Below are 57,671 nucleotides of genomic sequence, written 5' to 3'. Positions count from 1 at the left end.
GCTTGGCGATTTCACGCTGTCCTCGAACGGCTCGGTGCAGTTCTCAAACACCACGCTGACGGCGCAGAACAATCTTGATATGCAGATGCAGGACAGCATCGCGTTCTCGGATACGACGCTGAAGGTAAGCAGTGGTTCCGCGACATTGACCGCGAGCGGTAATGTCAGCCTGGCGGGCAGCAGTCTGCTCGCCAACGCAGGCATCAACGTGAGCGGCGCGGGCATTGCGTTGACGCAGGACGCCGCGGCGCAATCGGTGATCGCCTCGGCGACCAGCGGTGTGGTACTGACGAGTACCGGCGACATCACCAACGTGGGCTCGCTCATACAGGGCCAGCAAACAAACACGCTCGACACCGCGTCGCAAGGCGCGGTCACGCTGAAGGCCGCGGGCAATGTGCTGAACCAGTCGACGCCTGATAGTCAGCTTGCTGTCCTGTTCGGCGTGGACGGCGATGTGTCGGTGACGGCAGGTGGCTCGATCACCAATGAGAACGCCCGCATATTGTCGAACAAGGGGATGACCATCGCCGCGGACGGCGACGTCAACAACGTCATCGATCATTCGAGCGGTACGAATGGCGGCACGGCGGTCGACTATTCGGACCGCAGCTGGCGGCTGATCTTCGTGGAGCATCGCGAGAGCGGCTTTGATGTCGACTACGGCGCGATCGCCGATCCGTCAAAGCTGTCCTATATCACCGCCGACGACGGCAATGTGAGCATCTCAGGTCGCAACGTAACGAACGTCGGTGGATCGATTCTCGCGAACAGCGGTTCGATTGCGATTACGGCACGCGATCAGCTGCTCACGCAAGGCGTGTTCACCGGCCAGGCATCGTATCGACAGACGTGCTTCTTCTTTTGTAGTTCCACCTCGTCAAGCTCGGTGCAGGCCTTCGGCGGCGTGATCGAAGCCTCCCAGGACGTTACGCTGAAAGCCGGCACGCAGATCACGAATACGGGCGGCACGGTACTGGCTCTCAACGTGCTGACACTCGATGCACCGAGGACACTCGCGCAGGCCGTCCTCGGTTATAGCGCGATCAATCGCACGCACGATCTGAAGGCGTGGTTCGGCAATTCGTGGTCCGCGATCTTCGCGAGCGACACGGGCGGTGTATTCGGCGGCGGCAGCGGCCAGGTCGAACTGACCGGCGAGGCGGATATCGACGGCGGTTCGTTTAGCGCGCCCGGCGGCATCAAGGCAGCAGGCGGCGTGAACACGATTCGCGTGCCGTACCACGCACCGGTGACGATCGGCAATCACAACCATCTCGGACTCGTGTCGTGGTTCGGGCTGTGAAGCGGACCCTGAAGCCGGTTTTAAGCGGGGCGATCACGCACCGCTCGCCCCGGCTCGCGCGCTGCACGCTGGCGATACTTGCCGGCACGGCAGCGGCGCGCGGATTTGCGCAGACGCCGCCAGGTTTGCCGAACGCCGCGGCGTTGAGCGGCATGCCTTTCGGTGTGCCCGCACGCGCGGAACAGGACCCGGCTCAACGGCTGTTGCAGGAACAGCGCGACCGTCAGCGTCGTAACGAGATCCAGCAGCCACCTGCGCAGATCGAGGTGCAGCAGCCGACGGTCGTCAATCTGCCCGAAGGCGCGGATGTCGAAACGCTGCCCGACGTCGAACCGCTGTTCAGAATCGATCACATCGATTTCATCGGCGACACCGTACTCGGCGCAAGCGCGCTCAACGAGATCGCCGCACCATTCATCGGTAAGCAGCTTGGCCGCAATCGCATCAACCTGCTGCTACGCCGTGTGACCGAAGCGTTCATCGCGCGCGGCTACATCACGACGCGCGCCTATCTCGGTGCGCAGAATCTTGCCTCCGGCACGCTGAAAATCAACATCGTCGACGGCAAGGTGTCGGCCTTCACGCTGAACGGCAAGCCGCTGCGTCCGCGCGAGCCGAACGAGCCGTGGTACACGACGCACGGCGGCGGCCTGCTGACCGACGCGGGCAGCGCGTGGGCCTTTGGCGATAGCCGGGGCGACGTGCTGCGCCTGCCCGATCTCGAACAGGGCGTGGACCAGATCAACCGGCTGCGCCGCAATCAGGCCGAGATTCAGATCATGCCGGGTGAGACACCTGGCGATTCCGTGGTGGCCATTACCAACCACTATGGTGACCGCGTTTTCTACGACCTCGGCATCGACAATTACGGCAGTTCGCAAACCGGCACGCTGCGTTATCGCGCCGGCGTCGAAGCGGACAACCTGATCGGCCTGCAGGAGTCGCTGTCGTTCAACTACGTCGGCACACAGGACAGCAACGCGGTGGTGTTTTCCGCGGCGGCGCCCTATGGCTATCAGACCTTCAGCTATACGACGTCGCTGTCCGAATACCAGCAGACCATCAGCGATGTCGCGCTGATGCAGGGGCGTACGTTCAGCCAGATTCTCGGCTGGAACGACGTGTTGACCCGTTCGCGCGCTGGACGCACGAGCGTCGACGTCACGCTCACGAAGATGCGCACGGAGCGCACGCTGAACGGCATCGATCTGGCGACGCAGGATCTCACGGTGTTGCGCGCCGGCCTGAATGGCTTGCGCCGTTTCGTGGCGCACGACCAGGCGGCGGCGGCCACGTGGGACATCGGCGTGTCGCAGGGTTTGCCGTGGCTCTCCGCGAGTCACGACGACCCCGATATCGAAGAAGCCGACGCGCACAGCCAGTTCACCAAACTCGATGCGAGCGCCACCCTGCAGGTCGCGCTCGGCACGCTTGCCGGCACGCAGTGGACCTATCGTGGCACGTTGCGCGGCCAGTACAGCCGGGTCGCGATGTTCGGCAACGAGCAGATCTTCCTCGGCGGCATGGATTCCGTGCGCGGCTTTACCGAAGGCGGCCTTGCTGGCGATAGCGGTTTCTATCTGCGCAACGAGGCCGCGTGGCAGAACGTGCCGGTCTGGCACGACGCGCGTCTGGAACCCTACGTGTTTCTGGACGGCGGCAAATCGCATCTGGTCGCGCAAGGCGGCTGGCCGACGCTGATAGGCGCTGGCGTCGGCGCACGGGCGCAATGGCGCTACACCACGCAAACCGTTACCAGCGAGGTGCTGCTCGGGCAGGCCTTGCTTCAACCTGCTGCACTCGGAAAGAAAGCCACCGTGCTGCTCGCCACACTCAACTGGTCACTCTGAAGAGGTTCATATGACACACCGTCCGTTCGTTGTCAGGATTCGCAACGCCACGCTGCTCGCCACCCTCGCTACAGTCGGTATGGCGGCCGGCTTCCTGCCTGCTGCGCATGCGGCCAACAGGCCCATGGCGAAGCATTCCGCGGACAAGGCCGCAGAGGCTGTCGGCGGTCCACTGCCTGCCAACGGGGTGGCACGCGTCAACGACGTGGTGATTACACAGGACCAGCTCGACCAGGCCGTACGTGCGACGAATGCACCGGACACGCCTGCGCTCCGAACGTCGATCAAGAATCAGCTGATTGCGCGTGAACTCTTCCGTCAGGCTGCGCAGAAGCAGCATTACGAATCGCGTCCGCAAGTCGTGGCCGCTGTCGAGCAGGCGAAAACCGCGGCGATGACGGCTGCGTACCTGCGCGACCAGGTCAAGCCCGCGCCTGTCACTGACGCCGATGTGAAGGCGAAGTACGACGCCATCGTCGCGACGCTGGGCGAGAGCGAATACAAGCCGAGCGCGATTGCGGTGAAAGATGCCGACACTGCGCAAACGGTCCTCACGCAACTGAAGAAAGGCACCGACTTCGCGCAACTCGCGAAGCAGTACAGCCAGGGCCCGGGTGCGGCGCAGGGCGGCGCGCTGAACTGGGTGTCGTTCAAGACGCCGATCCAGCCGGGCAATACGCAGAACTGGCCGCAGCCGCTCGCCGAAGTGCTCGTCAAGCTGCCGCAAGGTGGCGTGTCGAGCGCGCCGGTACAGATTGGCGACGCGTACTGGATTCTGCGCGTCGACGAAAAACGTCCGACGCAGATTCCGCAGTACGACCAGATCAAGGACGCCTTGCGCAAGCAGCTCGAACAGGTCGCTCTGGAGAAGGCCACTGCGCAGGTAGTGGTCGATCTGATGAAGAACGCGCGCATTCAGCAGCAGTAAGGGACTCTTTTCCCACGGGGCGCAGCGCACGGGGTTCAACTGCTGCCGCGCCGTTTCGGGTTGGCCGCCCGAAGCGGCGCAGAAGAAGTGCCAGAAATACAAGAAAAACCAGAAGAAGAGAGCACCATGAACACGTCCACGCGCAACGCGTTACGACAACTCGAGCAAAACCGGCAGGCACACGACGCGCAGCAGCGCTGGGCGCTGCCCACGTCCGCGCGTGCGTATCGCGTGTGGCAGCGTGTGGTGTCGGCGCTCGTCGCGTTGACGCTGTTCGCCGGGCCGCTCTCGATCACGTTCGAGCAAAGCCGCGACGCGGCCGGTGTGCTGGCCGCCGGCAGCCATCGTCTGGATGACGAGGCATGGCAACGCATCATCGATCTGAGTGCGGTGCATATCCGCTTTGCGATGCGAACGGCGCAGGCAGCGCTGATTGTCGATCCGACCGCACCGATCTCGTTCCAGCCAAAAATCACGCAGACCACTGGCGCGGGCGGTGGCGTGCCCGTCGTCAACATCACGGCGCCCAATGCGGCAGGGATTTCGCTCAACAGGTATCAGCGCTTCGATATCGATCCGGTCGGGCTGATTCTGAACAATAGCCTGATGGGCGGCACGTCGCTCACCGGCGGCGATCTGCAGGCGAACCCGAATCTCGCGGGACGTACGGCGAGCGTGATCGTCAACCAGGTGACGTCGACGGGTGTCGGTTACGCGAGCTTGCTCAACGGACCGCTCGAAGTGTTCGGTGCGCCCGCGACCGTCATCATCGCGAACCCGAACGGCATCACGACCAACGGCACGGGCTTCACGAATACGATCGGCGTTACGTTGTCGACCGGTACGCCCCAATTCCTGAGTGACCTGAACGGCACCGTCACCGACTTCAACAACGCGCAGGCGATCGGTTATAGCGTGAGCGGCGGTCACATCCAGATCGAAGGCAACGCGGGCGTGAACGGTCCCGGTGCGGGTATCGAAGGCACGGTCGGCTCAATCGATCTGATCGGCGAGACCATTGGCATCAATGCGCCTTTGTATGCCGGCTCGCGGATCAATGCGATTGCCGGACGGCAGTTCGTGCTGCCGTCGGCGGCGAGCAGTAGCGGCACTACCTATGCGACGTCGACGAACGGTTCGGACAACACAGCCGCTGCGATCAACAACGCGAACGGTCGCGCCAACAATGGTCTCGCGATCGATGCCACCGCATTCGGCGCGATGACCGCCGGCCAGATCCAGGTGATCGGCACGGCGGCCGGCATGGGTGTGCGTACCGATGCGCAAATGGCGGCGAATACCGGCGATCTCATGCTGTCGTCGAACGGCGATCTGACGGTGAACGGCTCGGCCGCGCAGCAGCAAGCCACGCTGCAGGCCGACGGCAATCTGTCGATGACCGGCGCGCACGTTGGCATCAGCGGCTATACGATCAATGCGAACGGCGACGTCACATCGACCGGCACGATCCAGTCGGGCGGCAAGCTCGCGGTGACGGCGGGTGGCAACGTCAACATCGCGAAGGCACAGTCGAACAGTGATACCGCGATCACGGGCGGTGCGAACGTCACGCTTGGTGACGTACAGACCGGCGGCGCGCTCGCGGTGAACGCATTAGGCAACGACGGCGCGGGCGACATCAATCTGAACGGCACCTCGGTGATGGGTGGTGCGACGAGCCTGCAGGCCGCGCGCGATGTCAACGTGAACGGGCAGACCAATGGCAGCACGCTGCAGGCTACTGCGCAGCGCAATGTCAATGTGGACGCGGCGTTGCAAACGTCGGGCGATCTGGCGCTGACGGCGACGCAAGGCAGCGTGTCGGCCGATGCGACCGTCAAAAGCGGCAATAATCTCGCGCTGACAGCTGGTCAAAATATCAGCGTGACCGCACAAGCCACCGCACAGAAGGCGGTCACGGTGAGCGCGGGTCAGGATTTCTCAGTGAGCGGATCGCTCGCCAGCGGCACGACGCTTGCCGCCGATGCCGCGCGCGATATCTCCGTCGCAGGCTCGTTACTCGTGGGCACCGACGCGCAGGCGAGCGCCGGGCGTAACCTCGATGCGCCCGGCGTCGTGATCGTGCAACAGGACGGTACGCTCAGCGCGCAGAACAATCTCACTGGCGGCGGTTCGGTGGCTTTCGGCCAGAACGGCACGCTGACCACCGGGCAGGACGTGGCATTCACCGGCAAGCTGCTGGCCAATGGTCTGCAAGTGACGGCGGGCAACAACGCGAGTCTCGCTGACGTACAGACTGGCGGCGCATTTAGTGTCGCGGCCAACGGAGTCAACGGCGGCGGTGACGTGAGCTTCAACGGCAACGCCGCAGCAGTCGGCGCGACGAACGTGCAGGCTGCGCGCGATGTCGTCGTCAAGGGCACGCTGGCGGGCGGCTCGCAAGTGGTGCTGACGGCGCAGCGCAATGTCACCGTGGCCACGGAGGGCACGGTGCAGGGAGTCGGCGATCTGTCGGTCGCGGCGGTGAACGGCAGCGTGAATTCGAGCGGGACATTGAACGGCGCGGCGGATCTCACTGTCAACGGCGCGCAGGATATCGCGTTGACTGGCGCGACGAGTGTGACTGGCGATACCACGCTAACCGCAGGTCACGATCTGACCATTGGCGGTACGCTCGCCGGCCAGGGCGCGGCGACGCTCAACGCGGGACATGACGTGCTCGCGGGTGGCAGCAGCGGCTTCGTCAAGGACGCGAACGTTACCGCGGCGAACTACCTGTCGGTGACTGGCGCGCTGCAAGGCGCGGGCGTTTCGCTGACGGCGGGCGGCTCGGTGGCATTAAACAACGTGCAGGCGAACTCGACGCTGCAGGTCGCGGCGAACGGCGGCACGCTGGCGGTCAATGGCCTTGTCGCATCGTTGTCGACCGCAGCCCTGACATCGAGCGGTGATACGTCGATTAGCGGCGCGTTGCAGAGCGCGAACACGTTGAGCGTGACGAGCGGCGGCAATACGTCGATTGCGGGCAGCGTCGCATCGAATGGCGACGTCACGCTGAAAAACGCGGCCGGTTCGCTGACGAGTACCGGCAACATCCAGTCCGGCGGCAACCTGCTGATCGACGCCGCACAATCCGTCGACCTCGGCACGCAAGGCACATCCGCGCTCGGCGATCTGACGGTCAACGCCGGCCAGAATCTGACCATGAACGGCTCGGTGGTCGCTCAGGGCAACGGCACGTTGACCGCTGGCGGCACGATTGCCGGCGCGGCGACCAGTGCGTTCGGTCTCGCGGCGAGCGTCAGCTCCGGCGGCGATACGAACCTGACCGGTTCGCTGCGCGGCGGTACCGTGCAAACGAACGCGGGTGGTTCGGCGGCGCTGCATGACGTGCAGGCGGCATCGAGCCTCGCGCTTGCCGCTACTCAGGACCTGAACATCACCGGTGCGGTGACGGGCGGCGCAGGAGTCACGCTGAATGCCGGCCAGAACATCGGGATCAGCGGCTCGATCCAGTCGGCCAACGATACCGTGCTGAGCGCGCGGAACGGTAGCGTCGGTTCGACTGGCGCGCTTGCCAGCAACGGTGCATTCAACGTGCAGGCGGGCACTGACATCAACCTGGGTGGCACGACCACCGCCGCGCTCGACACGACGCTCAATGCGGCACGTGACGCCAACGTGACCGGCATGCTCGCGGGATTGGGGCAGGGCATCGTCACGGCGGGGCGCGATATCGCCGGCGCGGGCACATTGACCTTCACGCAGGCGGCCACGCTGGAGGCGGGCCGCGATGTGGCGCAAGGTGGTTTGATCCAGGGCCAGGCGGTTCAGGTGACGGCCGCGGGCAACATCGGTGTCGATAACGTCGAGTCGGCGAGCACGCTTGCGCTGAACGCAAACGGCACCAACACCGCTAATGGTCCGGGTAACCTCACGGTCAACGGTTCCGTTGCAGCGGCGGGCGCTACAACCGCGACCGTGCAGAACGATGTGACCGTCAGTTCGACGGGCAAGATTGCGAGCGGCACGACAGTCGGCATCAATGCGCAACACGATATCGACGTCGCGGGCGCGGTGGAGTCGATCGGCGATGCCGTGCTCAATGCGCAGCAAGGCAGCTTGAACGCAACAGGCGGTATCAACAGCGGTGGGAAGCTCGATATCACGACGGGTCTCGATCTGTCGCTTGGGGCGAGCACGAGTGCGGTTGGTGACGCGACGTTGAACGCGGGCCGGGATGCGCTGTTGAACGGCTTGCTGATCGGGCAGGCGAACGGAGTCGTGACCGCTGGCCGCGATATCGGTGGCGCCGGTACGCAAGCATTTGCGCAGGCAGCGCATTACACGGCGCAACGTGACATCGCGCTGACTGGCGGTGTGCAGGCGAACGTCATCGATGCAGTGGGCGGCAATAACGCTGCACTGCACGACGTCAATTCGGCGACCACCTTGATGCTCACCGCGAACGGCAACGCGGGCGGTGGCGATGCCGCTATCACCGGCACTGCCACGGCGCCTGGCGTCGTGACCTTGAGCGGTGCGCGCGATGTGCTCGTCAGCGGGTCGTTGACCACCGGCGATGCACTGACGCTTGCGGCGCAACGCAACGTGTCGGCGAGCGGCACGGTGCAAACCACGGCCGGCGATCTGACGGCTACGGCAACGACGGGCAGCATTGCGCTTACCGGCATCACGACCACGTCGGGTGCTTTGAATCTGACGTCTGCGCTCGATACGCAACTCGGTGGCCAGATCAACGTGGCTAAAGACGTGACCGTGCAGGCGGGCCGCGACATCCAGCTGACCGGAGCTCTTGCCGGCCAGCTCGGCGGCACGTTGACGGCGTCGCACGATATCAATGGTTCGGGCACCGCTGCGTTTGCTCAGGCCGCGACGCTCAGTGCATCGCACGATCTCGCGTTGACCGGTGCACTGCAAGGCGCGAGCGTCACGGTGACGGGCGGCAACAACGCCGGACTCGGCAGCGTGCAGGCGGTGACCGGCAACCTCGCCGTGACTGCGAGTGGCAACGCGGGCGGCGGCGATGTGACGCTCGGCGGCACGGCCACTGCGCTCGGTACGCTTGCGCTGCAAGCGTCGCGTGATGTCGGCGTGAACGGCGCGATCAACACGGGCGGCACGACGACGATCGACGCCGCGCGCAATATCGCGCTCGCCGACGTCAATTCGGCGGGTGACCTGACGCTCACGGCAATCAGCGGCAATGCGAGCGCTACGAATGTCACGACGCAAGGCAATCTGATTTCAGGCGCGGGCCAGGCGCTGACCTTCTCCGGCGCGACGACGGTGGGCGGCAACGCACAACTCACGTCGGGCGGCGACATGACGCTGACCGGCGGCATCGGCGCGCAGAACGTGGGCACGCTGACGGCCGGCGGTTCGATCAATGCCGGTTCCGTTGCGTTTGGCCAGCAGGCGACGCTGAACGCGGGCGGCAGTATCGGCGTGACAGGCGGTGTCGCGACCAATGGAGCACTGAATGCGACGGCAGGCAACGATCTGTCGATGGGTTCCGCGCAAGCTGGTGGTGCAATTGCGTTGCAGGCGCAGGGGCACAACGGCGTGGGTGACGTGAACGTGGGCGGCGTGCTCGCATCGGGCGGCGCGCTCAGCGTGACGGCCGCGCGTGACGCGGTGGTCGGCGGGAATGCTTCAGCCACAGACAAGCTCACAGTAACGGCGGGCCGTAACCTCACGACAGGCGGCACGGTCGGTGCGAACTCCGACGTGACGCTGAGCGCAACTGACGGCAACCTGAGCGTCGGCGGCGCCGTGACGAGCATGGGCAATCTGAAGGTCACTTCCGGCGGCTCGCTGGCGCTGAACGGCGAACTGGTCAACGGCGATACGACGATTAATTCGGGTGGCACCGCAACGCTGACCGGCGCATTCCTCGGCCTCGGCCTCGTGACCATCAACGCGGGCGGCTCGGTGAACGGCGGTGGCTCACTGACGTTTGACAAGGACATTGCGATCGACGCGGGGGGCGATGTCGCGCTTGGGGGGATTCAGGGCGCGGGGTTGTTCACGGCTGTGGCGAACGGAGATATGTCGTTTGGTGCGACGACGGCGGTGGGTGATGTGACGGCCCGCTCCACCAGTGGCAGCGTGAGCTTCGGCGGTGACCTGCAGTCTGGCGGCAGCGTAGCGATTCAGGCTGCACGTAATGCGACGGTGACGGGCGCAGTGTCGTCGATGGGGACGGTGAATGTCACCGGGACCCAGGGCAATGTGGCCGTGGCGGGCGTGTCGTCGAACGGCGATACGACGATGAGCGCCGGGCAAACGCTTACCTTGAGCGGCACGAGCACGGTGGCGGGGCAGTTCGCGCTGAGCGGAGGCAACATCACGCTGAGCGGCTCACAAGGTGGCTCGAAGAATGTGAGCGTGACCGCGCAGGGCACGCTCGATGCGAGCCAGGCGTCAATGGTGTCGACGGGGGACATGCAGTTCAGCGGCACGAATGTGACGCTGGGGACAGCGATTGTGGGCGGAACGTTGACGGCAACGGCTACCAGCCAGCTGTCGCTGATGGGAGCAGCGGTGGATGCGGTAGGAGCCGCGACGTTGACTTCGGGGAATGGGTTTTATAACGCCAGCCAGGTGCTCTCAGGTGGGGCGCTTTACGTGTCCGCGCCGAATCTGACCAATGCGACGAATGCGTCGCTGGCGTCGACGACTACCACGACGATCAATGCGACGAACTTCACCAATGCAGGCCTGGTGAATGGCGCGACGACCAATGTGACGGTCGCAGGTGCATTAAACAATACGGGCGGGTCGTTGATGGCGGTGAACGGCCTGACGATCAACACAGGCTCGCTGAACAACCAGAACGGGATCATCTTCGCGGGCAATCCGAATACGCCCAGCGGACCCGTGACAGGCGATGTTTCGCTCACGATCAACGGAGGCGGTAGCGCTTTCTACAATGCTGGAGGCCAGCTGCTTGCGCAGCGCAATATGGGTGTAAGCGCGGTGAACGCGGCGTTCGATCTGTCGCAGGGGACGATTAGTCAGGGCGGACAGCTTTCGATTACCGCAGGTTCCATCAATAACACCGGGACGTGGAACTACGGCGGCCAGGGTGTAACGTTGACGGGCCTGAACGGCATCAATAACTCCGGGACGATGACGGGGACGGCGGCGCTGACGCTTTCCACCAACGGCACGTTTGCGAACTTCGGGCAACTCACGGGTAACGACGTGGTGTTCAGCGGGACGTTGAGTAACGCTGCGGGAGCGGTGATACACGCCAGCGATTTGCTGACGCTAAACGGCAGCGTGACCAATCGGGGAACGATTGAAAGTGCTGGCAACCTTGCGTTCAACGGCGGTGGCAATTACGACAACCAGTACGGCCTGACACAGGCAAACGGCAACATCGCGCTCAATACCGGTGCGAATGTGTACAACACGGTTGGGTCGATTGTAGCGGGTGGCAATATCAGCATTGCTGCCGGCGCGGTAATTAACGACGCGTTCCAGGGGCCGACACAGACGACGACACAACTCGTCGGTGCTTCAGCAAACCCGGACCTGGTGAATCAGATCGTTGTCGGGACGCTGGATAGCTGGTACTGCCAAAACAGCCAGGGTGACTGCTATCTGAACCAGTATTGGTCGGCGGCCACGATCGCTACGCTCAAGCCGGACGTCACCAACGGAGACGTTGATGTTCGAACCGGCGGAAGCACATGCTACGGTGATGCCAGTGCCTGTGCAAACGTAGAGGTCGGCAACGCGCAGCCCGGAGATCACCAGTATATTTCCCTGCCAGGGATCGATCGAACAATCACCGCGTCCGGTTCGGTGTCGCCTGGCGTGATCGCCGCCGGAGGCAGCGTCAATATCTCGGCTGGCACCCTGTCGAACGCCGGCAGCACAATTTCCGCTGGACTCGACGTCAACCTGAACGTGCAGTCGCTCAACAACGCGCCGGTGGGCAATGCCACCGCGACGATTGTCGATACTGTCGACCAGGCGCAGCTCGATGCGTTCATGGCGCAGATGAATGCGCTGGGAGTTGTCGGGATTTACGGCACAGTTGGGTTAGGCATATCCGGAACGGTGGTGCCGGAGTCAACCGTTTCATTTAACCCAACCGCCAATGTGCCTCCGAGCTCTATCAGTACGACCACTACGTTCGGCTCGCAAGGGCAGATCGTTGCCGGCCGGAACATGACGTTGTCGGGCGGCAATCTGGTTAACGGTGGTTTGCTCTACGCCGGCAACAACTTCAACGCCAGCGCAGCACAGTCGTTCACCAACCAGGGGCAATACAATTCGGTCTCAACGACGCAGCCTGGCAATGCCATGCGCGGTGGCAATCCGAATACGACGACGTTCTCCTATGCCCAGCAGAGTGCCACGGTGTTCGCCGGTAACGACCTGGTGATTGCCGCAGGGCAAATCGACAATACGTACGGAAGCCTGCTTGCAGGTCACGACATTGTTATCGGTGGAGTCGGAACCACAGCGAGCTCCACTACACCGGCTGGCAGCCTGAACAACACGTCGGGCAACATCGTCGCCGGCAACGACATAACACTCAATGTATCGGGTGCAATCACGAATAACCTGCCGCCGCCCGTGCCCGTTCACGAGAACTACGGAGCAACGGAGCAGTACAACGGTTGCATGACAGCTGGCGGATACAAGGAAAGCTACTGCGAAGGCTACGTCGATCAGCAAAGCGGCAACTCGTCGGTGATCAGCGCGGGCAACAACCTGCAGATCAATGCGGGAAGCCTCACCAACATCGGTAGTCTGATCTCGGCCGGTACGAGTGCGTCGATCAATGTCGCCGGTCCGGTGGTGAACGAAGCCCAGACGCTGAATGCTTACTGGCACTCGCACTGGGTACAGGAGACCGGTGACTTCAGTTCCGACAAGCGCCACGACGTCTGGGCCTGCGGTTCCGTGGCTGAATGCACGGCGCTGTACGGGAGTGCGTATACGGGCGCCGGCGGCACGATTGATCCGCCGACGCCGGTGGGCAACATCGCATCGACGATCCAGGCGCCGAACCTGTCGATTACGTCGAACGGAGAGATTCAGAATGTCGGCAACGTGATCGGCACGTCCGTCTCGTTGACGGGGCAGAAGCTCATCAACGGCATCACCACCGCGAACACCTATACGCCGCGCGTGAATGCGCCGTCACAGGTCATTTCATTGAGCATGGTGAACCTGCCGGGGCTGAGTCTGTCGACGCCGCGTTCGGTAGGCGCACCGCTGCCTGCTTCCGTCGCGGGCACGGCGTCGTACATCACCGGCTCGCTCGGTGGATCGACGCTCGGCGCGCTTGGCCCACAAACGTTATTGAATAACTTGCCACCGAGTCTGCAGCCGTCCTCGACGCTGTTCTACTACAACCCGCAGGCGGAAGACCTGATGCTGCAGCAAGCGGCGTTGCAGCAGACAGGTCAGGCCAGTTTTTTGAACGGACTGTCCTACGACAGCAAAACGGGCTTGTCGGTTACAGATCAGGAAAAGGCCATTCTGTATCAGAACGCCATCAACTACGCAGAGCAGAATAATCTGCAGCTTGGCGATGCTCTATCGCAAACACAGGTCAACGCGTTGACCCAGCCGATGTTGTGGTACGTCCAGCAGTCGGTGCCCGACCCGGGTTGCGTCTCGACGGGTGTGGTGACGTGTCCGACCGTTACTGCGCTAATGCCGCAGGTCTACCTGCCGCCGGACTGGAATGCAATGTCGGGAGGCGGCAACATCACCGGCCAGAACGTCACGCTCAATTTCAATCAGGATGGGCAGGGAAGCATTCTCAACACCGGCTCGATTGGCGCGTCGAACACGCTAACGGTCAATACCGGCACGCTGACCAATCAGGCGAATCAGGTCAATGTAGGGGATATGTGGCAGTACATCGCCGCAACGGGGTACGAAAAGACGAGCGGCACGGAGGTTCAGCCGGGCGGCTTCATGAGCGCGGCAAGCATGGATCTGAACGTACAGAAGCTCGACCAGATCGGCGGCGCGCTGCAGTTGCTGGGTAACAACGGTACGGTCGACCAGGCTGGCACGCAGCAGTTCATCGCCAATTTGCAGCAACAGCTAGGCACGAGCTTCACGCAGACGACGGTTAGCGACCATTTCGATACGAGCTTCACCGCGATGGGTGGGTTCGGGCTGTCAGAGATCGTCGGCTTGGCCTTTGCCGTTGTCGTCTCGATCATGACGGCGGGGGCGGCGAGCGCGGCGATCGGGGCGACGCTCGGCACGGCGGCCGGCAGCACTTTTGCAGCGGGCTCGGCGACCGTGACTGCCGGGGTCGGCAACATCGCGGTGTCGACGGCGCTTGCCGGGTTTACGTCGAGCATCGCCTCGCAGCTCACGATGACCGGCAGCCTGAATTGGGGCAGTGCGTTCGAAGCTGCCGCCGTGGCGGGTATTACGGCGGGCTTGACGAATGGCATTACGTACAGCTCTGACAATGGATTTGGCTTTACGACGGGGCCGCTGACAGTCGGCGGCAGCGTCAACTCACTCGCGAGCCTCGCTGGTACTAGCCCATTGGCGGGCACCAGTGTGAGTCAGGCGAGCGCTTCCACCGCGACGACGCTCGAGACTCGTGCTCTTGCGATGTTGGGCGAGGCGGGGATCTCGGCTGGAGTCGGTACGGCGATTGAAGGAGGTAGTCTTGCCGATGCCTTTACGAACGCGCTGACGCAGGAACTGGCGGCGTCGGGAGCGGATGCGATTGGCGATGCGCAGCCCATACTGAAGGATGATCTGGGACCCATAGGAGGAGAGCTTGCCTATCTTGTAGCACACGCAGGGCTGGGCTGTGCCACCTCGGCGGTCGAAGGGACTGGCTGTGCAGGCGGTGCCATTGGCGGGGCTGCGAGTGCGGCATTCAGCCCGGACTTCCTCAAGGCCATTGATCCTACGGGCGCGCCGCTTGACGCTGGGCAGCAGGCAGCACTGGCGGGCTTTGCGACGTTGCTCGGCGGTGGCCTGGCAGGACTGGCGGGCGCGAATGTAAGCGGCGCAGCGACGGCTGCGCAGAATGAGGCGTTGAACAATACTGGGGATCACGCGGCCGACGCCGCGAAAAGCGGGGGTTTGCTGGGCGCTTTCGGCACGTGGTTGCAGAACACCTACGGCGATCCGGTCGGTTCGGTCCAGAACTGGATCAGTCAGTTTGGTGGACAGGCGCAGTCCGGCGCGCAGGGGAAGGTATCCCAGTCCCCTTCGGATCTGGTCGCCCAGGGTATCGCAAACGGAGTGAACGCGGTCATGGGTACGGGTGGCGGTTCACCACCTGCTGCGGGTTCGGATGCGGTGCTGGTGGGTTCGGCCGCCGGACAGGCCGCAGCTCCGGTCACGGGAGGCACGCCGTCGAATGCGATTTTGTCGAGCGGCAACAGTAGCGGAAGCAGCGATTCCAGCGACAGCGCGACGATAACGCGCCCGACACCGCGTGGGTCAGAAAATGATGTCGGGACGGATCTGGGACCGGGCTATACCCCCCAGGTCAGCTACCTTAACGGCGAGCAGGTGCCTTACGGCACGTCGGGCAGCGTGCGGCCTGACTTTGTGTCGGACGATGGGACCGCGAGTTTCGAAGTGAAGAACTACAATATCGCCACAAACTCGAACGGGTTGATCAACAACGTTTCTCAGCAGGCGATCCAGCGCGCGGACAATCTGCCGGACGGTATGCAGCAGCAGGTTGTGATTGATGTGCGCGGACAAACGGTGACACTTCAACAAGAAGTGGCTATACGGCAAGGCATTGTGAGTAAATCGAACGGTGCCATTAGTCCCAATGCTATTCAGTTCAAAACGCAATGAGAAAGATAGGGTTTCATGGTGGAAGTTCAATCTGTGAACTAGGCCCGGCCTCGGACGTGGTGTTGTTCTTCGATTGCCTAAGAACTTATGCGGAGCAGGCCTACCCGGAGCAGGATTGGGGGCTGCTGACGGATCGTCTGTATCGGCGTTATCTTCGGTTGGATGAACTGGAGGCGGCATCGGCGCTGATGGAGCAGGTGCGGCAGCTCTTTGCGGGGCTGCCGGTGTCGGCGATCGACTGGGATTCGTCGATACTAGGAAATGTTGAGAAGACGTGGCTGGATTCGAACCAGCCGACGTTGGCAGACGTATTCGGAAAATATTTCGTCGACTTCGCACGGTGTGTCGAATCAGCTCGGCTTAACTATGAAAGCTTTAGGACCTATCCAGGATATTCATACGAACCTGTTCGGGTGGTGATCTCCGATCTGCCCGGGTTTGCACGTGACAAAAACAAGCCACTGGCCGAGTACGATGCATTAGAAGGAAAGCCCTTCTGGCTTCAGTGAGCGCTGCCGCAGCATGATAGGCGAGCGCCGGTTATGGTGCCCAGCGAGCCACGACGAGACCCGGCTTCGGCCGGGTTTGTTGCTTCTGTGGCCGATATTGGTTCCGGTCCTGCTGGGCGCAAATCTATTAAATGTTCCTGTGGGTGTGTGCGAGCATCACGGCGCTGTCGTCCGGTTTGCGCAATTCCTGGTTGTTGCACATGCGACACCGGTTCGCTAAGAAGCCCCGCTGCGACTTCTCTGAGGAAGTCCTCGTTGCGAGGCATTTGCTTCGAAGTCTGCATCGCGCTTTGTAGCCACTCGGAGGCGATGCACATTTTCTAAGTGAAGTTTTAGGCCGGACAGCGCCTCTCGGGGTATTCGCGCGTGTCAGTGAACAAGGATGGCGTTGCTGATGGAAAATGTGGGCGCGAGCATTGGAATCATCTGGGATGACGGACGCAATACGATCAATATCGGGCTCGGCAAATATCTTGGTATCTAGCGCGCCTTCCAACACAGCTGCCTGGAGCCAGGCCTTGGCATGATCCGATCCGATATATCAACGTCATCTCTGTTGGGATTGGGGCGGGCGTTCCCTACGTGCCCGCGGTCCTGGGACTATTCCCATAGATCCGACGTTCTCACCTCATGGAACGGGGAAATAAGTGACCAATCCTGACGCTGTCCACCTTTCATCCGTCCAATTTTTCTGCGTTCCTGGCTTGTTCGTAGCGCTTTTGATTGCGGTCCTCAGTGATATTCCGATGATTCCCCGATCCAACCTCTTTTGGGGTTTTTAATGACGAAATACACAATGGAGTTTCGCTCGCAATTGGCCGAGGAATACAACTGGTCGTCACCAGATTTATTCCCAGTGACTACAAGTTTGCTACCGGACGGCTTTCACGAGTATCGTGCCCGCTGTAAAACGCAAAGGGTAAGGACTTATGCTGACCAGAATCGCATCGACCTTAAGCGACAGCTTCGCCCGCTGGATACGAGAGCCGATGTTCTCCGCGCCTTGTCCGGCAGCGGCCTCGATTGTTCCGCATACGCCATGCGCATTGGCTAATAAAAGCATCCGTGCCCTGCTCGCCGCCGTCGTGCTGATCGCGGCAACTGCACCGGAATGTCAGGCGCAGTACACCACTGACTGGCTGGCGAACACGTTTGGGACGAATACGACTTACGTCGGTAACGGTGCGCGTTCCATGTGGGTAGCGCCCGAGGGCGTGATCTATACAGCATCGATGTGGGATGAAAACGAGGGCGGCGTTGCTATCTACCGGAACGGCCAGAGCGCAGGTTCCATCGGGCTGCACAATGATTTCCAGGGCAGCGCCATCACGGGCAATGCAACGTCGATCTTCGCCGCCTTGCAGTTCAGCAGAACGGACGGCGGCGGACGGGTGGGGCGGTACAACCGGACCACGCAAACACGCGACCTCGTCATTCCCGTTAGCGCAACCACGACCGAGGCGCGTGCCGATGTCATCACGGGACTCGCGACATCGGGCGCGCTCCTTTACGCGAGCGACTTTCCTGGCAATCGCGTCCGGGTCTTTAGCACGGATGGCGTCTGGCAGCGGGATATCAATGTTTCAGGTCCTGGTGCGCTCGCGGTGGACGGCGCAGGCAACATCTGGGTTGCGCAGGAAAGTGCTGGCAGGATCGTCGAATTCAGTCCTGCGGGCGCACCTTTGAATACGATCCAGATGTCCGCTGCGTCCCGGCCGTCCGCGCTGTATTTCGACCCGACGACCCGGCAGCTCATGGCGGGCGACAAGGGACCCGACATGAACATCAAGATATTCAGTGCCGTCGGCAGGCCCGTTCAGGTCGGCACATTCGGCATTCAGGGCGGGTATCTCGACACCACGGCTGGCATCAAAGGTCAGGTCGGCGACAAGCGGTTCACCCGCGTTACCGGCATCGGCAAAGACGCCGCTGGCAACCTGTATGTCCTCAACAACCCATGGGGTGGAACCTGGGACCTCGGCCGCAATGGCACCACCGACATTCACGCCTACGACAGCTCGGGTAACCTGCGATGGAAGCTTCAGGCGCTGAACTTCGAAGGCAACGGCGCGCCCGACCCCGCTACAGACGGCGCGTACTTCTATGGCGGTTTCAACGTCTACACCGGCACCGCCGGCGGAACATTCGTAGCGAACACCGTCGATCCGGTCGACTATCCGTCGGATCCACGCATCGCTCTCAACGACGGTCAGCGCGGCCAGCATTTCGGGCAAATCGCCACCGTCGGTGCAAACCGGATTCTTGTAGCATCCGGCCAGAATCCCGGGATTTTCTACTTCTTTCATTTCAACGCGGCCAATGGCTACATCGCAATACCGGACGCCTCGCTACCGGGTACGGCGTTCAATACGACTGCGCCCGTCACGGGCGGATTTTCTCTCGACAGCAATGGAAACATCTGGGCCGGCCTCGACAGGACGAACCATATCTACTACTACCCGCTGACTGGATTCGATGCCGACGGCAAGCCGGCCTGGGGTGCGGCAGTGACGTACTCCACGCCGATGTCCATCAGACCGATGACGCGAATCATCTACCTCGCGGATAGCGACACAATGATCCTGGCGCAAGGCATTGTCGGGAGCACGGACTGGACGTCGATCGGCACGAGGATCGAGGTGTATCACGGCTGGCGCGCGGGAAACCAGAGATCGCCGAACCCGGTGATCAACATCGCCAACCCCAATCCCAAGTCGATCACGGCGGCCGGCAACTATCTGTTTGTCGGATACGTACACACCGTACCCAACATCGACGCGTTCAATCTCAACACAGGCAACCTGGACATGACATTGACCAACACCAGCCCCACCAGCGTGGATGTCGGCAATGACGTGGATTCGATGTATGGCCTCAGGTCATACCTGCGATCGACCGGCGAGTACGTCATCACGAAGGATAACTACAACGAGTCCAGCGTTATTGTTTATCGCTGGACGCCTGGCTGAGCCGGAGCGACAGATTGCTCTGTCGCTCACCCTCACTTCACCGCGCCCAGCGCCAGGCCCTTGACCAGATACCGCTGCAACCACGCGAACACTACCGAAACGGGCAACGTAGCGCACAACGTCGCGGCCATCACAAGATGCCATTCGACGACATACTTGCCCGCCACCATATCCGTCACCTGTACGGTCAACGTCTTGTTCTCCGGCGAACGAATGAGCGTATAGACCACGGCAAACTCATTCCACGCGTTGATGAACGTGAAGATCGCGGTCACGACGATCGCGGGCACCGCGAGCGGCAGGAACACCTTGAAAACCGCCTTCGTCCGGCTGCAGCCCTCGAGCCACGCCGACTCTTCGAGATCGCGCGGCACGGTCTGGAAATACGACGACAGCATCCACACCGCAAACGCGATGTTGAACGCCGCGTAGGAAACGATCACGCCGATCTTCGAATCGACCAGATTGCCGTCGCCATAAGGAATCATCGCGGCAAGCCGGAACAGACCCACTACCAGCAGAATCGGCGAAAGCATCTGCGTGACGAGCAGGAACTGACGATACACGCCGCGTCCCTTGAACGGAAAGCGCGCTAGCGCGTAGGCCGCCGGCAGGCTGACAGCCAGCGCCAGCGCCGTCGAAAGCAGGCTGATCACCGTGCTGTTGCGCAGCGCAACGCCGAAGTTCGCCGCCGTCCACATATCGACGAAGTTTTGCCACTGCCAGTGCACCGGCAGCCAGCGCGCCGGATAAACGAACACTTCGTTAGCAGGCTTGAGCGCGGTGAACAGCATCACCGCGAACGGAAACAGGATCACGATAACCAGCGGCGCAAGCGCGAGCCAGCACCAGAGGGTGCGTTTCATCTTGAGGCTCATGCGAGGTCTCCTGACGATTTCGGCTGAAGGCGCAGATACACCATCGAGAAAATCAGTAGCATGACCAGCATGATGAGCGACACGGCGGCCGCCTGGCCGGGCCGGCCAAGCCTGAAACCAAGTTCATACAGATAGGTCACGAGAATGTGCGTGCCGTTGTCGGGGCCGCCCTGCGTCATCACCCAGATGATCGGGAACGAGTTGAACACGTAAATCACGTTCAGCAGGATCGCCATGTTCACGAACGGACGCAGCAGCGGCAGCGTCAGCTTGCGGAACATTTGCCACGCGCTCGCGCCATCCATGCGCGCGGCTTCGTAAATATCGCCCGGTACCGAAGACAGACCGCCAAGCAGAATCGTCACGGTGAAGGGAATGGATACGAGAATCCCGACCCCGATTTCCACGGCGAACGCGAGCCCCGGCGTGGCGAGCCAGTGAATCGGGCCTGAAATCAGGCCTAAACGCTGCAGCGTCACGTTGACCATGCCGTAGTCGTCGTTGAACGACCAGCGCCAGACAACGGCCGTCATCGTCAGCGAAACGGACCACGGCAACATCACGATCGTGCGCGCAATGCCACGACCGTGGAAATCCTGGTTGAGCACCAGCGCAACCGGCACCGATGCGAGGATCGTGCCGCCTACAACGCACACGGTCCACACAAGCGTGCGGCGCACTACACCGAGAAACACGGGATCGGTAAAGATCGCGTTGAAATTTTCAAGTCCGATGAAGTCGCGGATCGCACCAAAGCGCGATACCTCATGCACGGACTGCCACACGATGCTGAAAACTGGATAGCTGATGATGAAGAGCGCGAGGATCAGACTCGGCGCAATCAGCAACCAGGGCGCCGGAAGGCGGGAAGAAGCGGGACGGCTCATGCGTGCTCGATCAAAAGAGGCGCCGGCCATGATGCAATATCACGCCGGCGCGCCAGAATGGGCCGATCAAGGCGGGGCTCGAACTGCTTCGACTGCTATACGCTACGTTCGCTCAAGCCCGGAAAACAGCAAACGGGCCGCATTCAAAACATGAATCGCTTCGATGCGGCCCGCCGGATCAATGACCCAGCGCCTTGTTCGCCTGCGTGGCCGCGTTGTTCAACGCGTCCGCCGGCTTGGCCTTGCCGAGGTAAATTGCCTGCATCGCGTCGGTCACGGCCTTCGCGGTGTCTTCCCAGCCCGTTACCGTCGGTGCGAACTTCGCGGTCGGCAGCAGCGCGACGAATGCCTTCGTGTCCGGATCGTTGAACACCGGATCGGTCGCTTCAGCCTTCGTCGTCGGCAGGAAACCTTCGGTGCTCGTGAACTCGACACGCGGTTGCTTCGTGAACAGGAAGTCGAGGAACTTCCACGCGTCCTTCTTCACCTTCGAGTTCTTGAACATCACGATCGAATCGGTGACGGCGTACGTGGCAGCCTTCGTGCCCATCGGAATCGGATCGATACCGTACTTGAGCGTCGGCGCTTCCTTCTTGATCTGCTTGGCGAGGAACGGTGCGGAAATCACCATCGCGACGCGGCCCTGCTTGAACAGGTTCTGCACGTCCTCGCGGCTGTAGCCCGTCACGCCCGGTTGCGTCAGGCCTTCGTCGATCATCTGCTTGTACATCGTCGCGGCCTTCACGCCAGCGGGCGAATTGAACGCTGCCTTGCCGTCCTTGCCCAGCACGTCGCCGCCTTCGGTCCACAACGCGTAGTAGAAATACACGTCCGTTTCGATTTCCTTGCCTTGCAGACCGAAGCCGGCCACGCCCCTGGCCTTCAGTTTCTTCGACGCATCGATGACGTCGTTCCACGTCTTCGGGCCGTTCGGATAGCCGACCGAGGCAAGCAGATCCTTGTTGTAGTACAGCGCGCGGGCGGATGCGGCGATCGGCAGGCCGTAGGTCTTGCCGCCGATCTCGCTCGGTGCGAGGAACGGGCCGATGAAGCGCGACTTGAACGACGCGTCCATGTAGCCGTCGAGCGGCTCAGCCACGTCGTCCTTCACGAAATCCAGCAGCCAGCGCGTGCCGACGATGGCCAGATCGGCGTTGGCGTTGCCCGAGATGTCCGTCTGCAGCTTTTGTTGCAAGGTGTCCCAGTTCACGTCTTCGATCTTGATCGTGGTGCCGGGATTGGCCTTTTCGAACTCCTTGGCCATTTTCTCGAAGTACGGCGCGGTCGAATCGCTGTAGTGGGCAACGGTCACCCGGACCGTATCGGCCTGTGCCGACATTGCGATACCGGCGAGGGTAAGCGCAACGGCCAGCTTGCCGAGCGTAAGTGAAGCACGTGCATGCAACGACATTTTCGTCTCTCCTGGGGTGGTCTGCCGCCGTAGCCGGCTGCTGGGTTTGGATTGTTTGAAAAAATCCTACAGGACGAAAAAATAGTTGTCACGTAGGGTTCGCCATATTTTTTATCCAGGCACTTTGTGCTTAATATGCTGTAAAGAAGGCATATTTGTGCGGTGCAGGAATGCGCCGGGCAAAAGCCGGATGCGCAGGAAAGCCCGCCAGGCGCCGTGTTTGTAGGAAATTTACAGGCGTCGTAAGGTAAAAACAACGAGTGGCCGCGGCCTTCGCAAAAGATGCGGCAGGCACGAATCAGGGAGCAGTTTTACGGGCAGTCAAGGCGTCGCCGGATGAGAAACGGCGCGCAAAGGCAACATCGGCGAGGACGGACATGAAGCGCGTGGTCTTGGTGACGGGTGCCTGCGGCGGAATCGGCAGGGTGTTGTGCAAACGCTTCGTGGAACAGGGCGATACGGTGCTGGCGCTCGATATCGACGCGACCGCGCTTGCCGCGCTGGCCGCTGAGCTCGGTGCCGCGCATGTCACGCCAGTGGCGGTCGACATCGGCGACGCCGCGGCGGTGAACGACGCGGTGGCGAAGGCCGTGGCGGAGCGCGGGCCGGTCGACGTGGTGGTCGCCAACGCGGGCGCGGCCGAAGGCCTGACGCTCGCGAAAACCGACGCCGCCAGCTGGCAGCGCGACGTCCATCTGAATCTGAACGGCACGTATCACACGGTCGAAGCGGTGCGCACGGCGATGATCGAGCGCGAGCGCGGTGTGCTCGTGCTGATCGGCTCGGTGAACGGCATGGCATCGCTTGGGCACCCCGCGTATAGCGCGGCCAAGGCGGGTCTCATCAGTTATACGAAGGCGCTTGCGCTGGAACTGGGGCGCTACGGCATCCGCGCGAACATCGTCTGCCCGGGCACGGTCAAGACGCAGGCGTGGCAGGCGCGCGTCGACAAGAACCCGCAGGTTTTCGAGGCGCTCAAGAAATGGTATCCGCTGCGCGACTTCGCGACGCCTGACGATATCGCCGACGCGGTGCTGTTCCTGGCGTCGCCGGCAGCGCGGGTGATCACCGGCGTGGCGTTGCCGGTGGACGGCGGCCTGATGGCGGGCAACCGCATGATGGCGGAGGAACTGACGCTGGAGCAGTTCTAGGCCAAAGCCCGGTTCCAAAGATTAAAGCGGCTAAAGCGGCTAAAGCAGTTAAAGCAGTTCGAACGATGAACGTCGCGCATCACACGCGGCGCTCTGGATCCTGACGAGGACAGCATGGCAGCAGTGCAACTGAGCGGCATTTTCAAGCGCTACGGCGATACGCAGGTCGTGCATGGCATCGACCTTCATATCGAAGACGGCGAGTTCGTCGTGCTGGTCGGCCCTTCGGGCTGCGGCAAGAGCACGCTGATGCGCATGGTGGCCGGTCTCGAGGAGATCAGCGGCGGCGATCTGATGATCGGCGGCACGCGGGCGAATGCGCTTGCGCCGCAGGAACGCAATATTTCGATGGTGTTCCAGAGCTACGCGCTTTATCCGCATCTGTCGGTGTACGAAAACATCGCGTTCGGGCCGCGCATCCGCAAGGAATCGGAGAAGAATTTCAAACCGCGTATCGAGTCGGCCGCGAAGATGCTGAATCTCGGCAGCTATCTGGACCGTCTGCCGCGCGCGCTCTCGGGCGGCCAGCGTCAGCGTGTGGCGATGGGCCGCGCGGTGGTGCGCGAGCCGTCGCTGTTTCTGTTCGACGAACCGCTGTCGAACCTCGACGCCAAACTGCGTGTGCAGATGCGCACGGAAATCAAGGCGCTGCATCAACGCCTGAAGAACACGATCATCTACGTCACGCACGACCAGATCGAAGCGATGACGATGGCCGACCGTATCGTCGTGATGAACGCGGGCCGCATCGAGCAGGTGGGCCGTCCGCTTGAACTTTACGATCGTCCGGCGAACCTGTTTGTCGCGAGCTTCCTCGGCTCGCCTTCGATGAATTTCGCGGAAGGCTCGATCGTGCAGGGCGACCTGGGCTTCGCGCTCGCGCTTTCCGACGGTCACGTGATTCCGCTGCCGGAGGCGGCGAAAGCGTATGCGGCGCCGGGCGCGCGCGTGACGCTCGGCATCCGGCCGGAGCACATCGAAACGGATACCGCGGCGCACACGGGCGTGGCGATGGAAGTGGAAGTCGTCGAGCCGACGGGTGCGGAAACCCATCTGTACGGGCAAATTGGCGGCAGCACGTGGTGTGTCACGACGCGTCAGCGCTCGACGATCGAGCCTGGCCAGCGTGTCGGGCTTGGGCTGCCGGCCCGACATCTGCATCTGTTCGACACGCAAAGTGGTGCCAGGCTTGGCTGAATCCGCGTGTTGCCGGAGCCGTCGGAGCAATGACGGAACGCGGAGTTTTTAACCCAACAGGAACACACGGGTGTCCGCTCCGAACCTGATTCCCCATATTCGCAACGCGCTTGCGTCGCTGCGGCCGGCCGAACGCAAGGTCGCCGACATGGTGCTCGGCGACGTCGACTTCGCGATGCGCGCCAGCATCACCGAACTCGCGCAGCGCGCCGACGTCTCGGAGCCTTCGGTTACGCGCTTTTGCCGCGCGATCGGCGCACACGGGCTGCGCGACTTCAAGATGCTGCTTGCGCAGAGCGTCGCGGGCGGGCTGCCGTATGCATCGACGGCCGTCGCGCGTGACGACGACCTGCAGACGCTCTTCGACAAGGTTAGCGAAGCAGCAGTACAAGGCATCACGCATGCGCGCGGCGCACTGGAGCCCTCGGCGGTCGAAGCGGCGATTTCGGCGATCGCCACGGCCCGGCGCGTGTATTTCTTCGGCGTCGGTTCGGGCTCCGGGCTCGCGGTGCAGGACGCGGCGCTACGTTTTCTGCGACTCGACATCGCGGCGAGCGCTTTCACCGACGGTCATCTGCAACGGCTTTACGCGGGTCTGATGGAACCCGGCGACATCGCGTTCGCGATCTCGCATTCGGGACGCAGCGTCGAAGTCAACGAAAGCATCCAGATCGCGAAGGAGCGCGGCGCCACGACGATCGGCCTGACGAACGTCGGCTCGCGTCTCGCGTGGCTCGTGGACATTCCGTTGCTCCTGCGCGTGCCAACCGCGATCGATCCCAATACGCCAGGCGTGTCGCGCATCGTGCATCTGTGCATCATGGATGCGCTTGCCATCGGCGTTGCACTAAGACTTGGACCGAAGACGCTTGAGAAGATGCGGCATGCCAAAGCCAGGCTGTCGCAGGAAGCCGGGCCGCCTTCCACTGACGCGCCTTGACGCATCGTTCGGCTGTGGCTTTCGGTCCGGATGCGCTTCGCGATCACGCGAAAGACCGGCCGGAACGCGACGTCAGGTGATCTGCACCGACGGCACGCTCTTCATGCAGCGCAGCGCGAACATCGACCGGCTGTGGCGAATGCCGGCGATGCTGTAGAGCTTCTCGCGCAGAAAGCGCTCATATCCCGCCGTACCGTCGACGGCGACTTTCACCAGGTAGTCGTATTCGCCCGAGACCAGATACGCCTCCAATACTTCCGGCAGCATCGCCAGTTCGGCACCGAAGCGGGCAAGGGCGTTGTCGTCGTGACGGTCCAGCGTGACTTCGAGCAACACGACATCGGCGAAGCCGAGCTTCGCGCTATCCAGCAGCGCCACATAGCCGCGAATGTAGCCGTCGGATTCCAGTTGCCGCGTGCGGTTCCAGCAGGCGGTCGTGGACATGCCGACCAGTTCCGCCATCTCCGCGTTCGAGAGCCGGGCGTTCCTTTGCAGTTCGCGCAGGATCTTGCGGTCCTGACTGTCCAGTGGACGGTTTCGCGTGCTCATGATGGATCGGCGGAAGATTATTCAGATGCCAATCATTCTAGCGGAAGAACGTTTCGGCTTGACGGCAAAATGGCGGGCAATCAGGAAGCCTTTACAGGGGCGCGCCGGGTATATTTTCTACATTGCTTTCAAGCCCGGACAGCCGCGCGGACCAACATACCTGCGCCGGCCGCCCGCCGTAGCCACCCGCTACGGGATCGGATGTCGTGTCGCCTTACCGTGGGCGACGCAGGAGCGCGCTTCGACGTTACCGCGTCGGACGTGGCGCCCAGCGGGTACGAAGGCATGTTCTCTTTTTCCTCTGCTGTTTCCTTCCCGCTTTCCTTTCTTCCCACGCTTTTAACCAGCACCCGCCCGCCAGGTCCACACGCCTTCACGCGAACGTCGCAATTCGACGATCGACAGCGGCGCGATCCCGATCCGTCCGAACGACTTAGCCGGCGCGCCGCGTTGCCGCCCGCTTTTCGTCAGACTTGGGCGTGACCAGTAGTGAGTGGTTTTTTTCGTGGTAGTCGGTGTTATCGACGAGGATATTGAAAACCATTCGACGAAATAGCTCCGCCATCTCCCGCCTGTTTTCGTCATCCGTGGTTCGACCCAGCCGGCGCAGCAGTTGCGCAAGACCGGGATAACTCAAGTCGGGTTGTTCCGTCTCTGGCGTTGCTGCTCGCAGGGCTGTGCCGGCCGATATGCAGTGCATGCGCCTGACACCCTTCCGGTCGAATCGCCGAACCGCAATAGCGTTCTCACCGGATAGCGGCACCAGCCGCGTTTCTGCAACGGTGATACCCGCCTTCGCACAAAGAGTCATCGTAGCGTGTTCGACAAGAGGCACATCGATCGGCTCATTGTTAAAAAACTTGATGACCCACTGTTCTCCATCGATTTCTATCAGCGCCTTCGGCTTTGCGCCGCCGAAGCTGCCTCCGGACGCGACCATCGTTCTCTCTATCGACGTGATGGGCTCTTTTGCATTTATTTTGGAGACGATTTCGCTTAGCGCCTGCGCGTTCTGGAGCCGGGGCAAAGGCCCCACCGTGCGAGGCAGATAGTTTTTTTCCGATGTCGATACGCCCATGGCGCCAAAACGTTCATCGCCGGCAAAGTACAGGTACTCCATCAGAGACAAACGTCGAGGCCTGTCGATGTACTGAATAACTCGCTCGCCCCATCGGTCAGGCCGCGCGTCATCGACGGCACCGACTGCGACCCCCCTGGCACGAGGGAGATGTTCAATATCGACCAAAGGCAGGTCCTCGCTCAGCGGGAATCCGGATTTCAGCCAGGAACTCGCGTATCTGAGCGAAACCCCCTTGTCGACCAGTTTGAGTTCGCCGACCATGCGAGGCGAGTCGGGGTCCTCCAGTAACCAGACGAAGAGTTCGTCAAATCGCGTGCCGGCACTTTTTGGCACTCAGCCACCTCGCTTTTCCTTGCGTTTTTGCCGCGACTCCGCGGATGCCTGCGCGCGGGATTTTCCGAGCGCAACCGCTTCTCTCACATCCAGCTCCAACGCTCCCCGGTCTTTTTCCGGAGCCGCCAGTTCAGCGAGCGCACCGTCTCGACCGATGAGCCAGAGGGCCGTGGCGTAAATGCCTATTCCCACGCCAGGCTCTCCTGCCTCGAGGCGCATCAGGGTCGGAACAGAGACACCGAGTCTTGACGCCCACGAAACGAGTGATTCCTTCCTGCGCAGGCGCGCTACGGCCAGGTCCGCCCCCAATCGCTCAAGGGCCGCTATGGTGGCCTGAGGCATTTGCAGCACGGCTACAGAGGTCTTTGGCATAACAAAGATCATAGTGAAACAGGCAATTTCATGCAAATCTTTATTAATAATATCTTTGGATATTGCCACGAGGCGAGCGGGTGGAGGCTCTGGCGCAATACTTTTCAACCTGGAAACGTGACGGGTTTCCTGTCTTAAAATTAACAAAGATATTCATGAAAATCGCAATTCCATAAACATCTTTTTAAGATTTTCATCGATGGGTTCCTGATCGGTATGGCTGTGCCGCGGTCGCCGGATAGTCAAAGTTCGGCCATCGGGGTGACTTGTTGAAGTTCATCCGGCAACTCGCGCTTATCCGCGCGCGAGACGCGCCGACACTTCCTGCAAATCGAGATCCTGTTCGAGCGCGCACAGCAGCTCGTCGTGGATCAATCCTTCGCGACGCATCCGCAGCAGTTCGACGCGGCCGGCCGCGATCGCCGTCAGCACGACGTCGTAATGCGCGGCCCGCAGGTCGGCGGGGAATTCAGTCTGGTCCTGATACGAGTTCGTGAGACGCGCGCGGTAGCTGTACTGTTCGAGCAGGCGCGGGTGAATCACGGTGCCATCCGCATCGTGAACCAGCGGCTGGATCGCGGTGAACTGCGCGGCTTCGACGTGCGCCCACGCCTGCGGCTCCGTCAGATGACGGGGGTTCCGTTCGGCCCGCTGCTCGGGGCCAAGCCAGCGGATCAGCGGTCCGATCGTCGTGCCCTGCACGAGCACCGTCACGAGGATCACGGCGAACGAGGCGACGAGAATCAGGTCGCGCCCCGGCATTTCATCCGGCAGCGACAACGCGACGGCCAGCGTCACCACGCCGCGCATGCCGGCCCAGCTCTTGATCGTGGCGGCGCGCCAGTCGGTCGCATGGGCGCCCTTGCGCATGCGCCGGTGCAGCACGCCGTGCAGCCCGTCGACGGCGAACACCCACACGAAGCGCGACACCACGACGGTACCGACCACGGCTGCGGTCGCCGGCGCCAGCGTTGCCAGCGCATCGCCGACGCCGCCAAGCCGCACGATCACGCCGCGCAGCGAGATGCCGATCAGGATGAAGACCAGCGCCTCGAGCAGAAAGATCATCACCTGCCAGAACGCCGTGCCGCGAATGCGTGCGTTGGCGGAGAGGATTTCGTGCTGATGCCAGCCAAGCGCCATGCCGCAGGTGACCGTCGCGATGACACCGGAGACTTCGAGCATTTCGCCCGCGATATAGCTGATCCATCCGGCGAGCACCGAGCCCGTGATGACGAGATACAGCTCGCCGGAGTCGTTCAGAAAGCGCAGCAGCCTGACGAAGAGCCACCCGGTGGCCAGACCGACCGCGATGCCGCCGAGCCCGAGAAGCGCGAAGCTCGCGATGGCGTGCGGCGCGCTGAACACGCCGGTCAACGCGGCCGCGACGGCGAAGCGGAACAGCACGAGGCCGGCCGCGTCGTTCAACAGGCTTTCGCCTTCCAGCAGCACCATCAGGCGGCGCGGCAGCGCGACGCGTTCGAGCACGGCCTTCGCCGCGACGGCGTCAGGCGGCGAGACGATCGCGCCCAGCGCGAAGCAGGCGGCGAGCGGCAGCGCGGGCACCGCGAGATGCACGATCAGGCCGACGACGAGCGTCGTGAACGCGACCGCGCCGATCGCCAGCAGCAGGATGCCGACGAGATCGCGCCGGAACTCGTCCCACACGGAGAACCATGCGCCGTCCATCAGGAGCGGCGGCAGGAACACGATCAGCACGAGCGCCGGATCGAGATTGACGGGCGGCAGGCCCGGCACGAACGCCATGCCCATGCCGCCGATCAGCAACGCGGCGGCGGGTGGCAGACGCAGGCGTTTGGCGAGCAGTTCGAGCCCGATGATCGCGATGAGCGAAAGCAGTACCAGTTTGAATGCGGCAACAGAAGACATGAGATGACCTGGATGTCGATGGCGAAGTCGCGTGGAAGGCGGCACGGCGTGCCCGCGTATTAAGCCACAGCGCTTCGACGAACAGGGTGCTCGCGCGCGTCGTCGCGTTTCAGGATCGCAGCGCGAAGTGCCGCATGGACGCAGCGGCGCTCAGGACTGCGCCGCGGACTCCCGCGTGACGCGCGAACGCGCGGCGGCCGCTGCCGCTGCCGCGGAGCGACGCCGGGCGCCGAGCTTCTTCAGCCAGATCATCAGGCCTGTTGCGCTCAGCACGGCCACCGCGATGCCGATGAAGCTCATCATGATCCGTCCGCCGATGCCGAGGATGCGGCCCGAATGCAGCGGGAATTGCGCCTGCATGAAGATATCGCCGGCTGAGCCCTTGCCCGGAATCGATCCGCCCGCGAGCTTGCCGGTGTTCGCGTTGTAGTACAGCCATGCGTTGCCGAGACCGGCGTCGCCGTGATCGTGGCCCGGCGCGAAGAAGCCCACGCCGTATGCGTTGAATGACGGCACGTAATACAGCGCGCCCGGCGGCGCGGCGAGGCCCCGCTCGCGGCCGGCGGCTTCGGCCATCTGCACGATGCGTTCGGGTGTGAGCGGCGCCTGGCCCGGTGTGCCCTTGCGCATCAATGCGGGGTTGTTGAAGGGCGTCGGTTCGAGCGTCGATACGGTCGAAAGAACCGGCCGCACGACCGGGTCGGACAGATTCATCGATATCGAAGTCAGCGCGACGATCGCGAGCACGCCCCAGATCCAGACGCCGCCCGAGCGATGCAGATCGAACGTGAGCGCGTAGCCGCCGCGTCCGACGCGAAACGCGAACGACTTGCGCCACGCCTTCACGCTCGGGAACGACAGCACGAGCGCGATCACGCTGTCGAACAGCCACACGATGCCGACGATGCCCATCAGCCAGGTGCCCGTATCGAAGCTGCCCATGAACGGCAGATGCAGGGTGTAGTGCAGCTTGTAGATGAACGGAATCAGGTTGATCCGCGCGATGGAGACCGCGCCCCATTCGCGACGCCCCTGAATCTCGCCGGTGGCGGGATCGACGGCCAGCTGGTTGAAGCCGAGCGCATACGGCTGGCCGGTCTTCGGATCGGTGCGCGGCAGCACCATCATCTGTAGCGTCTTGCCGGGTTCGACGCCGAGCGGCAGATACGTCACGTCAAAGCGCGGATCGGCCGCCTCGATGCGTTTTGCGAGTTCCAGCGAAGGCAGCGCCGGCCCCTGCGTGCGTGCGTTGAAGAACATCGGGTTCAGTGCCGCGTCGAGTTCATGATCCCATGCGATCAGCGCGCCGGTCAGCCCGGCGACGAACAGGAACAGCGCCGTCACGACGCCCATCCAGCGATGCAGGCGGACGAGCAGCGGCCTCATGTCGTGCGGGAGGTTGCGCGGACGCGCACGGGCTGGACGGTAAAAGGGCGCGCGACGGAAAACACGGGAAATCGGCTCTGTTCGTAAATAAGAATGATTCGCATTTTAGCGACTGATGGCCTCGGCCGCAAGTTGTCCGTAAGCGGCTGCTTACCCCGTCGGCGCGGAAGGCATTCCGCTTTGCCTGGCCAGTCGGCTAGCCAGCCGCGCCGCAAGGTAGTTTACAAATCCCCTGGTTTGCCGGCAGAATCCCTGTTTTTGTAAATGCGAACTATTCGTATTCGCGCGGGAAAATTGAGCCACGGGGAAATAATGAAAAATGCGGTGCGCAGGACGGGCGGATTCAGAAAAGCGGTGACGGTTAAACCGTTGCACGTTGCAGCGGTGCTGATGTTCGCGGCGAGTCATGCCGCACTGGCGCAGCAGGACGCCGGAGCGGGAAGTCCAGCGCCCGCTTCGGGCGAACAGGTTCTCCCCGCCGTGAAGGTCAGTTCCCAGAGCGCACGCGACGACACCGGCCAGCATCTCGAGCGTGACGTCAGCAGCGGTGCGCTGGGTTCGCGTTCGCAACTCGACACGCCGTATTCGACGACGGTCGTCACCGGCCAGGAACTGATGGATCGTCAGGCCAACAAGCTCGGCGACGTCTTCGCGCAGGATGCATCGGTTTCGGACAACAGCAATCCGTACAACGCGTGGGCCTCGTACGTGACGGTGCGCGGCATGCAGCTCGACTGGCAGAACGGCTTCAAGATCGACGGTCAGCCGTTCAACGCCTATGGCATCACGTTGCCCTACGAACAGCTGGAAAGCGTCGAACTATTGAAAGGCCTGTCCGGCTTCATGTACGGGTTTGGCTCGCCGGGCGGCGTCGTCAACTACGTGACCAGAAAGCCGCCGGTTTCCGGCACGCCGATCCGCAGCGTCGACGTCGGATACCGCTCGACCGCGATCTGGTCGGAGCATCTCGATCTGGGCGGGCGCGTCGGTCCGGATAACATGTTCGGCTACCGCTTCAACGCGACGCATGAAGAAGGCAAGACCTACAACGATGGCAACGTGCGGCGCGACGCGTTCTCGCTTGCCGCGGACGCGCGCCTGACCCGCGACCTGACGGCGACGTTCGGCGCGCTGTATCAGGAACGCCACGCGTCGGGCATCACGACAGCGCTCTCCACGGCGCTGTATGACGGCACATCGCTGCCGGGACGCATCAGCGGCGGCAGCAGCAACCTGATCACGCCCGACCAGCATCTGAACACGAACCTGCAGCTCTACACCGGCGGCCTGCACTACAACCTGAACCAGGACTGGACCGTCAGCGCGACGTACAGCTTCAGCAAGAGTACGCGCGACCGTAATGAGAGCACGTTCTATCTGCTCGATCCGTCCGGCGATTACTCCGATACGCGCTTCCAGGGCAAGGAAGGCCACATGCTCAGCGCGTGGCAGGTGATGGCGGAAGGTAACGTCAGGACCGGTCCGCTCCAGCATCAGCTCGTGTTCGGCGGCGCGTACCAGAAGCAGACGAACGACTACGGCGCCAACAGCTTCTACGGCCCGATCGGTGTCGGCAATATCCACGAGCCGAACACGAACCGATACGACAGCAGCGGCTTTTATACCTATCGCGACAGCGACATCACGCAGAAGGCGCTCTTCGCCAGCGACACGATCCAGCTGACACAACGCTGGTCGGTGCTCGGCGGCGTGCGCTATACGAACTACGAGCAGCACGGCTACACCGTCAGTGGCGCGACCGCATCGACGTATTCGCAGAACGGCGTGCTGACGCCGTCCGTCGCGGTGATGTTCAGGCTCGCGCCGACCACCACGCTGTATGCGAGCTACGTCGAGTCGCTCGAACCTGGCAGGGTGGTGAACGAGGCCTACGCAAACGGCGGCGAACTGCTCAAGCCGCTGCGCAGCAAGCAGTACGAGGTCGGTGTGAAGAGCGATCATGACCGCTGGAGCGCGACTGCCGCACTGTTTCGCATCGAACGCGGCGCGCAGTACGCGAACAGCGCCAACGTCTACGTGCAGGATGGCGAGTCGATCTTTCAGGGTATCGAAGCCGGAACCGACGTGCGCCTGGGCAACAACTGGACTGTCGGTGGCGACCTGATGTGGATCGCGACGCACTACGAGAAGGGGTCGACTAACGACGGCAACCGCGTCGCCGGCGCACCCGGTTTTGTCGCGGCTGCGCACGTGTACTACGCAGTGCCGTACGTGCCGGGTCTGAAGATCGGCGCGGATGCCAAGTTCACCGGCAATACGCCCGTGCGGCCGTCGGGCGATCTGAACGCGCCAGGCTACATGCTGGTGAATCTGGGCGCGACGTATTCGACACGTATCGCCGGACACGGCGTGTCGGTGCGCGCGGCGATCGACAACCTGACCAACCGGCGTTACTGGGAATACCAGTACGCGGACTACATCACGCCGGGCGAGCCGCGCACGCTGTCGCTGAACGCGCGTTTCGACTTCTGACGTAACAGCGGGTCGCAAGGCTGTTGTCACAAAGGTCGCCGGCAACGACGACACGCCCGTCACCGGACCTTCGTGACCAGTCGTGATGCCACGAAGCGACGCGTTGCCCGCCGCAACGGGGAAGCGCTACAGGCCGGCCGCCTGGCGCAAACCCGCCGCGGCCTCGACATTGGCGACCATCGCGATGAGCCGTGGCGCGACGTCGTCGAGCAGCGCGCGCGCCTGTGGCGTGTGATCCATCACGCCACAGTTGAACACGAACGTTTCCGAGTCGACCGGCGCACACAGCGGCACCGCGATGCCGTATACGTTCTTCTGCATGTCGCCGTGCGATACGCACACACCGAGTTCGGCATAGTCGCGCATCGCCTGATCCAGTTGCGGCCGGTACCGCTGCCATTGATCCGGCACGCCGACGCGTAGCTGGTTCAGCGCCACTTCGCGTTCTTCGGGGCCGACGCCCGCCAGCCATGCCCGTCCCATTGCCATGCGCAGAACCGGATGGGCCGCGCCGACGTCGGGCCGCGCGTCGGAGCGTTTGTCCGCCGAGCAGCTTTCGATGTAGACCATGTTCGCCTGGTCGCGCATGCCGAGCGAAACGGCGCCGCGTATCTGCATCGCGAGTTCGCGCATGAACGGCCGCGCGATCTGGCGGATGCGCATGCCGGCCAGCAGCGGATAGCCCATCGACAGCACGCCGCCACCGAGCCGGTACTTGCGCGCCTCGACGTCGTGACGCAGATAGCCGAGCTCCGTCAACGTGAAGGCCAGCCGCGAAACCGTGGCTTTGGACAGCCCCGTGCGTTCGACAAAATCACGATTGCCCAGCATCTTTTCGCCGGGAAGAAAGCAGCGCAGTATTTCGAGCCCGCGCGCCAGCGTGACGGCGAACTGGCGGTCATCGTCGTCAGGCAGCGCGAACATGGCGGGACTCCTTATGAATGCGGTTCATGGTTAAGTGTTTCATGATTATTTGCCGGCCAGTGCGACGTCCTGCTGTGCCTCGAGTTCGCGTTCGAGCCTCTCGACCATATGAATCAGCTTCGGTGCGATTTCGTCGACGAGCGTATGCCGGCCGAGCTGGATCCGCGGCACGCCGCAATTGAAAACGAAAATCTCCGAGTCGATCGGCGTGCGCATCGGCACGGCCACCGCGTGGATGTCGCGCTTGATTTCGCCTTCGCTGATCGCGAAGCCGCGCTTCGTAAACGCGCGCAACGCGGGCGCGAGCGATGCGTGCCACGTCTCCCATTGCACCGGATCGCGGGTGCGCACGAGTTCGAGCACCGCATCGCGCTGGGCAGGCGTGGCGCGTCCCAGCCACGCGCGCCCCATCGCCGATGCCAGCACCGGCAGTGTCGCACCCGTATCCGGCCGGAACGCAGGCGATTCGTGCCGACGCGACGTTTCGACATACACCATCTGCGTGCGGTCGCGCATGCCGAGCGAAACGGACCCGCGTACCGCGTCGGCGAGTTCCTTCATCAGGGGTCGCGCCAGCTCCCGGATGCGCATGCCCTGCAGGAACGGATAACCCACTGACACCGCCGCCGACCCCAGCCGGTATTTGCGCACGCTGTTGTCGTAGCGCAGGAATCCGATCATCGCGAGCGTGTACGTGAGGCGCGAAACGGTCGCTTTCGACAGGCCGGTCCGTTCGGCGAATTCCTTGTTGCCGAGAACCGGTTCGCCGAGCTTGAAGCAGTTCAGCAGTTCGAGGCCATGCGCGAGCGTCGTCGCGAACTGTGGATTGCGGGACGGATGTTGGGTCATAAGCATGAACGTGAGCGGAAAAATGCGCGTGGTTTAGCGCTTCGCCTATTCAAGCACAGCGCGGCGTGCGGCGCATCGGTGTTTAACATAGCGAAACCCTAATATCGGCATCCTGCCAGGTTGTTAGGCTTGAACCACATCTTCAGTTTCCGTTCCGGAGTGGTTTCAATGCCCTTGTCTTCCAGCGAGCACGCCGCGCTCGACGCCCTGTTCAAACCCGCATCCATCGCCGTGGTCGGCGCGTCGTCGAACCCTGCGAAGATCGGCGGGCTGCCCGTCGAATATCTGCTGAGCCAGCGTTATCCCGGTGCGATCTATCCGGTCAATCCGAAGCAGGATCGCATCCAGGGTCTGCAGGCGTGGCCTTCCCTGCGCGACGTCGGCGCGCCGATCGATATGGCGATCTGCGCCGTGCCCGCCTCCGGTGTCATGTCGGCCGTCGAGGATGCCGCCGCCGCGGGCGTGCGCTCCATCGTGATGTTTTCCTCAGGCTTTGCCGAAACCGGCGACGCAGGCCGGCGCGCGCAGAACAACCTGCGCGCGCTTGTCGAGGAAAGCGGAATACGGCTGCTCGGGCCGAACTGTCTCGGCTTCGTGAACAACCATCAGCGCGTCTATGCGACCTTCACGCCGGCGCTGAAAATCGCCGCGCCGCTTTGCGGCAACATCGGACTCATCAGCCAGAGCGGCGCGTTCGGCATCTTCGCGTTGATGCTGGCGCAGCGGCGCGGCCTCGGCGTCAGTCATTTCGTGTCGACGGGCAATGAGGCCGACATCGAACTCGCCGATGCGCTCGCGTGGCAGGCGCTCGATCCGGCAACCTCTGTGATCCTCTGCTATCTCGAAGGCGCGCGCGATGGCGACAAGCTTTGCGCGGCGCTCGAGCTTGCGCGCGCGCAGCGCAAGCCAGTGGTGATGTGCAAGGTCGGGCGCACGACGCAGGGCGCGGCGGCGGCGGCGTCGCACACCGCGTCGCTTGCCGGTTGCGACGAAATCTACGATGCGGTGCTGCGTCAGTACGGCGTCTACCGCGCGAACGACATCCACGAACTGTTCGACATCGGCTATGCGTGTTCGGTCGCGCCGATGCCCGCGTCGGACGCGCTCGGCATCGTGTCGATCTCGGGCGGCGCGGGCGTATTGATGGTCGACGAAGCGCACCGGCTCGGCCTGTCGGTGCCCGCGCTGCCGCAGGCGGCGCAGCAGGTGATTCTCGAGCGTGTGCCGTTTGCGTCCGCCGTCAATCCCGTCGACATCACGGGCCAGGTGCTCAACGACACCGCGCTGCTGGGCGACGCCGTTGACACGATGCTCGCGCACGGCGGCTACGACGCGCTGGTGTCGTTTCAGGCCGTCACCGGGATGTCGGCGCAGCACCGGCCGCTCGTCACCGATCTCTGGGCGCGCGTGCGCGCGGCGCATCCCGACCTGACGGTCGCGGTCGTGTCGATTTTCGACGAAGAGAACCGCAATTTCCTCGAAGCGCAGCGCTGCCTCACGTTCGAGGAACCCGCCGCCGCCGTGCGCGCGATTGCGGCATTGCACGGCTTTCGACGGCATTTCGAGCGCGCCGCCGCGCCCATTACGCTGCCCGAGCCGGTGGTCCTGCAAAGCGAGCGTCTCGACGAAGCCGCCGCGCTGCAACTGCTCGCCTCGGCGGACATTCCGGTCGTGCAAAGCCGCGCGGTGTCGACGGCCGGCGAAGCGGCCGCGGCCGCCGCGGCGATGGGCTTTCCGGTCGCGCTGAAAGTGCTGTCCGCCGACATCGCGCACAAGTCCGACGTGGGCGGCGTCGCGCTTCACCTCGCCGATGCGGAAGCGGTGCGTGACGCGTTTGCACGCGTCACGCAGAGCGCCGCGCGTGCCGTGCCCGGCGCGCGGATCGACGGCGCGCTCGTGGCGCCGATGATCGCGAACGGCGTCGAATGCATCCTGGGCGTGACGCGCGATCCGGTGTTCGGCCCGGTCGTGATGTTCGGCCTCGGCGGGATTCTCGTCGAAGTGCTGAAGGACGTGACGTTCCGGCGCGCGCCGTTCGATCTCGCGGAAGCGCACCGGATGATCCGCGAGATTCGCGGCTGGCCGGTGCTCGGCGGCGTGCGCGGCCAACCTGCCGTCGACGTCGACGCCATCGCCGAAGCACTTGCCGCGCTGTCGCGTTTCGCGGCGGCGAACGCGGACACGATCGAGTCGATCGACATCAATCCGTTTATTGCCCGGCCGCACGGACAGCTCGCCTGCGCCGCCGATGCGCTGATAGTCGCGCGCGCCCCGCACGCGCATGCATGAAACGCACCGCATCGGGAGACAGCCTTATGAACGCGAACCAGACGCCGCTAGAAACGCTTCGCTTGCGCGTACGCGCGTTCATCGACGAAGACGTGATCCCGTGCGAGGACAACGCACTGGCGCACGACTTCGCCGCCCAGGACGCGGTCATTCACCGCCTGCGCGAGAAAGCGCGCGACGCCGGCGTGCTCGGCCCTGGCATCGCACGCGAACTCGGCGGCCTCGGGCTGTCGTTTCGCGAGCGCGCCGTGATTCTCGAAGAGGCGGGACGCAGCCTGCTCGGTCCACATGCGCTGCACGCCGGACCGCCCGACGAAACCAACATCCTGATGCTCGCGAGCCTGTGTACCGATGCGCAGCGCGAGCGCTACCTGAAGCCGCTGGCGGCGGGCGCCGCGAGATCGTGTTTCGCGATGACCGAGCCGCCGCCGGGCGCGGGTTCCGATCCGTCGATGCTGCTCACGCGCGCAACCCGGCGCGACGGCCGGTGGGTGATCGACGGGCGCAAGTGGTTCATCAGCGGCGCGCTCGGCGCGGATTTCGCGATCGTGATGGCGCAGACCGACAGCGGACCGACGATGTTCATCGTCGATACCGATACGCCGGGCTACCGGATGGTGCGCGTGATCGACGCGCTCGACGGCTTCATCAGCTCGCATTGCGAACTCGCCTTCGAGGGCTGCATGGTCGGCGACGACGCGGTGCTCGGCCAGGTCGGCGAAGGCTTCGGCCACGCGCAGCTGCGGCTCGAGCCGGCGCGTCTCACGCATTGCATGCGGTTCATCGGCGCGGCGCAACGCGCGCTCGATATCGCCGCGCGCTACGTCGTGGGACGCGACTCGTTCGGCAAGCCGCTCGCGCAACACCAGGCCGTGCAGACGCTGATCGCCGATTCGCAGATCGACCTGTATGCCGCCCGCCTGATGACGTACGACGTCGCGACGCGCATGGACGCCGGACAGTCCGTGAAGCAGGCATCGTCGATGGCGAAGGTCTTTGTCTCCGAGGCCGTCGGCCGGGTGGTCGACCGCGCGGTGCAGCTGACCGGCGCGTTCGGCATTTCGGGCGACACCGTGTTGTCCGCGCTCTATCGCGAGGTGCGCCCGTTTCGCATCTTCGATGGCGCATCGGAAGTGCATCGCGCCGCGATCGCGCAGCGCGCGCTCAGGCAGTACGCGACGCCCGCGCGTTAGAGACGCATTCGGGTTTCGAAATGGCCGTGACTGTTTCATCGCTCCGCACTGGTTTTACCTACATAAACAAAATCTGACATTGGAGACTTGTCCATGAAAATCCGGCACCTCGGCTGGCTGCTCGGCGCATTCGCGTTCAGCGCACACGCACAGAGCAGCGTTACGCTCTACGGGCTGATCGACATCGGCCTTACGTACGTCAACAACACCCAGACATCGCGAACGGCGTCGGGACTGCACGGCGCGTCCCAGTTCGCGATGTCCGACGGGAGCGCGAACGGCGTCGCGGGTAGCCGCTGGGGCCTGCGCGGCGTCGAGGATCTGGGCGGCGGCCTGCAAACCGTGTTCGTGCTGGAAAGCGGCTACACGCTGAACAACGGCGCGCTCGCCCAGGGCGGCGCGGAGTTCGGCCGCCAGGCGTATATCGGTTTGCAGGGCGGATTCGGCAGCGTCACGGTCGGCCGGCAATACGACACGTACACCGACTTCGTGCAGCCGCTGACGGCGACAGGCCAATGGGCCGGCTATATGGGCGCGCAGCCGGACGACGTCGACAGCCTGTCGAACACGAGCCGGATCAACAATGCGATCAAGTACCGCACGCCCGATTACCGCGGTTTCGCGGCGGCTGGTCTCTACAGCCTTGGCGGCGTCGCCGGAAGCGTGACGCAGAACCAGCTCTGGTCGCTCGGTGCGCATTACGGCGTGGGCTCGCTGCTGGTCGCGGCCGGTTACCTGAACGCGCGCGACCCGAACGTGTCGCTGTATGGCACGACGCCGAACAAGGGCACGACGACGGCCAACAACATCGGTTCATTCGGCTCGCCCGCGACGCCCGAATCGTATCCGGTCGATGCGGGCTACGCGTCCGCGAAGACGACCCAGATCGCAGGCGCCGCGCTCCAGTATGCGTTCAGCCCGGTCACGCTCGGCTTCGTCGTGACGAACACGCGTTTCGAGGGGCTCGGTTCGTCGTCCGGTCCGAACCCGCTGGGATACACGGGTACCGCTGCGTTCACGAGCTTCGAGCTGAGCGCGCGCTCGCAGATCACGCCAGCGTGGCTCGTCGGCAGCGCGATCCACTACACGGACCGCAACTCCGTGAACGGCGACGGCGGCGCGAAATATCTTCAGCTCGATCTGGGCACGATCTACAACCTGTCGAAGCGCACGAGCGTCTATCTGCTGACCGTGCTGCAGCGCGCGAGCGGCCGCGATTCGCTCGGCCAGCCGGCGGTGGCTTCGATCAGCGGCTTCAGCCCGTCCACGACGGATCATCAGATCGGTGTGCGCCTCGCGTTGCAGGAGCGGTTCTAACGAGCGCATCTGGCATGCTGCGGTCAAGGAGGAAACATGTTCCCCATAGCAACCCGATGGCGCGGGTGGGTGGTCGTCGTGATGATGTTCCTGTTCATGCTGATCAATTTCGCCGACAAGGCGGTTGTCGGGCTGGCCGCCGTGCCGATGATGCACGATCTCGGGTTGTCGCCGCAGCAGCTCGGATTGGTCGGCAGCAGCTTCTTTCTGCTGTTCTCGATTTCGGGCGTGCTGTTCGGCTTCGCGGCGAACCGCATCAAGACGAAATGGCTGCTGGCGGTGCTGTCGATCACCTGGGCCGTCGTGCAGTTTCCGCTGGCGGGCACGGCGTCGTTTCCGCTGCTGATCGCATGCCGCGTGGTGCTCGGCGCGGGCGAGGGACCGGCGTATCCGCTCGCGCTCCACGCGACGTATAAGTGGTTCGACAACAGCAGACGCAACCTGCCGGGCGCCATTCTGCTTCAGGGTGCCAATACCGGCATGCTGGTGGCGGGTCCGGTCCTCACTTACCTGATCATTCACTACGACTGGCACAGCGCGTTCCTCGCGCTCGGACTGGCGGGCTGCGTTTGGACCGTCGTGTGGCTGCTGCTCGGCGAGGAAGGCACGGTCGACGATCACGCGGGCGCTTCGCCCGTGAACGGCGGGGTGCGGGCGTCCGTGCCTGTGCGCGTGCGTTATCGCGATCTGATATGCGACCGGACGCTGCTCGGATGCGTGGTGCTCACCTTCGTCGGATACGCCGTGCTGTCGGTGGGCTTCACGTGGTTTCCCGTCTATCTGCGTCTTGCGCTCGGCTATCCGGCGGCGGATGTGGGCTGGCTGTTCTCGCTGATCGTCTGCGCGGGCATTCCGGCGACGCTCGCCATCTCAGCCGCTTCGCAATGGATGGCGGCGCGCGGTATGAGTTCGCGGGTCTCGCGCGGCGCCATGGCGAGCGTGCCGATCGCGCTGGCGGGGCTCGCGCTGTTCGGCACGACGATGGAGATCGGCGCGGGCGCAAAGGTCGCGTGCCTCGCGGCGAGCAACGTGCTGAGCCAGCTGATTTTCTTCTTCGCGCCGCTGATGATCGCTGAAGTGACACCCACGTCGCAGCGCGCGGCATGGCTGGGCATCAATGCATCGCTTGGCACGCTCGCGGGACTCGTCGCGCCGGCGCTGATGGGCCATTTTGTCGGCGATGCGGGCGGTGTCGCCGAAGGCTTCAGACACGGTTTCACCGTGCTGGGCTGCGTGCTGGTGCCGTCTGGCCTGCTGGGGGTGTGGCTGATGAATCCGGAACGGTCCGTGCACCGGTTGCAGCGGCTGTGCCCCGTGAACACAAACGATGTGCCGATGAGCGCGGCAGGCACGCCATCGCGTGGTGGAGAAGCGGCGTGATGACGGTGTAACGACTGCGTAATCGGGATGTTGCGTGAAAAGCGGCCTGTCCGGGTGTTCCGGACAGGCCGCATCGCCTGTCAGCCAGCCGTGCTTTCGTCGACTCGCTGGACAGCCGGAATGACGTAGTCGCGCTTCAGGATCTCGTCGCGCGGATGGTACAGGCGCAGGATCAGATAGAAGCGTCCTGAGGGCGCCGGAAGCCAGTTCGAGATGCCCTGTCGCGGTTCCGTGTGCTGGATGTGGATATCGAGCGATCCGTCCTTGCCGCGGCGCAGGTCGCGCGAACGGTCGCCGATGGCGTAGCGCCGGATCGGGTTGTCCGCGAAGAAGAAGTCGCTTCCGTAGATCGACACGGACCAGAACGCGTCGACGGGCGGCAGCTGTCCTGCCGGGAAATGCAGCACGTATTGCCGCGCGCCATCGAGTTGCTCGCCGTTCGCGTCGAAGTCGCCGAGCGCGTAGAGCGCTTCGTCGCTGGCGAGTGCGCCGAGGCCTTTCATCGCCGTGCACGCGCGCGCGAGGTAATCGGTGCCGAGGCGCCCGCCCGCGTAGTTGATCGACCACGGCAGCGCGCGACGGCTGCGCGTATGGCCTTCGATGAGCTGCGCGCCCGCCTTCGCAGCACGTTGCAGGCCCGCGAGCCGCGCTTCGCTGGCCGGTCCCGCATCGAAACGCTGGCGGCCTCCGAGACCGATGCGCGCGAATTGCGCGACGAGGCCCGCGTCGGCCGCGGGGGGCGGATTGTCCTGCATCGCGCGCGCGAGATTGTCGAAGAACGCGATGTCCGGGGACGTCGACGGCCGATAGTCGACGACCGACTGCGGCAGGCGGCTCCTGCCGGTCGCCGTCAGCGTGAACTGCGCCTGGAAGGCGCGCGCTTCATGCATGTCGTCGGGGCCGTCGATCAGCACGCGTCCCAGCACCCATACCAGATTCGTCGGACAGCGGATTTCCTCGGTGCCGTCGGGCAACGTACCGGACCAGCCGGGACCCACCAGCGCGAAGCGCGATGCGCCCGGACCCACGACGCGCGGGCTGAGATTGCGAAAGTTGTCGCTGTACGCGTCGACCAGTTCGATGACGAAATAACGGCCGGTCGGCGCGGGCGTCGCCAGCACGACCGGGCCGTCGGCCAGGTTCAGCCAGGCCATCGAATACAGCAGGTCGTTGGCGGGCGTGACGACGTCGCGGTCCTCATGCGTCCACGGCCGCGGACAGTGCGAAAACTGGTTGACCGGCGCGCGTCCGTATCCGGTGGGCGCATCGACGGCCGTCATCAGCGCGCACGTCCTGACGATCTCGACGAGCGGATAGCCGTAGACGTAAGCCTGAACGCCGGCAACGTAGGCCCATTCTTCCTGTGCAGTGCTACTGGTCATGCTGGAACGTCCTCCTGGGTGAATGCGGTGTCTACGTGTCTGCGCGGGCGGTGGGCAACGTACGGCGCCAGGGCCGTTTCACCAGCGATGGTCATCGCACACTGCGTCCACCCGCGGGGTGGTGTCAGGCCAGTATAGGCAGGGGTCCCGTCCAAAGTGTTTAACATAGCGAAACCCTGATTCCGTTATGCACTGGCTGGCGTAGGCTTGACCCCGTCTCTTTCGTCCTGTTTACGGAGCGGTATTCATGTCCCTTTCCACAAGCGAACGCGCCACGACGCGCGCGCATGCAGTTGCAACCCCGAACCCGGCGGATGATCTCGCCACGCTCGCCCGCGATGCCGTGATCTACACGCTGCCGCTCTACGAAATGGCGCGTTCGCGCGCGACGACGTGTCCGCGCCGCAATGACAGCGGTCAGTTCGCCGGCGAGAGCCCGGATTCGACGCTCTGCTGGATCAACCGTCTGATGCTCGATCGCCAGCTACTCGGTCCTCAGCACCGCAAGGTCGTGACGCCCAATAACGACACGCTGTACATCAGCGCGTGGCTCGACGTCGGCGAAGCGCCGCTGCTGCTGACGGTGCCCGACACGGCCGGCCGCTACTACGTGCTTGGCCTGCTGGACTTCTATACGAATCCGTTCAACTCGATCGGCACGCGCACGACGGGCAACGGCGCGGGAAAATTCCTGCTGTATCACCGCGATACGCCGCTGCCCGCCGATCTCGATCTGACGGATATCACGCCCGTCGCCTGCCCGACGCGCGACGTCTGGATGATCGGGCGCGTGCTGGTGGATGGTCCGCAGGATCTGCCGGCCGTGCACGCGCTGCAGGATCGCTTTCTTCTGACGACGATCGATGGAGGCCCCGCGCAACGACGCTTCGACGTCGGCATGGAGCGAAGCGAAACGGTGGGCGACGCGCGCCGCTATGCCGAAGTCGTCAACGCCGCGCTGTTGCGCAATCCGCCTCCGGCTGCCGAGCGTGCGTATTCCGGCCGGTTCGCCGCTGTCGGCATCGGCGCCGGTTTCGATGCGCCGACGGCCGCTGCGTCTGACGCGGAACCGTTCGCCGTGCTCGGTGCCGCGCTCGAAGGCGTGATCGCGGAGCTGGACGTGCCGCATCCGTCGGCGCTCGGCGGCGGCTGGTTCCTGACGGTCGATGTGCGCGATTCGTTCGGCGACGATTACTTCGCACGCGCGCATGTCTGCTGGAACTACATCGGCGCACTGGGCATCGAGGAGGCGATGTATTTCTCCGCGGATTGCGACAGCGAAGGACGGCCGCTCGACGGACACCACGCGTACGAACTGACGTTCGCGCCGGGCGGTCTGCCGCAGGCGCAGGCGTTCTGGTCGCTGACGATGTACGACAAGGCGTCGTGCATGCTGGTGGACAACGTCATCGACCGTTACTCGATCGGCGATCGCTCCGCGCACCTGCGTCATGACGAAGCGGGGCTGACGCTGCGACTGTCGGCGCAGGTGCCGCGGGACGCCGCGCTTCAATGCAACTGGCTGCCCGCACCGGCAGCGCCGTTCTACGTGACGTTGCGCGTGTATATCCCGGGGGCGGCGCACCTGGAGCAGCGCTTTTCGTGGCCCCCGATCCGGCGCATCGAATCATGAGAAGCCGGCGCGCGCATTGACCGCACCAATCCGGCATTCGAGACCGGACCGGCGCTTACTGTACGAATCAAGGAGGAGACATGTTGAAAGAATCGACCCGCCGATGGCGTGCGTGGATTGTGGTGGCGCTGGTGTTCCTGTTCATGCTGATCAATTTCGCCGACAAGGCCGTGATCGGCCTCGCGGCCGTGCCGATGATGCACGACCTCGGGTTGACACCCGGGCAGCTGGGTCTCGTCGGCAGCAGCTTTTTTGTGCTGTTCTCGATTTCGGGAATCGTCTTCGGTTTTATCGCGAACCGGGTCAAGACGAAATGGCTGCTGGCGATACTGTCGATCGTGTGGGCGGCCGTGCAGTTTCCGCTCGTCGGCGCGGTGTCGTTTCCGCTGCTGATCGCATGCCGCGTGCTGCTCGGCGCGGGCGAAGGACCGGCCTACGCGCTCGCGGTCCACGCCACATACAAATGGTTCGACAACAGCAGACGCAATATCCCGACCGCGATCGTGCAGCAGGGCGCGAACATGGGCATGCTCGTGGCGGGACCGTGTCTGACGTGGCTGATGATTCACTATGACTGGCACGCGGCGTTTCTTGCGCTTGGCGTCGTCGGCGCGATCTGGACCATGCTCTGGCTGCTGTTGGGCGCGGAAGGCAGCGTCGACGAATCTTCGAAGCAGGATGCGACCGACGCGCCGCATTCCGTTTCGGTTTCCGCTCGCGCCGAGGTGTGTGCGCCCGCTCGTGTGCCGTACCGCGCGCTGATGTCCGATCCGACGCTCGTCGGCATTTTTCTGCTTTCGTTCGCGGGATTTCTCGCGCTTTCGCTGTGCTTCACGTGGTTCCCCGCTTATCTGCGGCTGGGCCTCGGCTATTCCGCGACTGACGCCGGCTGGCTCTTTTCGGTCATCGTCGGCGCGGCGATTCCTGCTTCGCTGGTGATGTCGTGGTTCTCGCAGTATCTGTTCGACAAAGGTGTTTCATCGCGCGCATCACGCGGCTTTATCACGAGCGGTGCGATCGCATTGACCGGGCTTACATTCATCTGCATGACCACCGGTATCGGCGCGCCTTTGAAAATCGTCTGCCTGACATTGGGTGCGTGCTTTGGCCAGCTGATTTTTCTGTTCGGCCCGTTGATGATCGGTGAAGTCACGCCGCCTGCGCAGCGGGGTGCGTGGCTTGCCATCAACAATTCGATCGCGACGCTCGCCGGATTTGTCGCGCCCGCACTGATGGGGCGCTTCGTCGGCGCCGCGCACAGCCAGGCGGTGGGCTTCGAACACGGATTTCTGTTTCTTGGCTCGGTGCTCGTCGCAGCGGGTGTGGCCGCGCTCTGGCTGATCCATCCCGAACGCTCGATGCGCCGGTTGCGCGGCATCGCCGCGTCGCGCAATAGCCGAGAACGTGGCGATATCACTCAGCCTGCGTGCTTGCCGGACGAAGCGACCGGTGCGGGCTGATCGATAGCGGACCGGGCGATGTTGTCGTGTTCCCGCATGTGACGGATCATGACGATCTTCGCTGCCACGCTGGCGAGGATCGCCAGCGCACCCATTGTGTCGAGCAGGGCTGAAATCATCACACGTCTCCTGGTTCACAACTTCGATGTCAGGAAGCGATGCGTGATTCGCCCTCCTGACAACGATAAAACGGCACGCCACGGCGATTATTTGAATGCGGGCGCATAGGCGCGCACGAAAAACGCCAGCGTGATGCAGACGGTCAGCAGCAGGGTGGCGGAGCGGATCAGGGCGGCCGGCGCGCGGCGGCCGATCTGCGCGCCGCCGTAACCGCCCACGATCGCGGCGACGAGCATCAGCAGCGTCTGCGGCCAGTGTACGGCGTGCGCGATGATGAAGGTCAGCACGGCCATCGCGTTCGCCGAACTGACGAGCAGCGTGCGCGGCGCGTTCAGGCGCTTGAGGTCGCCACTGTCGAGTAGCCCCCAGATCGCCAGCATCATGATGCCGACGGCCCCGCCGAAATATCCGCCGTAGACGCCAAGCGCGAACTGCACCGCCATCACCACCGAAGGCCGGATGTGGCAGCGCCGGCGAAGCCGTTCACCGAGCCCGCGTCCGAACGCGAGCGCGAGGCTTGCGACCAGAAGCAGCCAGGGCAACACGAAGTTGAACGCTTTCGGCGACGTCCACAACAGCAGCAGCGCACCGATGACGCCGCCCGCCAGCGTGATCGCCAGCAACGGACGCAGCGACACCGTGCCGATCGGGCCGAGCCCGTCGCGATATGCCCAGGCGCTCGCGACGCCGCCAGGGAACAACGCGACCGTACTCGATGCGTTCGCCTGAACCGGTGGCACGCCTGCCAGAATCAATGCGGGCAGGCTGACGAACGAGCCACCTCCAGCGAGCGCATTCATCGCACCCGCCAGCAATCCCGCACCTGAAAGTAACAAAAGCTGGTTCATTCGACGAATCGTAGCGACGGCTCCACATATCCGCAATCTGGCTTTTCCAATGTTAGACTTCGGCGAAACCGAAGGGAGGCACGCGTGCGATTCGATCTGACCGATCTGCGTCTTTTTCTCAGCGTGATCGAGCACGGTAGCCTGACTCAGGGCGCGCGGGCGATGAATCTCGCGCTGGCGTCCGCGAGCGAGCGCATTTCAGGGATGGAATCCGCGCTCGGCGCGCCGCTCCTCGAGCGCACGCGCCGGGGCGTACGGACGACCGCGGCTGGCGATGCGCTGGTGCGGCATGCACGTCTGATCCTCGAGCAGGTTCAGCAGATGCGCGGCGAACTGCACACGTATACCACCGGCCTGAAAGGGCGCATCCGGCTGTTGTCGAACACCGCCGCGCTCGCTGCGTTCCTGCCGCAGCAGTTGTGCAGCTTCCTCGCGAGTTACCCCGATCTTTCTGTCGACCTGGAGGAGCGTCCGAGCAGCGAGATCGCGCTCGCGATCGCGGAAGGGCGTGCCGAAGTGGGGATCGTCGCGGATATCGCCGAGATGACGACGCTGCAAATCCATCTGCTCGCGCGCGATCAACTGGTGGTCGTCGCGAGCACGAGGCATCGTATCGCCGGGCAGGCGAGCGTGGCGTTCGCGGATATCGTCGGCGAGGCATTCGTCGGTTTGTCGGATGCGGCGCTGGAAACGTATCTGGGCCAGCGTGCGTCCCGTCTTGGGCGGCAGATGAATTACCGTCTCAAGCTGAGAAGCGTGGAGAACGTGGGGATGATCGTCGAAGCGGGCATCGGGATCGCGATTCTTTCAGAGGCATCGGCCGCGGCGCTGCGCCGGCCAGGTCTTGAGATCCTGCCGCTTTCGGAGCCGTGGGGGTCGCGGCAACTCCGTCTCTGCGCCCGCGATTTCGCGACGTTGACTCCGCACGCAAGACTGCTCGCGGAGCATCTCAAGGCGAGCAACGCGTTGCCGGAGGTTGCGTCTTCATAGCGGGTGATTGCGCGCTACGCGTTGCGTTTGCTCAGGCGTTCGAGCATCGCGATCGCGGCGGCCGGATTGTGCGCCTTGAACCCGCTGATCACATAGAGGTAGACATCGCGAGGCGTGTCCGCCGCGCTCGCGTCGCCGGACATATCGAGCCCGTCTGGCGTGCCGCCTGATGCCCATGTGCGCGCACGTGCTGTCCACTGATCCAGCGCGCTGCTGGAATAACCTTTCGGTTGCGCTTCGGTCGTGCCCATGATCCGCGCGTAGACGAACGGCGCGCTCGGGTCTGCGATCTGTGGATACTTCGAATCGCCTGCCATGACAATCGCTACCTCGTATCGGCGCGCGAGCGCGACGAACGCTGCGTTGCGAAAGCTCTCGTGCCGCACTTCGACTGCATGGCGGATCGTGCGTGCGTCGATGCGCTTTGGCAGGAGCTTGAGAAAGCCTTCGAAATCGTCGGGATCGAATTGTTTGGTCGCGGCAAATTGCCAGTTGACCGGTCCGAGCTTGTTCTTCAGTTCCAGCACGCCGCTGGCGAAGAACCGCTCGATGGAATCGCCGGCTTCCGACAGCACTCTGCGGTTCGTGGCGAATCGCGGCGCTTTCAGCGAAAAGACGAAGTCGTCCGGTGTTTCGTCGTGCCACTTCGCGAACGTGGCCGGCTTTTGCGAACCGTAAAACGTGCCGTTGACTTCGATGGTCGTCAGCTGGCGGCTCGCGTATTCGAGTTCGCGTTTCTGCGCGAGCCCTTCGGGATAAAACACGCCGCGCCACGGCTCGAACGTCCAGCCGCCAATGCCGACACGGATTCGCGCAGTGCTGTCCGCTGTTTTTGGCGCTGTTTTTGGCGTTGTTTTTGTCGCTGGCTTTGTGGCCGTCGTTCGTGTCGCCATTGAATGACTCCTTCCTGGGCAATCGATGCGCTCAAGTGTAGTAAATCAGCGAGGCGCGTGCCGGGTGCCGCGATTTCCTTGCAGGTCGACAGCGTCGACACGAACATGCTGATCGACTGTCTCAGTGGCGTCGGTGCAGCGAAAAAAGAACTGGCGCGATATGAGTGGTTTTTCCCGCGGACGAACCCGGCGTGCGCGCGCCCTACAAAGTCTGAAGAAAAAGAAAACAAACGCTTATGCCATGCCGAACCGGGATGCGCTCGTTACGACGCAGTCGTTTCGGCGGCGGGCGCAGGCGTGGCGCTCGATCCATCGGTTCGTGCGGCGCCTGCTTCGCTGTCGTCTTCCTGCGAGCGCGCTTTTTCGCGCGGAAAATGCACGCTCAGCACGGTCGAGCCCTGGGCCGACTGAACGTTCAGCGTTCCGCCAAGCCGTCGCGTGCGGGCCCGCATGCTGCGCATGCCCGTGCCCGGATGGTCCGCCAGTGCGTGGGGATCGAAGCCCACACCATTGTCCTTCACCACCAGCCGCACGCCGGCATCGTCGCCATGCAGATCGATGTCGACGCGGCTTGCCTGACTATGCTTGAGCACATTCGTCAGCGCCTCCTGAAGCGTGCGCATCACGTCGAGACTGTGCGAAGCCGGCAGATAACACTGTTCGAGCCCGCTGACGCTCCAGTTGCATTCGATCCGATGGCATTCGAAGAGGCGCGTCAGCCGGTGCCGTAGCGGCCCGATCTGCGCGTCCAGCGCGTACTCTCCGGATTGATGGCTCGACGCCGTATCGATGATGATGCGCAGGTCGTCGCGCAACTCCTTGAGGATCGACAGAAACTGTTCCGGCGCGATGTCCTGCGGCGCGCGCTCGAGCGTTGCAATGCTGCTCACCAGCGTGCCGCCCAGACCGTCGTGAAGATCGTGCGCGAGATTGAGCCGCTCGCCGAGGCGCGCATTTGTCACTTCGAGCGTGTGCTGGCGCTGTAACGTCGATTCGAGTTCGGCGCACGCGGCCTTGATACGAACCGTGAGCCTGTCGTTGAACTGCTCGATACCGCGCAGATTCGCGACGAACCGCCAGGCCAGCACCAGCGCCATGCCGATCGACAGCAGCTGCGATGTGAGCGCGGTGTAGTAGCGGTTGTCGCTCAGGATGCCCAGGAACGTCAGCAGATCGTGCGTACCGGCCGCGATAAAGATCGCGATACAGAACGACAGGATGCGATGGTCGGTGCGGCGGCTTCGCCACGTGAAGAACAGATACGCGAAGCAGGTTGCGAAGTAGGAACAGGCCTGCATGATGGTCAGCGCCGCACGCATGCCGTTCATGTGGCTGTGCGGCGTCATCAGCATGGCAATGGTGCTGCACGCGACCAGTATCCAGAGCACGGCTTCGATGCGCGGCAGGCGCCGCTCGCAGAACCGCATGACGAACATCGTGAACGACGCGCTGTAGACGACCAGTGCAATCGAATTCGCGGCTTCCCATCCGTCGGTCGTCACGAACGGCCAGGGGGTCGTCGCCACCTGATTGAGCGCGACCCACCCCCACGCGAGCGACATCAGCGTGAACCAGCCGTATGGCGCCTCCTGTCTGCGCATCAGCCACAGCGACAGAAAGAAGCAGCCCAGCGTCGCGGTGACCGCAAGGCTGAAGAGCTGAAGATCGTGACGCAGCCGGTAGTCGCTTTCATAGCGCGCGGCGATCGTGGCCGGGTCGCCAATTGAAACAGGCCCGAGGCCCGGTTGATACGCAGCCTGACCCGCGACGCGAATCAGCAGCGTATTCGTCCCTTCGCGCAGCAGCGGCGGTGGCAGCAACTGGTGGCGCGGGGTGTTCCAGGCGCGCGTCAGCGGTTCGACGAGATGCGGGTCGCGCATCAGCAGCGTGCCGTTCAGCCAGACCGCGCCCGCCATGTTCAGATAGTCGAGCATCAGCGCGACGGGCCGCGTGGTGTCTGCCTGCTGCCATGTGAGCCGGTACCAGACGTCGCCGTCGAAGCCGGACCAGCGCCGCGACCAGTCGTCGGGTAACGAAACGGCAACCCATCCGGCGGCTGGCGGCGTATCGGCCGGCTGCGCGGCGCGTGCCGCCTCGATGTGCGTGAACGTTACAACAGAGGGCGATGTCTGCGCGTTTGCCGCGTTTGCATGAAGCAGGGCGAACGCCATGATGAACGTTGCCGCGAGCGGCCAGAGTGAATCATGCCGTGCGATCAGGGCAGCAAGCCATGCGTGCGCGCTTCGAAGACCGCCTGCGTGCGCGAATTCACCGCCAGTTTCTTGTAGATGTTCTTGATGTGACATTCGACCGTCAACCTCGACAGGGACAGCAAACCGGCGATTTCCCGATTGGTCAGCCCCTTGCCCACCAGCGACAGGATTTCGATTTCCCGTGCGCTAAGCGGCGAGGCGGTGACGGTGCGCGGCGCAGTGACGACCTCCGGCGTGGACGAAGGCGTTGCAGTGCCGACCAGGTCGAGAATGCGTCTGGCGACGAAGGGATCGATCGGTGCGCCGCCGCGCAACGCGCTGCGAACCGAGAGCGATATTTCGATGTCGTCGCGTTCCTTGAGCAGATAACCGGTGGCGCCCGCCTGCAGTGCGGTCACGATGATGTGCTCGGTGCTCCACGCGGAGATTACCAGAATCGGCATGGCCGGATCGCGCTCGTGCAGCGAGCGGATCAGGTCGATGCCGTTGCCGTCCGGCAGCCCGACGTCGATCAGCGCCATCGCGAACGGCTGGTCCGCCAGCAGCGCCTGCGCCGCGCCGATGCTGCCGGCAAATATGAGTGCTTCGTCCGTATAACCGAGGGTCGCGAGGATGCCGCGCATCCGCTCCTGCATCAACGGTTCGTCTTCGACGACCAGCAGCGGGCTTGGGAGGATCGATTCGCTGACATCGGGAAAAGCGTGGCTCATGGGCAAAAGTCGTGGTTTCGATCGTGTGTGGTGGGGGTTTGCGCGACTGCGGGCGGGATCGCGGCCCACGCAGCAACATACCCGAAACAGGCCGGATCGGCCCGGGGATGCCCGGTTCGGGTTGTGTGCGGATGCGCATGTCGAGACTATCGGGCGTTGGCACTGCGTTGCGAATACCTGGTTCCTGGTATTGTTATGAATATATCCATGCGGTCAAATCGGGGCGTCGTCGATGATGCAGGCGAACGGATGAGTCAGCGCCTCACGCGACAGGAGTGAACAGGGTAGTTGCGTGGCGCGGATTCCGAAGCGCCGCGTGTGTGTTGGAGCCGACGCGTCCGCGCCCGGCTCTTTTTTTTGCGCGCGTGTCGGTCAAAGCCGCCGGTAGTCGAACGTCGTGCTGCACAACGCGCCATCCGGCATCAGCGCCCAGTGCGGCATGGCAATACGACGCCCGCGCGTAAACCCGAAAAACGTCAGCATTCGCACAAAAATGGGTGCGCGATGTCGCGATCCGGTCCACAATCGGCGTCTGATATACTAAATTCAGTATTTCTTCGCGATCTTCGCACATGGCCGGACGCGTCCCTACTGGGTCGCGCGGCCGTGCAAAGTCCAACTGGAGGCGACGCATCTTGTCAGAACTTCACACCGAAGTAGCGGCAACGCCGGTGACATTGTCGTTGCGGCCGATCGGCGCGAGCGTGAGCCTGCGTGACCGCGCGTACGCGATGCTGCGTCAGGCGATCGCCGATGCGGACATCTATCAGACGCGCGAAGACGTGCGTCTCGACGACCGTGTGTTGAGCGAGTCGCTGGGGGTGAGCCGCACGCCGGTTCGCGAAGCGATGACGCGGCTCGAACAGGAAGGGTTTCTGCGCACCGTGCCGCGCCGCGGCATCTATATAGTGCGCAAGAGCAAGCGCGAGATCGTCGAGATGATCCAGATGTGGGCGGCACTCGAAAGCATGGCGGCGCGTCTTGCCACGTTGCATGCCACCGATCTGGAAATCGCCCGGCTGCGTCGCATGTTCGATCATTTCCACGACACGACGCCCACCGATCACATCGCCGATTACTCGGACGCGAACATTGCGTTTCACCAGGCCATTGTCGAACTGTCGAAATCGCAGGTCATTCTCGACACGATTAAAAATATCTTTATTCACGTGCGCGCCATTCGCCGGTTGACGATTTCGCAAAGCGATCGTGCATCGCGTTCAATTGTCGATCATCTGCGCATTATTGAAGCGCTGGAATGTCGCGATACCGAGCTCGCCGAACGACTTACACGTCAGCATTCACTAGATCTCGCCGCTTTTGTCGAGGCGAACTGCGATTTTCTCGACTGATCGACACTTAAAAACCGTCTGACTGGAAGACGGTCAACGACAAGCCCGGGACGTTACCAACGACCGGGCTTTTCGCCATGCGCGCGCGATTTGTGACCCTGAATGACGAAATTCAATGCATAAGCAATAGCGAATGAAAATGATAAGGAATTTTGATTATTCGTAGATGTGTAATGTACTTAGCATGACTCCGTATAAGCCGGCGCAGCACGACTCAATGCAGCGCATCAGAACGCACAAAGCAGGACGCCGGCATCAATCAATATAACGGAGACAAGACACATGAACGTTCTTACCCAGCAACCGCCGGCCCCTTCTTTTATAGGGAACCGGTGGACTCAACTCGTCATTGGCATTGTGTGCATGGCACTCGTTGCCAATCTTCAATACGCATGGACGCTGTTCGTCGGGCCGATGAACGCGCGGCACCACTGGGGGCAGGCATCGATCCAGCTGGCCTTTTCGATTTTCATCCTCACCGAGACGTGGCTCGTGCCGGTTGAGGGCTGGCTGGTCGACCGGTTCGGTCCACGACCGGTGGTCGCCGTCGGCGCGCTGTGCGCGGGCGTCGCGTGGATCATGAATTCGTATGCAACGACCTTGCCCGAGTTGTACGTGGCGGCCGTGTTCGCGGGTCTCGGCGCGGGCGGCGTGTATGGCACGTGCGTCGGCAATGCGCTGAAACTGTTTCCGGACCGGCGCGGGCTCGCGGCCGGACTGACGGCGGCGGGTTTTGGCGCCGGCGCCGCGGTCACGGTGATTCCGATCGCCAACATGATCACGCGCACGGGCTATGAACATACGTTCCTGTTCTTCGGTATTTTGCAGGGCGTATGCATCTTCGTGCTGGCGCTGCTGCTGCACAAGCCGGCGCTGCGTCCGGCGTCCACCGCGAAGAAGAAGTTCGCGGTGAGCAAGATCGATTACACGCCGGGCCAGATGATCAAGACGCCGGTGTTCTGGGTGATCTACGTGTCGTTCGTCGCGGTGGCCGCGGGCGGCCTGATGGCCACCGCGCAGATCGGCCCGATCGCGAAAGACTGGGGTCTCGCCAAACTGCCGATGAACTTCTTCGGCATGACGCTGCCGCTGCTCACGATGACGCTCTCGGTCGACAGCATCTGCAACGGCTTCACGCGTCCTTTATGCGGTTTCATCTCCGACAAGATCGGTCGCGAGAACACGATGTTTTTCATCTTCATCGGTGAGGGGCTCGCGCTGCTCGGCCTGATGCAGTACGGCAGCAACCCGTACGCGTTCATGACGTTCGCCGCGCTCGTCTTCCTGTTCTGGGGCGAGATCTATTCGATTTTCCCGGCGATCTGCGCGGACACGTTCGGCAGCAAATACGCGGCCTCCAATGCGGGCACGTTGTATACGGCGAAGGGCACGGCATCGCTGATCGTGCCGATCGCCTCGGTGCTGTCGGCGACAGGCGGCTGGAGTCTGGTGTTCATCGTCTCGGCGGTCATCACGATCGCGGCCGGCATCTCGGCGAAGTTCATTCTCGCGCCGATGCGTCGACGCTGGATCGAATCGAGCGATAACGCGGCGATGAATGCGGCCAGCGTCGCGACCAGTTCGGGCCTGAGCCATCACTGATACATACGGTCGCGAACGGATGGGCAGACAGGCCGGCGCGCGGCAACCGGCAACGAAGGTCGTGCAGTAAAAAAACTCACCCGGCTGCACAGGCAGCGGGGTGAGTTTTACACGTTAAGGCGGGAAAGTTTGCCGCGCATGGGCGCGGCACAAGACGGAACGTAAAGCTCGAATTCAGGCGCCGGCGAGCGCGGGCAGATCCGGTTCGCCCGACCAGTACGCGGCGATCGAGAAGCCTTGCGAGGCCGGCTGAACGGTTTGCGCGCCTGTGCTGGCTTCGACAGGCGAGGGCAGCACCTCGGGCGCGATCGCGGTCTTCTTCGCGAGGATTGCTTCGCTCAGGAACGCAGCGCTGTACGCGTTCAGCAGATGCGGATGATGCGCCTCGATGTACGCGACGATGCGTGCCTGCTCGCCGTCGATGGCTGCGAGCGATTCGAGCGTCTGCACGTCCCAGCGAAAGCGCAGGCCCAGTTCGGCGAACGCCATGTTGTATGCGCAGAGCTGGGTGCGGATCGCCTGTTCGCGCTCCGTTTGATGTCCGTGGATGTGTGCGTTGCCCATGATGTCTCTCCGGTGATCGATAACGTAGATACAGCGTAGGGCGTCAGAATGATAGATGATAGTTAAAGATTATTTCGATAATCATAAGTTTTTGTTTATGAAACTACGCAGCTGCCACGCCGATATCCGGGCGGCGTAGCTACGTATTTGTATGTAATATACAAAATAAAGAATGTGTAAACGACAAATTAGAAACTGGGGAAATCGTTTGCCTGCATCTGGCAGCAAGGAAAACGGCGCTGAAAAGAGAGGAATGGGATCGATGGCTTACAGCATGAAATCCAGACTGGAAACTGCCTGCAAGCTTTGCGTGGCGGGATTGGTGCCCTGTACAACATTGATGCGTCGCGGCAATCGATCCGGCAAAAACGAGGCAATTCACCCGCTTCGCTCACGCTGCATAGCAGCATGACAACACATCGGATAAAACACGCTTGACTAATATTGTGTTTGGAATATTGTATATCACGAAGCAACACACACGCCCCGCCAAGGAGGAGACGTCATGGCAGAAGTAGTTGGGACCACTGAACCGCGGACCGCTGCTGCAGAAAGTGCACAGCAAACAACCGACGGCTTTCACCTCGTCATCGATGCCCTGAAGGCAAACGACATCGATACGATTTTCGGTCTGGTTGGCATTCCCATCACCGACCTCGCTCGCCTCGCGCAAGCCGAGGGTATGCGCTTTATCGGCTTTCGCCACGAGCAGCACGCAGGCAACGCGGCGGCCATCTCCGGCTATATGACAAAGAAGCCGGGCATCTGCCTGACGGTGTCGGCGCCGGGCTTCCTGAACGGCCTCACGGCACTCGCCAATGCCACCACGAACTGCTTCCCGATGATTCTCATCAGCGGTTCGAGCGAACGCGAGATCGTCGATCTGCAGCAAGGCGATTACGAAGAGATGGACCAGCTGAACGCAGCAAAGCCGTACGCGAAGGCCGCGTATCGCGTGCTGCACGCCGAGGACATCGGCATCGGCGTCGCGCGCGCCATTCGTGCGGCTGTGTCGGGCCGTCCTGGCGGCGTGTATCTCGATCTGCCCGCCAGGCTGCTCGCGCAGACGATGGACGCCGTGAAGGCAAAGAAATCGCTCGTGCGCGTGATCGACGCAGCGCCGCGCCAGTTGCCGGCGCCTGAATCGGTACAGCGCGCGCTCGATCTGCTGAAGGGCGCAAAGCGTCCGCTGATCCTGCTCGGCAAGGGCGCCGCCTACGCGCAGGCCGACGCGGAAATTCGCGCGTTTGTCGAGAAGACCGGCATTCCGTATCTGCCGATGTCGATGGCGAAGGGCCTGCTGCCCGACACGCACGAACAGTCGGCTTCCGCAGCGCGCTCGTTCGTGCTGGCTGAAGCGGACGTCGTCGTGCTGATCGGCGCGCGTCTGAACTGGCTGCTCTCGCACGGCAAGGGCAAGACCTGGGGTGCGCCGAAGCAGTTCGTCCAGATCGACATCTCGCCGACGGAAATCGACAGCAACGTCGCGATCGCCGCACCGGTTATCGGCGATATCGGTTCGTGCGTGTCGGCGCTCGTGGCGGGCATCGATGCGAGCTTCCCGAAGCCGGGCGTGGAATGGACCGGCGCGATCACCGAGCGCAAGAGCACCAACCTCGCGAAGATGGCCGCGACGCTGGCGAAGAACCCGTCGCCGATGAATTTTCACAGTGCACTGCGCGCGATCCGCGACGTGCTGAAGACGCGTCCCGACATCAACGTCGTCAACGAAGGCGCCAATACGCTCGACTACGCCCGCAGCATCATCGACATGTACGAGCCGCGCAAGCGTTTCGACTCGGGCACATGGGGAATCATGGGCATCGGCATGGGCTTCGCGATCGGCGCGGCGGTAACGAGCGGCAAGCAGGTCGTCGCGATCGAAGGCGACAGCGCGTTCGGCTTTAGCGGCATGGAACTCGAAACCATCTGCCGTTACGACCTGCCGGTCTGCACGATCGTCTTCAACAACAACGGCGTGTATCGCGGCACCGACGTGAACCCGACGGGCGGC

At 63.1% G+C, this 57,671-nt stretch carries 37 protein-coding genes (2 of these 37 running past the window's edge); 20 read left to right on the top strand and 17 right to left on the bottom strand.

What is annotated here, in order from left to right:
- The 6 genes from LPA34_RS15720 to LPA34_RS15695 form a co-directional block, all read left to right on the top strand.
- Positions 1–1,306 carry the 3' portion of a filamentous hemagglutinin N-terminal domain-containing protein gene (locus LPA34_RS15720; RefSeq protein ID WP_411178998.1) on the top strand. It extends 797 nt beyond the left edge of the window, so 1,306 of the gene's 2,103 nt are visible here — the last part of the coding sequence; the start codon falls outside the window, past its left edge; it ends in the stop codon at positions 1,304–1,306.
- Positions 1,307–1,458: 152 nt separating this feature from the next.
- The gene (locus LPA34_RS15715; protein WP_228979750.1) at positions 1,459–3,156 is read left to right on the top strand and encodes a ShlB/FhaC/HecB family hemolysin secretion/activation protein; all 1,698 of its coding nucleotides are present in this window, start codon (positions 1,459–1,461) and stop codon (positions 3,154–3,156) included.
- 10 nt (positions 3,157–3,166) lie between these two features.
- Complete coding sequence (locus LPA34_RS15710) at positions 3,167–4,084, top strand: peptidylprolyl isomerase (RefSeq protein WP_228979695.1); 918 nt, start codon at positions 3,167–3,169, stop codon at positions 4,082–4,084.
- Between the two features lie 126 nt (positions 4,085–4,210).
- Entirely contained in the window at positions 4,211–15,892 is an 11,682-nt protein-coding gene (locus LPA34_RS15705) for a two-partner secretion domain-containing protein (protein ID WP_228979693.1), read from the top strand.
- A 56-nt stretch (positions 15,893–15,948) separates the two neighbouring features.
- Positions 15,949–16,401 (top strand): hypothetical protein, encoded by a 453-nt coding sequence (locus LPA34_RS15700; protein WP_324251753.1) that lies wholly within the window; start codon positions 15,949–15,951, stop codon positions 16,399–16,401.
- 929 nt (positions 16,402–17,330) lie between these two features.
- Positions 17,331–19,370 (top strand): SMP-30/gluconolactonase/LRE family protein, encoded by a 2,040-nt coding sequence (locus LPA34_RS15695; protein ID WP_228979687.1) that lies wholly within the window; start codon positions 17,331–17,333, stop codon positions 19,368–19,370.
- Between the two features lie 32 nt (positions 19,371–19,402).
- Here the strand turns inward: LPA34_RS15695 and LPA34_RS15690 are convergent, their stop codons facing one another.
- The 3 genes from LPA34_RS15690 to LPA34_RS15680 form a co-directional block, all read right to left on the bottom strand.
- Complete coding sequence (locus LPA34_RS15690) at positions 19,403–20,248, bottom strand: carbohydrate ABC transporter permease (protein ID WP_228979684.1); 846 nt, start codon at positions 20,246–20,248, stop codon at positions 19,403–19,405.
- Positions 20,245–21,135: a carbohydrate ABC transporter permease gene (locus LPA34_RS15685; RefSeq protein ID WP_228979683.1), complete on the bottom strand. Its 891-nt coding sequence runs from the start codon at positions 21,133–21,135 to the stop codon at positions 20,245–20,247. The genes LPA34_RS15690 and LPA34_RS15685 overlap by 4 nt, the downstream gene beginning before the upstream one ends.
- Positions 21,136–21,313: 178 nt before the next feature.
- On the bottom strand, positions 21,314–22,546 hold the full coding sequence (locus tag LPA34_RS15680) for an ABC transporter substrate-binding protein (RefSeq protein WP_228979680.1): 1,233 nt from the start codon (positions 22,544–22,546) through the stop codon (positions 21,314–21,316).
- 377 nt (positions 22,547–22,923) lie between these two features.
- On the opposite strand from LPA34_RS15680, the gene LPA34_RS15675 reads away from it, so the two are divergent.
- From LPA34_RS15675 to LPA34_RS15665, 3 genes are all read left to right on the top strand, one after another.
- On the top strand, positions 22,924–23,697 hold the full coding sequence (locus LPA34_RS15675; protein ID WP_228979679.1) for an SDR family oxidoreductase: 774 nt from the start codon (positions 22,924–22,926) through the stop codon (positions 23,695–23,697).
- Between the two features lie 114 nt (positions 23,698–23,811).
- Positions 23,812–24,894 carry an ABC transporter ATP-binding protein gene (locus tag LPA34_RS15670; RefSeq protein ID WP_228979678.1) on the top strand — a complete coding sequence of 361 codons (1,083 nt, stop codon included), beginning with the start codon at positions 23,812–23,814 and terminating at the stop codon, positions 24,892–24,894.
- A gap of 70 nt (positions 24,895–24,964) precedes the next feature.
- Complete coding sequence (locus LPA34_RS15665) at positions 24,965–25,834, top strand: MurR/RpiR family transcriptional regulator (RefSeq protein ID WP_228979676.1); 870 nt, start codon at positions 24,965–24,967, stop codon at positions 25,832–25,834.
- A gap of 72 nt (positions 25,835–25,906) precedes the next feature.
- Here the strand turns inward: LPA34_RS15665 and LPA34_RS15660 are convergent, their stop codons facing one another.
- From LPA34_RS15660 to LPA34_RS15640, 5 genes are all read right to left on the bottom strand, one after another.
- Entirely contained in the window at positions 25,907–26,383 is a 477-nt protein-coding gene (locus LPA34_RS15660) for an Lrp/AsnC family transcriptional regulator (RefSeq protein WP_228979674.1), read from the bottom strand.
- A 433-nt stretch (positions 26,384–26,816) separates the two neighbouring features.
- Positions 26,817–27,725, bottom strand: a complete 909-nt coding sequence (locus LPA34_RS15655; protein ID WP_228979671.1) for a type II toxin-antitoxin system HipA family toxin — start codon at positions 27,723–27,725, stop codon at positions 26,817–26,819.
- 72 nt (positions 27,726–27,797) lie between these two features.
- Positions 27,798–28,238: an XRE family transcriptional regulator gene (locus LPA34_RS15650; protein WP_228979669.1), complete on the bottom strand. Its 441-nt coding sequence runs from the start codon at positions 28,236–28,238 to the stop codon at positions 27,798–27,800.
- 225 nt (positions 28,239–28,463) lie between these two features.
- Positions 28,464–30,059: a Na+/H+ antiporter gene (locus tag LPA34_RS15645; RefSeq protein ID WP_228979667.1), complete on the bottom strand. Its 1,596-nt coding sequence runs from the start codon at positions 30,057–30,059 to the stop codon at positions 28,464–28,466.
- A gap of 150 nt (positions 30,060–30,209) precedes the next feature.
- On the bottom strand, positions 30,210–31,445 hold the full coding sequence (locus tag LPA34_RS15640; RefSeq protein ID WP_228979666.1) for a PepSY-associated TM helix domain-containing protein: 1,236 nt from the start codon (positions 31,443–31,445) through the stop codon (positions 30,210–30,212).
- A gap of 312 nt (positions 31,446–31,757) precedes the next feature.
- On the opposite strand from LPA34_RS15640, the gene LPA34_RS15635 reads away from it, so the two are divergent.
- Positions 31,758–33,938, top strand: a complete 2,181-nt coding sequence (locus LPA34_RS15635) for a TonB-dependent siderophore receptor (RefSeq protein ID WP_228979664.1) — start codon at positions 31,758–31,760, stop codon at positions 33,936–33,938.
- Positions 33,939–34,064: 126 nt separating this feature from the next.
- On the opposite strand, the gene LPA34_RS15630 is transcribed toward LPA34_RS15635, so the two are convergent.
- Both LPA34_RS15630 and LPA34_RS15625 read right to left on the bottom strand, forming a co-directional pair.
- Positions 34,065–34,862 carry an IclR family transcriptional regulator gene (locus LPA34_RS15630; protein ID WP_228979658.1) on the bottom strand — a complete coding sequence of 266 codons (798 nt, stop codon included), beginning with the start codon at positions 34,860–34,862 and terminating at the stop codon, positions 34,065–34,067.
- A 45-nt stretch (positions 34,863–34,907) separates the two neighbouring features.
- Positions 34,908–35,711 carry an IclR family transcriptional regulator gene (locus LPA34_RS15625; protein WP_324251750.1) on the bottom strand — a complete coding sequence of 268 codons (804 nt, stop codon included), beginning with the start codon at positions 35,709–35,711 and terminating at the stop codon, positions 34,908–34,910.
- Positions 35,712–35,879: 168 nt separating this feature from the next.
- On the opposite strand from LPA34_RS15625, the gene LPA34_RS15620 reads away from it, so the two are divergent.
- The 4 genes from LPA34_RS15620 (at position 35,880) to LPA34_RS15605 (ending at position 41,890) form a co-directional block, all read left to right on the top strand.
- Positions 35,880–38,000 (top strand): acetate--CoA ligase family protein, encoded by a 2,121-nt coding sequence (locus LPA34_RS15620; RefSeq protein WP_228979654.1) that lies wholly within the window; start codon positions 35,880–35,882, stop codon positions 37,998–38,000.
- A 26-nt stretch (positions 38,001–38,026) separates the two neighbouring features.
- Positions 38,027–39,193: an acyl-CoA dehydrogenase family protein gene (locus LPA34_RS15615; protein WP_228979651.1), complete on the top strand. Its 1,167-nt coding sequence runs from the start codon at positions 38,027–38,029 to the stop codon at positions 39,191–39,193.
- A 93-nt stretch (positions 39,194–39,286) separates the two neighbouring features.
- A complete protein-coding gene (locus tag LPA34_RS15610; protein WP_228979648.1) occupies positions 39,287–40,510 on the top strand; it encodes a porin in 1,224 nt (407 codons plus the stop codon).
- A gap of 36 nt (positions 40,511–40,546) precedes the next feature.
- Positions 40,547–41,890: an MFS transporter gene (locus LPA34_RS15605; RefSeq protein ID WP_228979647.1), complete on the top strand. Its 1,344-nt coding sequence runs from the start codon at positions 40,547–40,549 to the stop codon at positions 41,888–41,890.
- A gap of 80 nt (positions 41,891–41,970) precedes the next feature.
- On the opposite strand, the gene LPA34_RS15600 is transcribed toward LPA34_RS15605, so the two are convergent.
- Entirely contained in the window at positions 41,971–43,272 is a 1,302-nt protein-coding gene (locus LPA34_RS15600; protein ID WP_228979645.1) for a DUF1254 domain-containing protein, read from the bottom strand.
- A gap of 247 nt (positions 43,273–43,519) precedes the next feature.
- Between LPA34_RS15600 and LPA34_RS15595 the strand changes: the two genes are divergently transcribed.
- Together LPA34_RS15595 and LPA34_RS15590 are read left to right on the top strand one after the other, a co-directional pair.
- Positions 43,520–44,905: a DUF1254 domain-containing protein gene (locus LPA34_RS15595; protein ID WP_228979643.1), complete on the top strand. Its 1,386-nt coding sequence runs from the start codon at positions 43,520–43,522 to the stop codon at positions 44,903–44,905.
- A gap of 80 nt (positions 44,906–44,985) precedes the next feature.
- Positions 44,986–46,365, top strand: coding sequence for an MFS transporter (locus LPA34_RS15590; protein ID WP_228979641.1), 1,380 nt, complete (start codon positions 44,986–44,988; stop codon positions 46,363–46,365).
- Here the strand turns inward: LPA34_RS15590 and LPA34_RS15585 are convergent.
- Positions 46,323–46,484, bottom strand: coding sequence for a hypothetical protein (locus tag LPA34_RS15585; RefSeq protein ID WP_228979639.1), 162 nt, complete (start codon positions 46,482–46,484; stop codon positions 46,323–46,325). The genes LPA34_RS15590 and LPA34_RS15585 overlap by 43 nt on opposite strands.
- An 87-nt stretch (positions 46,485–46,571) precedes the next feature.
- Complete coding sequence (locus LPA34_RS15580; protein WP_228979635.1) at positions 46,572–47,333, bottom strand: sulfite exporter TauE/SafE family protein; 762 nt, start codon at positions 47,331–47,333, stop codon at positions 46,572–46,574.
- Positions 47,334–47,417: 84 nt separating this feature from the next.
- On the opposite strand from LPA34_RS15580, the gene LPA34_RS15575 reads away from it, so the two are divergent.
- Positions 47,418–48,323 carry a LysR substrate-binding domain-containing protein gene (locus LPA34_RS15575; RefSeq protein WP_228979633.1) on the top strand — a complete coding sequence of 302 codons (906 nt, stop codon included), beginning with the start codon at positions 47,418–47,420 and terminating at the stop codon, positions 48,321–48,323.
- A gap of 14 nt (positions 48,324–48,337) precedes the next feature.
- On the opposite strand, the gene LPA34_RS15570 is transcribed toward LPA34_RS15575, so the two are convergent.
- The 3 genes from LPA34_RS15570 to LPA34_RS15560 form a co-directional block, all read right to left on the bottom strand.
- Positions 48,338–49,216 carry a DUF72 domain-containing protein gene (locus LPA34_RS15570; RefSeq protein WP_228979632.1) on the bottom strand — a complete coding sequence of 293 codons (879 nt, stop codon included), beginning with the start codon at positions 49,214–49,216 and terminating at the stop codon, positions 48,338–48,340.
- 263 nt (positions 49,217–49,479) lie between these two features.
- Positions 49,480–51,387, bottom strand: coding sequence for a sensor histidine kinase (locus LPA34_RS15565; protein ID WP_228979630.1), 1,908 nt, complete (start codon positions 51,385–51,387; stop codon positions 49,480–49,482).
- Between the two features lie 44 nt (positions 51,388–51,431).
- On the bottom strand, positions 51,432–52,139 hold the full coding sequence (locus tag LPA34_RS15560; RefSeq protein ID WP_228979629.1) for a response regulator: 708 nt from the start codon (positions 52,137–52,139) through the stop codon (positions 51,432–51,434).
- Between the two features lie 632 nt (positions 52,140–52,771).
- On the opposite strand from LPA34_RS15560, the gene LPA34_RS15555 reads away from it, so the two are divergent.
- Together LPA34_RS15555 and oxlT are read left to right on the top strand one after the other, a co-directional pair.
- Positions 52,772–53,491 carry a GntR family transcriptional regulator gene (locus tag LPA34_RS15555; RefSeq protein ID WP_228979748.1) on the top strand — a complete coding sequence of 240 codons (720 nt, stop codon included), beginning with the start codon at positions 52,772–52,774 and terminating at the stop codon, positions 53,489–53,491.
- A 282-nt stretch (positions 53,492–53,773) separates the two neighbouring features.
- Positions 53,774–55,093, top strand: coding sequence for an oxalate/formate MFS antiporter (gene oxlT, locus LPA34_RS15550; RefSeq protein WP_228979628.1), 1,320 nt, complete (start codon positions 53,774–53,776; stop codon positions 55,091–55,093).
- 174 nt (positions 55,094–55,267) lie between these two features.
- Here the strand turns inward: oxlT and LPA34_RS15545 are convergent, their stop codons facing one another.
- The gene (locus LPA34_RS15545; protein ID WP_228979627.1) at positions 55,268–55,657 is read right to left on the bottom strand and encodes a hypothetical protein; all 390 of its coding nucleotides are present in this window, start codon (positions 55,655–55,657) and stop codon (positions 55,268–55,270) included.
- Positions 55,658–56,162: 505 nt separating this feature from the next.
- Here LPA34_RS15545 and oxc point away from each other — a divergent pair.
- Positions 56,163–57,671, top strand: partial view of an oxalyl-CoA decarboxylase gene (gene oxc, locus LPA34_RS15540; RefSeq protein ID WP_228979626.1) — the 5' portion only. It continues 234 nt past the right edge of the window; the window shows 1,509 of its 1,743 coding nt (coding positions 1–1,509); its start codon is at positions 56,163–56,165; its stop codon lies beyond the right edge, outside the window.

Source organism: Paraburkholderia gardini (assembly GCF_907164575.1).
GTDB lineage: Bacteria > Pseudomonadota > Gammaproteobacteria > Burkholderiales > Burkholderiaceae > Paraburkholderia > Paraburkholderia gardini.
The sequence above is the reverse complement of the archived record's forward strand: the minus strand, read 5'-3'. Positions and strand labels throughout refer to the sequence as shown.

Excerpts from the sequence above, each read along its gene's own strand:
- LPA34_RS15715 (WP_228979750.1), top strand. The coding sequence starts at position 1,459 with ATGCCTTTCGGTGTGCCCGCACGCGCGGAACAGGACCCGGCTCAACGG.
- LPA34_RS15710 (WP_228979695.1), top strand. The coding sequence starts at position 3,167 with ATGACACACCGTCCGTTCGTTGTCAGGATTCGCAACGCCACGCTGCTC.
- LPA34_RS15705 (WP_228979693.1), top strand. The coding sequence starts at position 4,211 with ATGAACACGTCCACGCGCAACGCGTTACGACAACTCGAGCAAAACCGG.
- LPA34_RS15695 (WP_228979687.1), top strand. The coding sequence starts at position 17,331 with ATGCTGACCAGAATCGCATCGACCTTAAGCGACAGCTTCGCCCGCTGG.
- LPA34_RS15690 (WP_228979684.1), bottom strand. The coding sequence starts at position 20,248 with ATGAGCCTCAAGATGAAACGCACCCTCTGGTGCTGGCTCGCGCTTGCG.
- LPA34_RS15685 (WP_228979683.1), bottom strand. The coding sequence starts at position 21,135 with ATGAGCCGTCCCGCTTCTTCCCGCCTTCCGGCGCCCTGGTTGCTGATT.
- LPA34_RS15680 (WP_228979680.1), bottom strand. The coding sequence starts at position 22,546 with ATGTCGTTGCATGCACGTGCTTCACTTACGCTCGGCAAGCTGGCCGTT.
- LPA34_RS15675 (WP_228979679.1), top strand. The coding sequence starts at position 22,924 with ATGAAGCGCGTGGTCTTGGTGACGGGTGCCTGCGGCGGAATCGGCAGG.
- LPA34_RS15670 (WP_228979678.1), top strand. The coding sequence starts at position 23,812 with ATGGCAGCAGTGCAACTGAGCGGCATTTTCAAGCGCTACGGCGATACG.
- LPA34_RS15660 (WP_228979674.1), bottom strand. The coding sequence starts at position 26,383 with ATGAGCACGCGAAACCGTCCACTGGACAGTCAGGACCGCAAGATCCTG.
- LPA34_RS15655 (WP_228979671.1), bottom strand. The coding sequence starts at position 27,725 with ATGGTCGGCGAACTCAAACTGGTCGACAAGGGGGTTTCGCTCAGATAC.
- LPA34_RS15645 (WP_228979667.1), bottom strand. The coding sequence starts at position 30,059 with ATGTCTTCTGTTGCCGCATTCAAACTGGTACTGCTTTCGCTCATCGCG.
- LPA34_RS15640 (WP_228979666.1), bottom strand. The coding sequence starts at position 31,445 with ATGAGGCCGCTGCTCGTCCGCCTGCATCGCTGGATGGGCGTCGTGACG.
- LPA34_RS15635 (WP_228979664.1), top strand. The coding sequence starts at position 31,758 with ATGAAAAATGCGGTGCGCAGGACGGGCGGATTCAGAAAAGCGGTGACG.
- LPA34_RS15630 (WP_228979658.1), bottom strand. The coding sequence starts at position 34,862 with ATGTTCGCGCTGCCTGACGACGATGACCGCCAGTTCGCCGTCACGCTG.
- LPA34_RS15625 (WP_324251750.1), bottom strand. The coding sequence starts at position 35,711 with ATGACCCAACATCCGTCCCGCAATCCACAGTTCGCGACGACGCTCGCG.
- LPA34_RS15620 (WP_228979654.1), top strand. The coding sequence starts at position 35,880 with ATGCCCTTGTCTTCCAGCGAGCACGCCGCGCTCGACGCCCTGTTCAAA.
- LPA34_RS15615 (WP_228979651.1), top strand. The coding sequence starts at position 38,027 with ATGAACGCGAACCAGACGCCGCTAGAAACGCTTCGCTTGCGCGTACGC.
- LPA34_RS15610 (WP_228979648.1), top strand. The coding sequence starts at position 39,287 with ATGAAAATCCGGCACCTCGGCTGGCTGCTCGGCGCATTCGCGTTCAGC.
- LPA34_RS15605 (WP_228979647.1), top strand. The coding sequence starts at position 40,547 with ATGTTCCCCATAGCAACCCGATGGCGCGGGTGGGTGGTCGTCGTGATG.
- LPA34_RS15600 (WP_228979645.1), bottom strand. The coding sequence starts at position 43,272 with ATGACCAGTAGCACTGCACAGGAAGAATGGGCCTACGTTGCCGGCGTT.
- LPA34_RS15595 (WP_228979643.1), top strand. The coding sequence starts at position 43,520 with ATGTCCCTTTCCACAAGCGAACGCGCCACGACGCGCGCGCATGCAGTT.
- LPA34_RS15590 (WP_228979641.1), top strand. The coding sequence starts at position 44,986 with ATGTTGAAAGAATCGACCCGCCGATGGCGTGCGTGGATTGTGGTGGCG.
- LPA34_RS15585 (WP_228979639.1), bottom strand. The coding sequence starts at position 46,484 with ATGATTTCAGCCCTGCTCGACACAATGGGTGCGCTGGCGATCCTCGCC.
- LPA34_RS15580 (WP_228979635.1), bottom strand. The coding sequence starts at position 47,333 with ATGAACCAGCTTTTGTTACTTTCAGGTGCGGGATTGCTGGCGGGTGCG.
- LPA34_RS15570 (WP_228979632.1), bottom strand. The coding sequence starts at position 49,216 with ATGGCGACACGAACGACGGCCACAAAGCCAGCGACAAAAACAACGCCA.
- LPA34_RS15565 (WP_228979630.1), bottom strand. The coding sequence starts at position 51,387 with ATGGCGTTCGCCCTGCTTCATGCAAACGCGGCAAACGCGCAGACATCG.
- LPA34_RS15560 (WP_228979629.1), bottom strand. The coding sequence starts at position 52,139 with ATGAGCCACGCTTTTCCCGATGTCAGCGAATCGATCCTCCCAAGCCCG.
- oxlT (WP_228979628.1), top strand. The coding sequence starts at position 53,774 with ATGAACGTTCTTACCCAGCAACCGCCGGCCCCTTCTTTTATAGGGAAC.
- LPA34_RS15545 (WP_228979627.1), bottom strand. The coding sequence starts at position 55,657 with ATGGGCAACGCACACATCCACGGACATCAAACGGAGCGCGAACAGGCG.